The organism is Shewanella sp. SG41-3 (genome assembly GCF_014164545.1).
Classification (GTDB): Bacteria; Pseudomonadota; Gammaproteobacteria; order Enterobacterales; family Shewanellaceae; genus Shewanella; species Shewanella vesiculosa.
This window is the reverse complement of the sequence record NZ_JACJFJ010000003.1, coordinates 60999-118669: the sequence shown is the minus strand read 5'-3', so window position 1 is coordinate 118669 and position 57671 is coordinate 60999. Positions and strand designations below refer to the sequence as shown.

General features: G+C 41.8%; 53 protein-coding genes (2 of these 53 cut by a window edge). 20 read left to right on the top strand and 33 right to left on the bottom strand.

Translation table 11 applies throughout. The features are described 5' to 3' along the window. Positions 1–1563: the 5' portion of an ABC transporter ATP-binding protein gene (locus H5164_RS06510; RefSeq protein ID WP_182755323.1), read on the bottom strand. The gene continues 348 nt to the left of window position 1, outside the view; only the first 1563 of its 1911 coding nucleotides appear in the window; its start codon is at positions 1561–1563; the stop codon falls past the left edge of the window. Between the two features lie 175 nt (positions 1564–1738). On the opposite strand from H5164_RS06510, the gene H5164_RS06505 reads away from it, so the two are divergent. Further along, complete coding sequence (locus H5164_RS06505) at positions 1739–1936, top strand: YheV family putative zinc ribbon protein (protein WP_165870192.1); 198 nt, start codon at positions 1739–1741, stop codon at positions 1934–1936. A gap of 54 nt (positions 1937–1990) precedes the next feature. On the opposite strand, the gene H5164_RS06500 is transcribed toward H5164_RS06505, so the two are convergent. From H5164_RS06500 to sfsA, 8 genes are all read right to left on the bottom strand, one after another. Next, positions 1991–2509, bottom strand: a complete 519-nt coding sequence (locus H5164_RS06500) for a DUF4124 domain-containing protein (protein WP_182696691.1) — start codon at positions 2507–2509, stop codon at positions 1991–1993. A 514-nt stretch (positions 2510–3023) separates the two neighbouring features. Beyond that, positions 3024–3878: a pantoate--beta-alanine ligase gene (gene panC, locus H5164_RS06495; protein WP_124018342.1), complete on the bottom strand. Its 855-nt coding sequence runs from the start codon at positions 3876–3878 to the stop codon at positions 3024–3026. A gap of 78 nt (positions 3879–3956) precedes the next feature. Beyond that, positions 3957–4751, bottom strand: coding sequence for a 3-methyl-2-oxobutanoate hydroxymethyltransferase (panB, locus tag H5164_RS06490; protein ID WP_124018343.1), 795 nt, complete (start codon positions 4749–4751; stop codon positions 3957–3959). 68 nt (positions 4752–4819) lie between these two features. Next, positions 4820–5305 (bottom strand): 2-amino-4-hydroxy-6-hydroxymethyldihydropteridine diphosphokinase, encoded by a 486-nt coding sequence (folK, locus tag H5164_RS06485; RefSeq protein ID WP_182755322.1) that lies wholly within the window; start codon positions 5303–5305, stop codon positions 4820–4822. Positions 5306–5310: 5 nt separating this feature from the next. Further along, the gene (gene pcnB, locus H5164_RS06480; RefSeq protein ID WP_165870193.1) at positions 5311–6612 is read right to left on the bottom strand and encodes a polynucleotide adenylyltransferase PcnB; all 1302 of its coding nucleotides are present in this window, start codon (positions 6610–6612) and stop codon (positions 5311–5313) included. Between the two features lie 240 nt (positions 6613–6852). Beyond that, positions 6853–7764: a tRNA glutamyl-Q(34) synthetase GluQRS gene (gene gluQRS / locus H5164_RS06475; RefSeq protein WP_404948419.1), complete on the bottom strand. Its 912-nt coding sequence runs from the start codon at positions 7762–7764 to the stop codon at positions 6853–6855. A gap of 131 nt (positions 7765–7895) precedes the next feature. Continuing rightward, entirely contained in the window at positions 7896–8339 is a 444-nt protein-coding gene (gene dksA / locus H5164_RS06470) for an RNA polymerase-binding protein DksA (protein WP_011638715.1), read from the bottom strand. 118 nt (positions 8340–8457) lie between these two features. Then, on the bottom strand, positions 8458–9162 hold the full coding sequence (sfsA, locus tag H5164_RS06465) for a DNA/RNA nuclease SfsA (RefSeq protein WP_182755321.1): 705 nt from the start codon (positions 9160–9162) through the stop codon (positions 8458–8460). Positions 9163–9306: 144 nt separating this feature from the next. On the opposite strand from sfsA, the gene pepB reads away from it, so the two are divergent. Further along, positions 9307–10581, top strand: coding sequence for an aminopeptidase PepB (pepB, locus tag H5164_RS06460; protein ID WP_182696902.1), 1275 nt, complete (start codon positions 9307–9309; stop codon positions 10579–10581). A 74-nt stretch (positions 10582–10655) separates the two neighbouring features. Here the strand turns inward: pepB and thpR are convergent, their stop codons facing one another. Beyond that, entirely contained in the window at positions 10656–11222 is a 567-nt protein-coding gene (gene thpR / locus H5164_RS06455; RefSeq protein ID WP_182755320.1) for an RNA 2',3'-cyclic phosphodiesterase, read from the bottom strand. A gap of 186 nt (positions 11223–11408) precedes the next feature. Here thpR and H5164_RS06450 point away from each other — a divergent pair, with 186 nt between their 5' ends. From H5164_RS06450 to mrcB, 3 genes are all read left to right on the top strand, one after another. Further along, positions 11409–13709: a bifunctional diguanylate cyclase/phosphodiesterase gene (locus tag H5164_RS06450; protein WP_182755319.1), complete on the top strand. Its 2301-nt coding sequence runs from the start codon at positions 11409–11411 to the stop codon at positions 13707–13709. Between the two features lie 128 nt (positions 13710–13837). Beyond that, positions 13838–16381 carry an ATP-dependent helicase HrpB gene (gene hrpB / locus H5164_RS06445; protein ID WP_182755620.1) on the top strand — a complete coding sequence of 848 codons (2544 nt, stop codon included), beginning with the start codon at positions 13838–13840 and terminating at the stop codon, positions 16379–16381. A 67-nt stretch (positions 16382–16448) separates the two neighbouring features. Then, entirely contained in the window at positions 16449–18749 is a 2301-nt protein-coding gene (gene mrcB, locus H5164_RS06440) for a penicillin-binding protein 1B (protein WP_182755318.1), read from the top strand. A gap of 120 nt (positions 18750–18869) precedes the next feature. Here mrcB and H5164_RS06435 read toward each other — a convergent pair whose 3' ends face one another. The 8 genes from H5164_RS06435 to H5164_RS06400 all read right to left on the bottom strand — a co-directional run bounded on the left by H5164_RS06435 (position 18870) and on the right by H5164_RS06400 (position 25678). After that, positions 18870–19697, bottom strand: a complete 828-nt coding sequence (locus H5164_RS06435) for an ion transporter (RefSeq protein WP_124018088.1) — start codon at positions 19695–19697, stop codon at positions 18870–18872. Between the two features lie 129 nt (positions 19698–19826). Further along, positions 19827–20162, bottom strand: a complete 336-nt coding sequence (locus H5164_RS06430) for a hypothetical protein (RefSeq protein ID WP_124018087.1) — start codon at positions 20160–20162, stop codon at positions 19827–19829. A 23-nt stretch (positions 20163–20185) separates the two neighbouring features. After that, positions 20186–20839 carry a hypothetical protein gene (locus tag H5164_RS06425; RefSeq protein ID WP_182696683.1) on the bottom strand — a complete coding sequence of 218 codons (654 nt, stop codon included), beginning with the start codon at positions 20837–20839 and terminating at the stop codon, positions 20186–20188. Between the two features lie 6 nt (positions 20840–20845). Next, entirely contained in the window at positions 20846–21535 is a 690-nt protein-coding gene (locus H5164_RS06420; RefSeq protein WP_124018085.1) for a PspA/IM30 family protein, read from the bottom strand. A gap of 10 nt (positions 21536–21545) precedes the next feature. After that, the gene (locus H5164_RS06415) at positions 21546–21959 is read right to left on the bottom strand and encodes a YjfI family protein (protein WP_124018084.1); all 414 of its coding nucleotides are present in this window, start codon (positions 21957–21959) and stop codon (positions 21546–21548) included. Between the two features lie 79 nt (positions 21960–22038). Next, positions 22039–23799, bottom strand: coding sequence for a polyamine aminopropyltransferase (locus H5164_RS06410; protein ID WP_259395232.1), 1761 nt, complete (start codon positions 23797–23799; stop codon positions 22039–22041). Between the two features lie 3 nt (positions 23800–23802). Next, entirely contained in the window at positions 23803–24702 is a 900-nt protein-coding gene (locus H5164_RS06405) for a DUF350 domain-containing protein (RefSeq protein ID WP_124018082.1), read from the bottom strand. Positions 24703–24715: 13 nt separating this feature from the next. Continuing rightward, positions 24716–25678, bottom strand: coding sequence for a hypothetical protein (locus tag H5164_RS06400; RefSeq protein ID WP_182755317.1), 963 nt, complete (start codon positions 25676–25678; stop codon positions 24716–24718). Between the two features lie 163 nt (positions 25679–25841). On the opposite strand from H5164_RS06400, the gene glnE reads away from it, so the two are divergent. Then, positions 25842–28691, top strand: a complete 2850-nt coding sequence (glnE, locus tag H5164_RS06395; protein WP_182755315.1) for a bifunctional [glutamate--ammonia ligase]-adenylyl-L-tyrosine phosphorylase/[glutamate--ammonia-ligase] adenylyltransferase — start codon at positions 25842–25844, stop codon at positions 28689–28691. A gap of 83 nt (positions 28692–28774) precedes the next feature. Continuing rightward, a complete protein-coding gene (locus tag H5164_RS06390) occupies positions 28775–29758 on the top strand; it encodes a sensor domain-containing diguanylate cyclase (RefSeq protein WP_182755313.1) in 984 nt (327 codons plus the stop codon). Positions 29759–29964: 206 nt separating this feature from the next. Here H5164_RS06390 and H5164_RS06385 read toward each other — a convergent pair whose 3' ends face one another. Continuing rightward, positions 29965–30258, bottom strand: a complete 294-nt coding sequence (locus tag H5164_RS06385) for a sodium-dependent bicarbonate transport family permease (protein WP_182755312.1) — start codon at positions 30256–30258, stop codon at positions 29965–29967. 259 nt (positions 30259–30517) lie between these two features. On the opposite strand from H5164_RS06385, the gene H5164_RS06380 reads away from it, so the two are divergent. Beyond that, a complete protein-coding gene (locus H5164_RS06380) occupies positions 30518–30802 on the top strand; it encodes a DUF3081 domain-containing protein (RefSeq protein WP_165870174.1) in 285 nt (94 codons plus the stop codon). Positions 30803–30849: 47 nt separating this feature from the next. Here the strand turns inward: H5164_RS06380 and zapE are convergent, their stop codons facing one another. Beyond that, complete coding sequence (zapE, locus tag H5164_RS06375) at positions 30850–32043, bottom strand: cell division protein ZapE (RefSeq protein ID WP_182755310.1); 1194 nt, start codon at positions 32041–32043, stop codon at positions 30850–30852. Positions 32044–32155: 112 nt separating this feature from the next. On the opposite strand from zapE, the gene H5164_RS06370 reads away from it, so the two are divergent. After that, a complete protein-coding gene (locus H5164_RS06370; RefSeq protein WP_182755308.1) occupies positions 32156–32938 on the top strand; it encodes a polymer-forming cytoskeletal protein in 783 nt (260 codons plus the stop codon). 109 nt (positions 32939–33047) lie between these two features. On the opposite strand, the gene H5164_RS06365 is transcribed toward H5164_RS06370, so the two are convergent. Continuing rightward, complete coding sequence (locus tag H5164_RS06365) at positions 33048–33962, bottom strand: L,D-transpeptidase family protein (RefSeq protein ID WP_124018098.1); 915 nt, start codon at positions 33960–33962, stop codon at positions 33048–33050. A 685-nt stretch (positions 33963–34647) separates the two neighbouring features. Here H5164_RS06365 and slyA point away from each other — a divergent pair. From slyA to H5164_RS06345, 4 genes are all read left to right on the top strand, one after another. Beyond that, entirely contained in the window at positions 34648–35127 is a 480-nt protein-coding gene (gene slyA, locus H5164_RS06360; protein ID WP_182755618.1) for a transcriptional regulator SlyA, read from the top strand. Position 35128: 1 nt separating this feature from the next. Further along, the gene (locus tag H5164_RS06355) at positions 35129–36187 is read left to right on the top strand and encodes an HlyD family secretion protein (RefSeq protein WP_124018076.1); all 1059 of its coding nucleotides are present in this window, start codon (positions 35129–35131) and stop codon (positions 36185–36187) included. A gap of 139 nt (positions 36188–36326) precedes the next feature. Beyond that, positions 36327–37352, top strand: coding sequence for a DUF2955 domain-containing protein (locus H5164_RS06350; protein WP_124018075.1), 1026 nt, complete (start codon positions 36327–36329; stop codon positions 37350–37352). 179 nt (positions 37353–37531) lie between these two features. Next, complete coding sequence (locus H5164_RS06345) at positions 37532–38416, top strand: tetratricopeptide repeat protein (RefSeq protein WP_220487507.1); 885 nt, start codon at positions 37532–37534, stop codon at positions 38414–38416. Positions 38417–38641: 225 nt separating this feature from the next. Here H5164_RS06345 and H5164_RS06340 read toward each other — a convergent pair whose 3' ends face one another. The 3 genes from H5164_RS06340 to H5164_RS06330 all read right to left on the bottom strand — a co-directional run bounded on the left by H5164_RS06340 (position 38642) and on the right by H5164_RS06330 (position 40178). Then, a complete protein-coding gene (locus tag H5164_RS06340) occupies positions 38642–38857 on the bottom strand; it encodes a TIGR02450 family Trp-rich protein (RefSeq protein ID WP_124018073.1) in 216 nt (71 codons plus the stop codon). An 82-nt stretch (positions 38858–38939) separates the two neighbouring features. Continuing rightward, positions 38940–39545, bottom strand: a complete 606-nt coding sequence (locus H5164_RS06335; RefSeq protein ID WP_124018072.1) for an HAD family hydrolase — start codon at positions 39543–39545, stop codon at positions 38940–38942. A 24-nt stretch (positions 39546–39569) separates the two neighbouring features. After that, a complete protein-coding gene (locus H5164_RS06330; RefSeq protein ID WP_124018071.1) occupies positions 39570–40178 on the bottom strand; it encodes a CIA30 family protein in 609 nt (202 codons plus the stop codon). A gap of 388 nt (positions 40179–40566) precedes the next feature. On the opposite strand from H5164_RS06330, the gene H5164_RS06325 reads away from it, so the two are divergent. Continuing rightward, complete coding sequence (locus tag H5164_RS06325) at positions 40567–41700, top strand: endonuclease/exonuclease/phosphatase family protein (RefSeq protein WP_182755306.1); 1134 nt, start codon at positions 40567–40569, stop codon at positions 41698–41700. A gap of 174 nt (positions 41701–41874) precedes the next feature. On the opposite strand, the gene pepN is transcribed toward H5164_RS06325, so the two are convergent. The 6 genes from pepN to H5164_RS06295 all read right to left on the bottom strand — a co-directional run bounded on the left by pepN (position 41875) and on the right by H5164_RS06295 (position 48564). After that, entirely contained in the window at positions 41875–44535 is a 2661-nt protein-coding gene (gene pepN, locus H5164_RS06320) for an aminopeptidase N (RefSeq protein WP_182755304.1), read from the bottom strand. 76 nt (positions 44536–44611) lie between these two features. Further along, positions 44612–45205: a penicillin-binding protein activator LpoB gene (lpoB, locus tag H5164_RS06315; RefSeq protein WP_182696671.1), complete on the bottom strand. Its 594-nt coding sequence runs from the start codon at positions 45203–45205 to the stop codon at positions 44612–44614. Positions 45206–45254: 49 nt separating this feature from the next. Beyond that, positions 45255–46625: a COG3014 family protein gene (locus H5164_RS06310; RefSeq protein ID WP_182755302.1), complete on the bottom strand. Its 1371-nt coding sequence runs from the start codon at positions 46623–46625 to the stop codon at positions 45255–45257. Beyond that, positions 46619–47131, bottom strand: coding sequence for a peptide deformylase (def, locus tag H5164_RS06305; protein WP_182696669.1), 513 nt, complete (start codon positions 47129–47131; stop codon positions 46619–46621). Before def ends, H5164_RS06310 begins: the two co-directional genes overlap by 7 nt. A gap of 228 nt (positions 47132–47359) precedes the next feature. After that, complete coding sequence (locus H5164_RS06300; protein WP_124018065.1) at positions 47360–47572, bottom strand: SlyX family protein; 213 nt, start codon at positions 47570–47572, stop codon at positions 47360–47362. Between the two features lie 20 nt (positions 47573–47592). Continuing rightward, on the bottom strand, positions 47593–48564 hold the full coding sequence (locus H5164_RS06295; protein ID WP_182755301.1) for a WD40 repeat domain-containing protein: 972 nt from the start codon (positions 48562–48564) through the stop codon (positions 47593–47595). Between the two features lie 168 nt (positions 48565–48732). On the opposite strand from H5164_RS06295, the gene fkpA reads away from it, so the two are divergent. After that, a complete protein-coding gene (fkpA, locus tag H5164_RS06290) occupies positions 48733–49488 on the top strand; it encodes an FKBP-type peptidyl-prolyl cis-trans isomerase (RefSeq protein WP_124018063.1) in 756 nt (251 codons plus the stop codon). Positions 49489–49768: 280 nt separating this feature from the next. Here fkpA and H5164_RS06285 read toward each other — a convergent pair whose 3' ends face one another. Further along, positions 49769–50734, bottom strand: coding sequence for a zinc transporter ZntB (locus H5164_RS06285; RefSeq protein ID WP_124018096.1), 966 nt, complete (start codon positions 50732–50734; stop codon positions 49769–49771). Positions 50735–50936: 202 nt separating this feature from the next. On the opposite strand from H5164_RS06285, the gene H5164_RS06280 reads away from it, so the two are divergent. Then, entirely contained in the window at positions 50937–51308 is a 372-nt protein-coding gene (locus H5164_RS06280; protein ID WP_182696667.1) for a YacL family protein, read from the top strand. Positions 51309–51405: 97 nt separating this feature from the next. On the opposite strand, the gene H5164_RS06275 is transcribed toward H5164_RS06280, so the two are convergent. Both H5164_RS06275 and narQ read right to left on the bottom strand, forming a co-directional pair. Further along, a complete protein-coding gene (locus tag H5164_RS06275; RefSeq protein ID WP_182696666.1) occupies positions 51406–52035 on the bottom strand; it encodes a response regulator in 630 nt (209 codons plus the stop codon). Further along, on the bottom strand, positions 52028–53743 hold the full coding sequence (gene narQ / locus H5164_RS06270; RefSeq protein ID WP_182755298.1) for a nitrate/nitrite two-component system sensor histidine kinase NarQ: 1716 nt from the start codon (positions 53741–53743) through the stop codon (positions 52028–52030). Before narQ ends, H5164_RS06275 begins: the two co-directional genes overlap by 8 nt. 282 nt (positions 53744–54025) lie before the next feature. On the opposite strand from narQ, the gene nrfA reads away from it, so the two are divergent. The 4 genes from nrfA to H5164_RS20150 all read left to right on the top strand — a co-directional run. Continuing rightward, positions 54026–55417 (top strand): ammonia-forming nitrite reductase cytochrome c552 subunit, encoded by a 1392-nt coding sequence (gene nrfA / locus H5164_RS06265; RefSeq protein ID WP_182743029.1) that lies wholly within the window; start codon positions 54026–54028, stop codon positions 55415–55417. A gap of 329 nt (positions 55418–55746) precedes the next feature. After that, on the top strand, positions 55747–56085 hold the full coding sequence (glnK, locus tag H5164_RS06260) for a P-II family nitrogen regulator (protein WP_011636110.1): 339 nt from the start codon (positions 55747–55749) through the stop codon (positions 56083–56085). 9 nt (positions 56086–56094) lie between these two features. Further along, on the top strand, positions 56095–57345 hold the full coding sequence (locus H5164_RS06255) for an ammonium transporter (RefSeq protein ID WP_124018058.1): 1251 nt from the start codon (positions 56095–56097) through the stop codon (positions 57343–57345). Positions 57346–57402: 57 nt separating this feature from the next. Further along, on the top strand, positions 57403–57671 hold the 5' portion of the coding sequence (locus tag H5164_RS20150; RefSeq protein ID WP_310736170.1) for a hypothetical protein. The gene runs 175 nt beyond the window's last position; 269 of the gene's 444 nt are visible here — the first part of the coding sequence; it begins with the start codon at positions 57403–57405; its stop codon lies beyond the right edge, outside the window.

The following is a 57671-nucleotide window of genomic DNA, read 5'->3' as shown; positions in this document are numbered from 1 at the left end:
AAGTAACCATTGATGATAATCATCTAAGTCGCCATCAAAAGGTGTTACTACACCTTGATCAACTAGATAATAGTCACTACAACTCAATCGTAATAGGTGACGGTCATGTGACACAATTACCATGGCGCCTTCAAATGATTGCAATGCCATGGTGAGCGCGTGGCGCATCTCTAAATCTAAATGGTTGGTGGGCTCATCGAGTAATAATAGGTTTGGACGTTGCCAAACAACTAATGCTAAAACCAGACGCGCTTTTTCGCCGCCCGAAAATGGTCGCACTGGCGATAAGGCCATATCACCATTAAAGCCAAATCCACCTAAGAAGTTACGTAATTCTTGTTCGCGCGCGCCTGCTGGCGCCAGTCTGATCAAGTGTTGCATTGGCGAATCATCAAGGGTTAAAAACTCAACTTGATGCTGAGCAAAATAACCAATATTCAATCCTGGGTTAGGTTGGTACTTGCCCGTTTTAGCTTGTAACTGCCCAGACAACAGTTTGATCAGTGTCGATTTACCAGCACCATTTCTCCCCAATAGACCAATACGCGCGCCAGGAACAAGGTTTAACTCAACCTGTTTAAGAATCGTATTATCTTCATAACCAATAGAGACATTTTCCATCACTACTAATGGGTTAGGCAGCGCTTCGGGCTCTCTAAAGGCCATTTGAAATGGATTATCTACTTGCGATGGTAATAACTCCGCCATCCGTTCTAGCGCCTTTAAGCGGCTTTGTGCTTGTTTAGCTTTACTGGCTTTATAGCGGAAACGGTCAACAAACGACTGGATATGCGAGCGTTCTTTTTGTTGACGTTCAAAGGCAACTTGCTGCTGGGCCATACGTTCGGCGCGTACGCGTTCAAAAGAAGAGTAGTTACCCTTGTAGTAATTTAATTTGTGATTCTCGACATGAACAATTTCACCGACAATCCCATCGATAAAGTCTCGATCGTGACTGATCAAAATCAGTGTTCCCTGATAGGATTTAATCCAACCTTCTAACCAATACATGGTATCTAAGTCTAAGTGGTTGGTTGGCTCATCGAGTAACAATAAGTCTGAGCGGCATAGTAGTGCTTGGGCTAGGTTAAGACGCATACGCCAACCACCAGAGAAGCTTTTAACCGGATTACTTTGGTCTGCATCTTTGAAGCCTAGGCCGGCTAATAACGACCCTGCTCGAGCTTTAATGGCATAGCCGCCAATAGCATCAATTTTGCCGTGGATAAGCGCAATGGCGTTGCCGTTATTGTCTGCTTGAGCTTTCTCTAGTTGGGCCTCTAAATCACGGTATTCAGTGTCGCCATCAAGCACGTATTCTAATGCCGACACATCTAATGCTGGTGTTTCCTGTGCAACAGAGGCGACTTGCCAACCTGATGGGAAACTAAATTCACCTTTATCAAGATGTAAATGACCCAGAATTAAGGCAAGCAATGATGATTTACCTGTACCATTGGCGCCGACAAGGCCTACCTTGTGTCCGGGATAAATTGTCAGTGAGGTTTCATCGAGTAAGGTTTTACTGCCGCGAATTAACTGAGCTTGGCTTATGTTGATCATTAATTACAACTTGATACTTAAGAATAGAATAATGGTGCAGATAATATCGCATATCCGATTTATTTCCCACAATCACGGGACTCATGTGGGCTAATCATGGCAAAATAGGCGTATAAATTGATAAATGCCGTATTGAGTCAACAGCTCATTGTATAAACACTAAGTCGAGTAAATCATGACCAAAATTAAGAAACGTTTTGTTGCAGGCGCTAAATGTCCTAAATGCAGTGCCAAAGACAGTATTTTATTGTTTAAAGAAAATGGGATTGAAACGGTTGAATGTACTGAATGTGATTATCGTGAGCAGCAAACGGACATTAAAGTGCCGCAAAAAACGAATGGCAGCATGATAGGGGTATTTAAACCAGATTAAGCCTGACTAAACATTTTACTCACAACAAACCTCAATACTTTTCAGCCGTTGAGGTTAATTACTCATGTATTCATCTGGTTGTGTTTCAGCGGTTATCTTCATTTTATGCTGATTTAGTACCTTAATCACATCGACGTTATTCTGAGTAAGATCATCAAAGCGATCGTTAATCTCTTGTAATTCTAAGCCATAACTTGGATCGTCTTTAGGCTTAGTTTGCCAAAAGCGTTTGCGATCAAGTTTTTGTATTTCGCTAGCACGTAATATTTCAAAGTAGCTGTTTTCTTGCTTTAGACGATACATTTCACCATCAAGCAGTTGCAGTAACTTCTCTTTAGAAATAGTTTGTTTATTCAGCAGGGCTTTTAATGGGTCTTCTTTAAGTTCGTGCTTGTCGGAGTCAACTTCGGTGGTAATACCTAATTGGTATTCAATTTTGTGCTGACGATACTCTTGTGGGCAGACGGTTTGGCTGAAAACGACTTTGTCATCCATCATACATTTGTAAATAGTATTGGATTGAGCGGTAAATGCGCTCATGGCGAGTATGATAAATAGCAGTCTTTTTGCCATGCGGCCACACATCCTTTTGTCATCACAATTATGACTTGATATCAGTTGGTTACATTTTCTATGCGAGAGTTTTCGACATTAATTCAATTTAACAACCGACTACCTTGTCTAGCTGCCAATGGTAGTGGCATTTATTGTAAATGTACTACCAGTGTCATTGTATTTTTGCCTGTTACCAAGCCACTTGCTTTTGTTACCCTCGTGTTGGTTTTATTTGTGTTATTTATCTATAACGTTAAGAATATTAGCATATTTTTAGATTAAGCTACACGCAAAATTAGTAACAAATAAACCACAATAAGCAGCAGAAATTTCATACATAGTTGTTATGCTGGCGGATAATATAGCCACATTCATACCGATAACATCATGTTATCGGTTAAATATGGCCCAAGTTTATCGATAAAACCAGTTTTTTGACAATCGAAATTTGAATAAAAAACCATCTTTACTGTTATTTGATGTATTTAAACCGAAAACGGAATGTTTTCTTTGGTGATGATTAGCTGTTTAGTTAGCTTAAGTTACGTGAGAATGACACGTTATCAATTAAGCGAGCTTTACCTAAATAAGCGGCTGCAATAACCACTAAGTCAGTGTCTGTTGCTGTTGCTTGACGTAACGTCTTGGCATTTCTCACTTCGAGGTAATCTGGGGTAAAGCCGGCATTAGTTAGCTGCTTTTTGGCTGTTACAATCGCTACTTCTGTTGATTCTCCGTGTTTAATGGCTTCAACAATAGTATCTAATGCTTGTTTTAACGCTGCAGCTGAGTGTTTTTCTTCTGCGGTTAAATAGCCGTTTCGAGAACTCATTGCCAGTCCTGATGCTTCACGAATAGTGTCAACACCAATCACTTCAATCGGCATGGATAAGTCACTCACCATGGTTTTAATAATCATCAATTGTTGAAAATCTTTACGACCGAATAAGGCGATATCTGGTTGGACAATATTAAACAATTTGGTCACTATGGTTGCCACGCCACGAAAATGTCCAGGACGGCTTGCGCCACACAGTTGATCGCCAATGTCGGGTACTTCAACAAATGTTTGTTGTGCTAAACCATTGGGATAGATTATCTCGGGCGTTGGGGTAAATAATATTTCTGTTCCGGCAGCCATCAGCTTATCGCTGTCTTGTTCTAATGTACGTGGGTACCCGTCCAAGTCTTCGTTAGCGCTAAACTGCATTGGATTAACAAAAATAGATACCACCACATGATCTGCACGCTTTTTAGCTTCGTTCACTAAGGTGATGTGGCCTTGGTGTAAGTTACCCATTGTTGGCACGAAGGCAACGGTTTCGCCTTTACGACGCCAAGCATTTACATGTTCGCGAATAGTTGAAATAGCAGCAGTGGTAATCATTTTCTGTTGAAACCTTAATAAAAACAATGTCGTTAATTGATGTACATTCAATGGCTCGTTAAAGGAGCAACTAAATCATTAGTTAAATGTATGCTCTTCGGCAGGGAAGCTACCGTTAGCGACTTCATCAATATAAGCTTTGATTGCTGAGCGGATCTCGCCAGTCTGTTTGAGGTAGTTTTTAGAAAAACGTGGGATATAACCACTGGAAATGCCTAATACATCATGCATTACCAAGATTTGGCCGTCAGTGTCTGCTCCAGCACCAATCCCAATAACCGGAATGGTCAGTGCTTCAGTAATGGCTTTAGCAAGCGATGCCGGAATACATTCAACCACTAATAATTGCGCACCAGCTGCTTGTATTGCTTTGGCTTCATCTAAAATACGCTGGGCATTATCAGCATCACGACCTTGCACTTTAAAGCCGCCAAATACGTTGACCGATTGTGGGGTTAATCCTAAGTGGGCACAGACTGGAATACCACGCTCTGTTAACATTTTTACGCTTTCAAGTAACCAATGACCGCCTTCTAATTTAACCATGCTGGCACCAGCTTGCATAAGAATTGCCGCGTTAGTCATGGTTTGTTCTGGGGTGGCGTAACTCATAAATGGCATATCTGCGATCAGTAATGCGCGCGAAACCCCTCGTTTAACACAAGCTGTATGATAAGCAATATCGGCAGTTGTAACGGGCAAGGTGTCGTCATGGCCTTGAAGTACCATACCGAGTGAGTCGCCCACTAAAAGTACATCCACACCTTCGCTGTCAAATGCGCTGGCAAAACTAGCGTCATAGGCTGTTAATGCGGTGAACTTTTTACCTTCTTGTTTGAACTTGATCAGGGTAGAGCTGGTGACTTTTGACATAGTAGACTCTTAAAACAATATTGAAATACTAAAAGCTGAGCTTAATGTGCTGTGCATTAATATCAACTTTAATCGATAAGCTTTTGCAATTCATCACGCATTGTCACACTAATAAGACTTTCAAGGCTTGTGTTACAAGGCAGTGTCAAAGTTGGTGCAATGTCTGCTAATGGTACTAACACAAAACTACGTTGTTTCATGCCGTAGTGAGGCACGCAAAGACGAGGTTGGTTTATGTGTTGTGTACCATACAATAACAAATCTAAATCTAAGGTACGAGGTCCCCAGCGTTCGAGACGCAAACGTCCTTGTTGTTGCTCGATATCTTGTAAAGCATCGAGCAATTCAATCGGCAATAGCTCGGTTTGAAACCCTGCTACAGCATTGACATAATCGGGTTGTATCACATCGCCCATAGGTTTAGAGCGGTAATAAGCTGACACCGATAAGGTGTTATTAAGTGCTAATGTGTTGAGCGCCGTTACAGCAACATCGAGTTGTTGTACCGGCTCTGCTAAATTTGCGCCCAAGGCGACATACACTTGCACCGCCATGGTGGTTACTCTTCTGTAGGCTTGGCAGCGGGTTTTCGACGACGCTTGCGCTGTGGTGCATTTCGATTGCGAGTATTACTGCCTTTGATGCTTTTGGCGATATCACTGCGGTCAGTTTCATCGGCTTCAACAAACGCTTGCCACCAATCCGCTATCTTGGCGGTATTACCCGCTTCAACTTCACCGCGCAGTAGCAGCAAATCATAAGCTGCTCTAAATTTCGGGTGCTCTAGCAGTTTAAAGGCGCGGGTGCCTTGACCACGTTCTAAGCGCAGTTGTAATTGCCAAATGTCACGTGCTGGAGTACTAAAACGACGTGGTAAGCTAATGGTTAAACACTGTTTCTCAAGCACATCACCCATAGCTGCAACATAGGCATCGTAATGCGTTAGGCCACTTTCAATCGCGATATCATCTGCGCGTTGTTTAACTGGGTACCATAATATTGCGGCAAAGAAAAATGCTGGCGTAACGGTTTTATCTTCACTGACTCGTAGGTCAGTATTACGCATAACGGTTTGCAGCATTTTAGCTGTATGACCTTTAGGCGACTCTTCAATCAGGGCACTCACTTGTGGGAACAGCGGAGCAAATAAACCAAAATCTTGCATCATGTGGTAATTTGCTTCGGCTTTACCGGCAAAGAATAATTTCAATACTTCTTCATACATGCGCGCCGCGGGAATATCACCTAATAGTGGTGCGAGTGCTTTGATAGGATCGGCGGTAACGGCGTCGATTTGCATATCAAGTTTAGTCGCAAAACGAACGGCTCGAAGCATGCGCACCGGATCTTCACGATAACGGGTATCTGGATCGCCGATAAGTTTTATCTTGCGTGCATTAAGATCGTTTATTCCACCGCCATAACTGCGAATAGAGTAGTCACTAATGTCGTAGTAGAGTGCATTGATAGTGAAGTCACGACGTTCAGCATCTTCATCTATCTCACCATAAACGTTATCACGTAATAAACGACCTTCAGCGTTTGATTTCGATACTTTGTCATTGCTTTCACTGTGGTGACCGCGGAACGTGGCAACCTCAATAACATCACGACCAAAAACGATATGTGCCAGTCTAAAGCGACGGCCAACTAAACGACAGTTGCGAAATAACTTTTTAATATCATCTGGGGTAGCATTCGTCGCTACATCAAAGTCTTTTGGTTCTATGCCAAGCAGAATATCGCGAACACCACCGCCGACTAAATAGGCTTTGTAGCCCGATTTATTCAGACGATAAAGTACTTTAAGTGCATTTTCACTAATTTGGCGACGTGAAATTGAGTGACCATCTCTGGAGATAATATCCAGACGTAAGCCATCTTCTTGAATTGGCTCTTCAAGGACTGGAGCTACTTTGTTGTTTTCAAATAGCTGTTTACAGAATTGGCTAATACGGCGAAAAATAATACACCTCGGGATGCTAGAATAATTTGATTAAAAATCTGGCGGGTATAATACATTAAATGTGACTGAATGAGTATACGTACAGTGGCGCTAAAAAGGGCTTAATGCAATAACTCGTCATGGTAATGATGATACCTAGTCGTTTCTAGTCGATATGATAATTTCTTTTTGTGCAGGAATCGCGCTGAGATCAAATTGTGCTACTGCCTGCTTAAGCATCACATCAACTGCATCAATATCCACTGTTTGTTGACCTAAAAATGTCAGCGCTGCGTTGATACTGGCTTGAGGGTGGACGATATCGATGGCAGAGGCATGATTCTGCTTTGATAATTTAAAGCCTTTTTGTGTGCAGACTAAAGGTAAATGTAACCAATCAGGTGACGGAAAATTCAATTGAGCAAACAAGCTTATTTGGCGGCAACTTGCTTCAAGTAAATCACAGCCCCTAACCACTTCAGTAATACCTTGATAAGCATCATCAAGCACCACGGCGAGCTGGTATGCGAACAAACCATCGCTACGTTTAATGATAAAGTCTTCATCAGCGAAGGCTTTATCAACCATCACATGACCTTGCAGTTGATCAACAAAGTGGTCCATTTTAACTTGGTTACGAATCCGAATTGCACCCTGGGTCAGCCGTGGTGTCAATCGCCCACATCGGCCATCGTACACTCCGCCACTGGTTTGAATAATTTTACGTGTGCATTGGCAATAATAACCCGCATCACTTTCGATAAGCGCATCAATCTGATCTTGATATACTTGATGTCGTTGATGCTGATATAGCACGCTACCATGCCAATGTAAGCCATAGGCATCAAGTGTGCGGAGGATATTGTCGCTGGCACCGGGTACTTCTCTAGGAGGATCGATATCTTCTATGCGGACCAGCCATTGGCCTTTAAGACTATGCGCACGCAGATAACTGCCTAATGCCGCAATGAGTGAACCAAAATGCAGTGAGCCTGACGGGGATGGCGCAAAACGGCCAATATACGATGGGGTGATCATGTTATTTTGTAGCGTAGTCTTAATTAACATCGCTGTGCCATTATCTTCTGTCAAAGTGACAACACTCTAGCGCGGGTAACCAATTAAATGAGTGGCGTGTTTTATTGATGAATAAAATAAAACAAAAGGGCGAGATAATCTCGCCCTTCTTCGATAGCGGATTAACCCGCCATTTGTTTTTCTTTTATTTCAGCTAGCGTTTTACAGTCGATACACTGATCGGCTGTTGGACGGGCTTCAAGTCGACGGATACCAATTTCTACACCACATGAGAAGCAGAAACCAAAATCATCTTCTTTGATCAGCTGTAAGGTCTTTTCAATCTTTTTGATCAATTTACGTTCTCTGTCACGAGCGCGTAATTCTAAGCTGAATTCTTCTTCTTGTGCTGCACGGTCGACAGGATCAGGAAAGTTTGCAGCTTCATCTTGCATGTGAGTTAACGTACGGTCGACTTCTTCACGCAATTGGTTACGCCATGCTTCGAGGATCAATGTAAAGTGACCACGTTGCTTGGTATTCATATACTCTTCACCAGCCGATTCCTGGTAAGGATCTACTCCAGCGATAGCGAGTACGCCAAGTTTTTTCGTGCCTTGAGGCATAACGCATCTCCTGTAATCATTTGCGTTTAAGGACGTCTTAAATTTATGGCCGCTATCTATACCAGAAACTCTATAGCGTGGCAAATTTTTTACATGTATTTGAGCTTTATATTTTTATCTATACGACCACATTACAAGAATCGGTGATGGAACTTGCTTGCGGTGAAAGTGCTGTTTTATAGGCTAGCACTTCAACGCCATGTTCCATGGCTTGTTGAAGTAAGTCTGCGTATTGCGGATCAATATGGCGCGCGGGTTGAACAGTGGTTATGCCACTGTGTTGTACCACAAATAATAATACCGCTCGATGACCTAGAGTGACCATATGCATCAATTCTCTAAGATGCTTTTGCCCCCGAGTGGTAACGGCATCAGGAAAATAACCTATGTGTTGTTCTAAAAGGGTGCAACTCTTCACTTCGATATAGCAATCTGCTCGATTAGGGCTGGTGAGCAATATATCGATTCGGCTATTTTCACTGCCATACTTCACTTCACGTTTTAGATGCTCATAACCTAACAGTTCCGAAATCACTTGCCTCTTTATGGCATCTTCGGCAAGAGCATTGGCACGTCCTGTGTTAATCCCGATAAGGTGCTGCTGATCGGTTTGCATCAATTCCCAGGTGTGGGCGTATTTACGTTTTGGATTGTCTGAGGTAGAAAACCACACCGTCTCACCAGGAAATAAGCAATTTTTCATTGAACCAGTATTAGGACAATGAATGGTGATCTGTTCGCCATTGGCAAGCATGATGTCGGCAAGAAAACGCTTATAACGTTTAATTAATATGCCAGATTCTAATTCGGGGATAAATTTCATCCATGACCCAAGTGTTGAGTTGATTTACAACAATGCTAACAAACTTTAGCTTGGTTTATCGATTATGTTTTGTCTACACTACTGCCATTAGCTCGTGATTACGTGCGAGTATTGGTGTTCTTAGGCTTACAACAAGGGATTATTATGAATATTATGACCGTTACTCTGACCACAGAAGCCCCAGCCGCTCATTGGGGTAAAGCTGATGTGACCTATCAAGGCTCTTTGGCGACAATTCATTTATCAGGTAGCGATGAACTTCGCCAAGTGCAAATGGCGGCACGCAAAATCCGCACCCAAGGGATTAATTATGTGCAATTAGATGGCGGCTTATGGAACCTGCATTCTCAGTGGGCATTTGCGCAAGGTTTTGCGACAGCGAAAGCTGGTTACCAAGTTGACTGGTGTGGCAGTGACGCCGATAAAGAGACCTTGAATCAACGCGCTGTCGCGACTCAGTTTGCCCGTAAATTAATTAATGACACTCCTGAAGATTTATCGCCATTAGCGTTAGCTAACCAGGCGGCATCTTGGTTAAAAAATATTGGTGGCGACCATGTTAGTTTCAACATTATTGAAGGCCAAGAATTATTAGAGAAAAAGTGGGTTGGTATTCATGCTGTTGGTCGTGGCAGCGAGCGTCCTCCTGCGCTATTAGAGCTTGATTTTAATCCATTAGGCGCTGATGCTCCTGTATCTGTTGCCTTAGTCGGTAAAGGCATTACGTTTGACTCAGGCGGTTACAGCCTAAAGTCGACCGAAGGTATGCTGACAATGAAATGTGATATGGGTGGCGCTGCGACTGTCACTGCCGCTTTGGGATTAGCGATTAACTCCGGTTTGAATAAACGCGTTAAGTTATTCTTATGTTGCGCAGAAAACCTCGTCAGCGGACGTGCTTTTAAACTAGGTGATATTTTAACCTATAAAAATGGTACTACGGTTGAAGTCGTCAATACCGATGCTGAAGGACGCTTAGTATTGGCTGATGGTCTACAAGCCGCATCAGAAACTGGCGCAGGCTTGATTATCGATGCCGCAACCTTAACCGGCGCAGCAGTGATGGCGGTTGGTTCAAATTATAATGCGATTTTCTCACCACAAACCGCGACATTACAATTAGCACAAAAAAGTGCTGCCGCTGTGTCTGAAAACGTATGGCCATTACCGTTAGAACCATGGCATAAAGACATGTGCCCATCAGCGTATGCCGATACCGCTAACAGTCGTCCAGTAAAAGGTGGCGGCGCAGGTGGCGCATCCAACGCCGCAGGTTTTCTATGGCGTTTTGTATCACCACAAGCCAATTGGTTACATGTCGATTTAGCTGCAGCATTTGAATCATCAGCGTCGGCGCTATGGGCAGCAGGTGCGACAACTCATGGTGTATTGACCATTGCTGAATTATTGAAAGACTAGCCGATAAAAGTGCGAATATAAGGCAGATTTGAAGCCGTTGTTATTTAATGTTAACTCAGTTTAAGAGCTGGACATTAGATAATAGCGGCTTTTTTGTTGTCTTCAGTTAGCGGCCAACTTTTAAGAACAGAGTAGTCAGTTTGGCGTTTATTCTTGATAGATTGATACAGATGTAACTCTGTTGGCATCAACGATAACCTAGTGGTGCATCTCAACGTAGGTAAAGTAGTGATGTTAACTTGGCGAAATAAACTAATGTGAGGGACGTATTGGTGTTCGCTAATCAATACCTTGTGATTTTTCGCAATCAAGAGTAGCGATTGAGCCATAAGCAATAGCGGTTCGCTAGCGTGTCCTTTTAGGCAAATTAATCGTGCTGATTGCCATAACGATAGTGTATCTAACTCTTGCATAAAAGTCGGTTTTGGCATCAACTCGATCGCATCGACAACACTGGCATAACTGGTCTGATCTATCTGGCCTAAAAAACCGAGTGTCATGTGTAAATTACTATTATCCACTACCTTTGCGGTATCATTAACAAATGGGCTAAGACGCTGTTTTATTATAGATATTTTTTCTATTTCTGACTTTTTTAAGCCAAAGCCGACAAACAATCTTCGCGAAGATGTGGCTTGCATACGCTTATCCTTAATGAGTAATGAGTTGAAACCCTAAGCCGAATAGATTATTAATATTGAATGATGTAAACAAATATCGTTATTTGTGAGTGACTAAACTACACTTAGGTGAATGTTAACGATAATATAGCGCATGTTTTTTTATTCCTAAGCAAATTGAATTGCTAACCTTGACTGAGTTGATGAATGGCAGATAGCACCCAGCAACTATTGAAAAGTGTTTTTACAAATGGACCTATTGAGAGTAGTAATACTTCGGTGTTATCGCTGCTTAATCAAGCACTAGAGTTAGTCTGTAAAAGACTAGAATGCAGCGCGGCATTTGTACTGACAAATCAGTACGATAAAGTATTTTCGGTCGATGTTGAAATTATCGACACGTCAGAGCAGCAATGTGCTAGTTATTTTGGTACTTCCCCCGCTTCTGAAGCACTGTTCAATCAACAGTTTAAAGATCATCTGTCGCTTTGCGAATCCTTATTATCTAATCATCAGCTTATCACTTATGCTCATAATGCTACGCAAGGGTTAACCGACCAACAAGATCCAATATTAACTCCACTCATTAGCCTTTTTAACGGTCTCAATATTAATTGCCAGCATATTGCACTCAGCCCCGTTTTACAGGTAGGCAATGTCAGAGTCGTGTTAGGCACTCTGTGTGCTTCAGATGCTAATCCTGTTGTGAGTCAGCATAAAGATCCCATTTCGTTTATACACAAGCTACTCGAAGATACCGCTTATCAATTGGCATCGTCACTTGAGTTACGTCGTTTAGCCGTTTTGCTAGATAGTAAAGATAAACAATATCAAGAGCTGTTTCAGTTATTGCCCATAGCCTGTGCGCTCATTGATTTACAGAATAATATTGTATTGCAAAATGATGCGAGTAAAGACAGTCTGCTTATTAGTGAAGGCCAAAGTTTATTTAACTTATTGCGTGAAGAAGATCACCCACTGCTACTCGATACGTTGCACATTGTCCGCGAAGGTATTTTACGTCAAGCCTGGTGTGAAGTACCGCTGCGAAATGGTGGGCAAATTCATTGGTACAAGTTTAGCTTTTGCCATGCTCTTAATAAGCAGCAGCAGTTATTGTTAATGATTGAAGATGTCACCGAGCGTTATCGACTTGCTGATGAATTATCATTTCACTCCAATCATGACGTATTAACCGGCTTACCGAATCGGCTGCAGTTTGAAAATATGCTCGAAGAGTTATTAGACGATGAAGATCATACACCTGCTTGTATTGCCTTTCTCGATCTCGATCAATTTCAGGTGGTTAACGATCTAAGTGGTCATCAAGCGGGTGATTTGTTACTGCAGCAAGTGGCCACACGGTTAAAACAATTATTACGCAAAGGCGATGTTGTTGCGCGGCTAGGGGGCGATGAATTTGGCTTATTGATGAACAATTCCGATGTGTCATCAGCACAACAAGTGGCGCAACGAATTTGTCAGCAATTATTTGAGCATGAATTTATTTGGAAGGGGGTTAAGCATAATATTAGTGCCAGTCTTGGCATAGCCAAAGTTGATTATGTTGCTCCGGATATCTATGGTGTCATGAGTAAAGCGGATGCGGCTTGTCGATTAGCCAAAGAGGAAGGCCGTAACCGCTGGCATTTTTACAATCCAGATGACCCACAAATGAACCTCATGTATAACCAAATGCTTGCATCTGTAGATATTACTGGAGCACTTGCGTTAAATCAGTTTGAGTTATTTTATCAACTCATTGAGCCGCTAAATAAACCCGAAACTGGGATACACATCGAAATATTACTGCGCATGGTACAAAGCGATGGCCGATATGTATCACCTGGCGTGTTTTTACCTGCTGCTGAGCGTTATAACTTAGCGCCTCGTGTTGATAGATGGGTTATCGATAATTTATTGAAATGGGGTGGCAATAATTTAACCATATGGCGTCAATTGTCTATGGTTTCGGTTAATTTGTCGGCAATGTCACTGGCCGATCAAAAGTTCATGAATTGGCTTGAAATGCGCTTAATGGTTGAACCAGAGTTGGTGAGTAAGTTATGTTTTGAAATCACCGAAACCGCAGCCGTAAGCCAGTTAGACCAAGCCACAGGGTTAATTGATTTGTTACGTCCGTTTGGCTGTAAAATCGCTTTAGATGATTTTGGTTCTGGTTTTTCAAGTTTTGCTTATTTAAAATGCCTCGATGTGGACTACGTTAAAATTGATGGCCAATTTGTGGTCAATTTATGTGAAAACCGCAGCGATAAAGCGATTGTGACAGCAATTTGTCAGCTGGGTAGAGACATGGGGTTTGAGGTTATCGCCGAGTTCGTTGAGAATATTGAGATTGGCTTATATCTGAAAAATATCGGCGTTGATTATGCTCAAGGTTATGCCATTAATAAACCCATGCGCTTGGCCGAATTATCACACGGTTTGCGAACACCTTGGTTAACATCCGCTACGTTAGGAGATAATCTTACGGCCTTAAATGATTAATTGATGTATGCCATCTGCAATTAATGACACCTTGATATGATTGTGGGTAAAATGAGCCCATAAAATTGCCGTAAAAGTTAATAGCGTTGACCTCAAAACAAGCATTACCGCGCCCAGAATCATCGATTATCACTTCATTACCCATACAGGCGGTACTTAACTCGTTGCGGGTGCAGTTTGCCGATCATTCGCAGATTATTCTTGAAGCACCTACCGGTGCGGGTAAATCAACAGCCTTGCCATTAGCCATGCTAGCCTGGCCTGAAATTACTGGCAAAATTCTCATGTTAGAGCCGCGCCGAGTTGCCGCCCGCAATGTAGCTCAATTTATCGCTAAACAATTGGGCCAGGCGGCTGGCCAACAAGTGGGTTATCGTGTACGCGGCGAATCAAAAGTCAGTGCTGATACTCGACTCGAAATTGTGACTGAAGGTATTTTGACCCGCATGATCCAACAAGACCCTGAACTGAGTGGTATTGATGTGATTATTTTCGATGAAATACATGAACGTCACCTCACTACCGATTTAGGCTTAGCTTTAGCATTAGAAGTGCAGCAATCATTGCGTGACGATTTACGCATTATTGCCATGTCTGCAACCCTGTCTGGTTTACCGCTCGACACCTTAATGCCCGATGCAGCTCAGATCCACAGTGATGGCCGCAGTTTTGCGGTTGAGATTGCTTATCAACCTTGTCCAAGTCAGCAAATGTGGCTTACGCACATGTCTCGGGTCATTCTCGACACCATCACGTCGATTGAATTAGCCGCTTATCAACAAGGCAGTGTGCTAGCATTTTTACCCGGCAAAGGTGAAATCCGTAAGCTCGCTGGATTGTTACGTGAGCGTTTGGATGCATCATGGCTAATTTGTCCTATGTATGGCGATTTATCGTCTGCAGAACAAGATCAAGCTATTCGAGCAGCAGAGCCTGGTAAACGTAAGATAGTCCTTGCGACCAATGTGGCGGAATCGAGTTTAACTATCGAAGGCATTACGCTAGTGATAGACAGTGGTTATCGACGTGAAGCGAGTTTTAACCCTAAAACCGGCGTGACACGCTTGGGGCTTAAGCGCATTAGCCAAGCTTCTGCCATTCAGCGAAGTGGTCGTGCAGGGCGCTTAGCTGCGGGTTATTGCGTACGTTTATGGAGTCAAGAAGAACAAGGACGTATGCGCAAGGTCGACGAACCTGAAATTACGCAAGCTGAACTGACTTCGATGGCACTTGATTGTGCCAATTGGGGCGCTAAATCATTTGCCGAATTGTCTTTGCTTACGCCGCCACCGGCCATTCATGAACAGGTTGCTTGGGGATTACTTCAGCAACTTGAATTGATTGACTCACAACGTAAGTTAACGCCATTAGGTCGAGATGCTTATGCATTAGGTTGCCATCCGCGTTTAGCGCATATGCTGCTTAAAGCTAAGCAACTTGCCCAGGATGACAATCAGCCGCAACTGTGTTTATTGGCATGTGTGTTAGCGGGCATTATTGAAGCTCGCGGCTTACCCAAAAAAGGCGCCGATATTCATCATTATTTGACTGAGGCTTTGCAGGGACAGATTAAGCAGCAAGTAAGGCAATGGCAGCAATCCTTGGCGATATCGGGTCAGATCAATGAAGCCATACGAAATGCATCCACTCGCGATATTAGTTATTTGTTAGCACTTGCTTACCCTGATCGTATTGCCAAAGCCCGTGGTCATGAAGGATTTTTATTAAGTAATGGTACTGGCGTAGTGATCAGTGCCGATGATAGTTTGGCACATGAACCATGGTTAGTGGTTGCTGACTTTCAAGAGACTCAAGGTCGTAATGCTGGTCAGGTTTACCTTGCTACAAGGTTGGATGAGCGTTTATTTACGGCTGAGCTTACCTCGTTAGTGACCACTCATGTACACGCTGGTTGGGATGAAGCAAAAGGGCGTTTCTTTGCAGAGAAGCACACTAAAATCGGTGAGATTATTATTAAAGTCGACACCGGTATTACACCTGAACGAGCACACATTACCGCCGCGTTGTTAGCACAAATCCGCATTAAAGGGTTAACAATCCTTAATCGTGACGAGCTATTAATCCAGTTACAATATCGGGTTGAATTAGCACGACACTTTGATCCAGAGCATGATTGGCCTTGCTTAAGTGATGAGTTCTTGCTGGCTTCATTAGAAGATTGGCTTGGGCCACATTTAGACAATATTCGTTCATTGGCCGCATTAGCTAAAGTTGACGCTTATGGATTAGTGAAAAACTTACTCAATTGGCAGCAGCAGCAAAGGTTAGAACAATTGGTGCCTACACACTGGCCGATGGCAACAGGTACTCGTGCGCCAATTCGTTACCAGATGCCCCTTGACGCCGATGGACATTTTTATCATAACCATGATCAACAAGGGCGTGCGTTGCTCAGTGTACGATTACAAGAAGCATTAGGGATGGCACAAAGCCCGACAATATTGCACGGTAAAATGACCGTGACTATGGAGTTGTTATCGCCAGCACAAAGACCATTAGCCGCAACGGCTGATTTAGCCAGTTTTTGGCAAGGCCCTTATATTGATGTGAAAAAAGAAATGCGTGGCCGTTATCCTAGGCATTTATGGCCTGATGACCCAGTGAATACTGTGGCTACAAAATTTACTAAAAAGAAAACTCCTGGCGTGTAAATAAGTTATCTAGCTTATTAATAACATGTAATTATTCAGCGTTATATGGAAAATGAAATCATTATTTATGACTAAAAAAACCAAAAAGTCTTCGGTAACCACAAAAAAGACAGGACCCTCTTGGTGGCGAAAGCTGTGGTCACTCACATGGAAATTATCCATAGTTGGTATTGCCGTTGTAAGCTTTTATGCTATTTATTTAGACCAAATTATTGCGCAAAAATTTGAAGGCCAAAAGTGGCATTTACCTGCGCAAGTTTTTAGCCGTTCAATGGCGCTATACCCGGGAGCTGCGATAAGCCATCCTCAGCTAATGGCTGAATTAAAACTATTGGGTTATCGTAAAGTGGCTAACCCACGTCAAGTTGGCGAGTTTTCAGCATCCAGCACCCGCATTGAATTATGGCGTCGGCCGTTTTTGCACCCAGAAGGTAATCAAGTCGCACAAAAAGTGATGATTAGCTTTGATTCTCAGGGCGTGAGCTCGGTTAAGCGCATGTCTGATAAACGTGAATTAGCCGTATTTCATTTAGAACCAGTTTTACTTGACCGTATTATTGCCGGCGATGGCGAAGATCGCTTATTTGTGCGCGCGCCTGAAATGCCTTCGATGATCATCGATGCGCTTATTTTGGTTGAAGACCGCAGCTTTTATGATCACTTCGGGGTAAACCCATTGGCCATTGCAAGAGCTGCAGTTGTCAATATCACCGCGGGTCGTACCGTTCAAGGTGGTTCAACCTTAACTCAACAGTTAGCCAAAAATTTCTTTTTAAGCAGTGAACGTTCAATTGTGCGTAAAGTACGTGAAGCCCTTATGGCGCTGATCATTGATTTTCGATATAGCAAAGATGAAATTTTAGAGGCTTATCTCAATGAAGTGTACATGGGCCAAGATAAAGCCCGTGGTGTGCATGGTATGGGGCTAGCATCACAGTTTTACTTTGGTCGCCCCATTGCTGAGCTGACCGTGTCGCAACAAGCCTTTTTAGTTGCGGTTATTAAGGGGCCTTCTTATTACAATCCTTGGCGTTATGCTGAGCGAGCCCAAGAGCGACGTGATCTAGTATTACGTTTATTGATGGAAAACGATAAATTAACCGTTGCTCAATATAAAGCTGCTGTAGAGTCGCCTATTGGTCTTCGCAGTGCGACAAAATCGGTACATCAAAAATTACCGGCATTTTTTGCCGTGGTAAAACAAGAGTTGCGCGACCGTTATGGCGACTCATTACTCAAGCAATCGGGTGTTAAAGTCTATACCACGCTTGATCCTATGGCCCAAGAAGCAGCTGAAAAAGCCGTGTTATCTACCATGGCATCACTGGATAAACGGGCTAAAAATATTCAAGTCGGTATGGTGGTTACCGATAAATACACCGGTGGTATTGCTGCCATGGTGGGTGATAAGCAACCCAGTTATGAAGGCTTCAATCGTGCGGTAGAAATTAGACGTCCAATCGGATCGTTAATTAAGCCATTCGTGTATGCCAGCGCATTACGCCAAGCGGATAAGTTTACCTTAGCGACCCCAATTGAAGATAAACCTATTACGCTTCAAAATGAGCAAGGTAAAACCTGGTCACCTAAAAATGTCGATAAAAAGTTCAGCGGTCAAGTGCCTTTATTAAGTGCATTTAAAGATTCAATGAACGTTCCAACGGTAAATGTTGGTTTGGCTGTTGGAGTAGACAAGGTTGCTGCTACGTTAAAAAGTTCAGGTTGGGATGATGATATTTCTCCTTATCCATCCATGTTACTTGGTGCTGTAAATGGTTCACCATTAATGGTGGCTCAAGTTTATCAAACCCTTGCAGATGAAGGACGTTATCGTAAGTTATCATCGATTACTGCTGTGCTCGACAGTCAAAACCAAGCATTAGATGTTAGCCGTGTGCCATCGTCGATGGCGATTGATCCTGCTACCGATTATTTAGTCCAATATGCAATGAATCAAGTGGTGCGTTCTGGTACCGCTAAGCGCTTAGGTGCTGCATTCCCTGGCGTACGTCTAGCGGGTAAAACGGGGACCAGTAACGACAGTCGCGACTCATGGTTTGCAGGTTTTGATGAACGTAACGTGGCAGCTATTTGGGTTGGTCAAGACGATAACAGTAAAACTGGTTTATACGGCAGTAGTGGTGCAATGGCTGTGTATCAAGCTTTTCTAAATGAACGTCCGCCGCTTAGTTTGCGTATGATGCCTGTTAATGGCGTAATAAACGGTTATTTTGATCGAACAACTGGCGCGGCTAAACAAGGTAATTGTGCCAATATTGTTGGCTTACCGGCTTTAGAATCAAGCTTTCACCCAGTGGCTAATTGTGGCGAGTCACTCTCGTGGTGGCAGAAGCTGGTGGGGCAATAATTGATCTGCTAACTCGTCTTAAAGTATAAGCCTATTTCAGGGCAAGACATCTGAATATAAAAAGCCCAAGGTTAAATAACCTTGGGCTTTTTATTGGATTCAACCTTGGTTTAATAATGGCTAATGTTTATCTAGCTGTTGCCTTAACTTTTTGATTTCATCGAGCATGTGTTGTTGGTTTTGTTCCATTTTCTGCTGGTTTAGCTGCATTTGCTCCAGCGCCATATTTAGCTGATTGTTAATGTGTTCTTTATGTGCCGTTTGGGCTTCTTGTGCCTCGGTACGTTCTTGCTCATCAGGAGCGACGAAAACAGAAGCCATGTAACCCGATATCACCCCAAAAAAGCTAACCCCGCTGATAATCACTAGCCCACCAATAACATGACCAATTGTAGTGACAGGGTAAAAATCCCCATAACCGACTGTTGATATGGTCACTAAAGCCCACCAAATGGCTTGTTCTGCAGTTTGGATGTTGGCGTTAGGCTCAGCGCTTTCTACTAATAAAATAAGTACTGATGCAGCCGCTAAAATTAACACCATAGCGACCAATAAGCTGGCCAGAGTCGTTTGTTTACGTTGACGCAATAATGGGATGAGTAATGAGCGACTCATGCGGATTAACCGAATGACTCTTAATATTTGGAATATACGTGCAAAACGCAGTGCTTCAATAGCCGGAATACTGGCAATAAAGTCAATCCAATGATGGCGGATGTAAAAGGCTTTGTTGCGTGCTTTGACTAAACCATAGAAAAATTTGGTCATGAAAATGACACATATGGTCGTGTCGATATAGAGTAAGACTTTGTTCGTTTCAGCGCCTAACTTGCCGAACGTCATGGTCAATACAATAACCACTGAAATTAATGATAACACCATCATCGCGAGTTCGAATGGACTCGGACCATCGACGTTTTTAATTGACCAACTTTTAGATTCGAGCATGTCGTTAAATCCGTTTACATTCGTTAGCCGTTAGGCCTAGTGAATTGATTAGCTTTATCATAACAAAAAACGCACAAGGCAGGGGCCTAGTGCGTTTTTTTAGTTGGCATAATTAGCATAAAACCGTGTTTATTTTGCTGATTTATTATCAACGAAGTGGACTAAGTCATCTAACACACGCTTTTTAATTTCCAGTTGTGACTCACTGTCTAAACCGTATTTCTGCGCTAAAATAACATAGTCAGCAGCATCTAATGACACGGTTAAACGCGGACGTTTAGGTCGTTTAGATACCGATAATCCTAGTATCGTCCTAATTTGGTCTGATGGACTCACGCCTTTGTCTAAGGCCGCTTTGCGGATCGAGTATTGAAACTTCTCATCCAGATCAAAAGCCACTTGAGTCGCTTTCGCCGCTTGTTGGTTTTTAAGCCATTTCTCTGGTAACGGTTTGCCTGAACTCATTAGAAAATCGTCTCCTACCTGTATCAGCTTGCTGGCCAGTATTCTCTAATATCTGTCAGTGGTCGATATAATGTCAACATCACTTCAGTGTCGCCACTTTCGTAAACTTCAATATCTACCGCATGAGAGTCAGCAGAGTTGACTAAGCTGTAGCCTTCAAAACCTTCACCGCGGGCATCATCGTCATTTTGAGGCGGCTTTAAATCTCGATAATCTTGACGATGGAAGTAGCCAAAACTAGCAAATTCGGCTTGATGATATTCATCACTGAGCCATTTATCTAGCTCGGTCGCTAATTCGTCATTCAGAGTTTGCAGAGTGAGTGTTGCTTTACCTGGTTCTTCAAATATTTCTGCAAATGCATCAAGGTCAAACAATTGTTCAACCAGATCACGATTTATTTTGATTGAAATACTTAAGTAAGATTCGTCTTCTTGAATATAGGATAGGTAAATTGCCGTGCCGCTATGGCCACGCAATAAGAATTCACAAAGCTGCGAGCGCTGGTATTCATAAGTATGAATAGCCTCAACCTTAAGCTGTTGCCCACGTAATTGCGTGGGCAAAGCAAAACTGTCATCAAAGGTGATCATATCACCCTTGAGCAGTTTATTAGGGTGGTCAAGCTGACGCTTCGGGGCTTCTTTTTTGCCGAATAGGCCGCTAAGAAATCCCATAATCGCTTAGCCTTTACGTGCTTTGATGCGATCTAACACTGCATTAGCATTCGACTTTTGCTCACCAATACCCGCTTCTGCTAGTTTTGCGTGTAATGACTTATCGCTATTTTCTTCAGCTAAGGTTTCAGACGCTTTTAAGCGGTCATCAAACTGCTGCTGACGTGCTTTGATGCGCTCAAGTGAATCTTTAGCATTAAGCAGTTTTGAGTTGCTTGAAGCAAATGAGTCAGTGATAGTCGCAGTCGCTTTTTGTACACTTTCAGTTGTTTTGACCATGGTTAATTGACGTTGATAATCATTTAACTGACGCTCGGTCTTTTTAACTAAGTCTTTTAAACGCACTGCATGCGAACTAAAGCTGTCATTGGCAGTTTGTTGCTCGGCTAACTCTTCGTCTAATTGAGCAATCTTTTCTGCAATTTCAATCGCTAATGCTTCATTGCCTTTTTCTAGCGCTTGGGTGACATAACCTTCGTGCTCAGCAACGCTGCGCTTTAAGCGATCAATTTCGCGGCTAGCTTGCATTTCTTTGGCCATCACGTCGGTTAATTCACGTTTAGCGCGAGTTAAATGTTTTTCTGCATCTCGAATTTCTTGTTCAAAAATACGAGTTGAGTTTGCGTCAACGATATTTTGGCCAACTTCTGTTGCACCACCACGAAACGCTGTAAGAATCTTGTTTAGAATGCCCATAATTGGCTCCTTAGTTTAAAAATTCGACGAGTTCGTCGATGACTTCCAGACAGTTGTCTGACAGTACTGCTAATTCTTGTTCAATCTCTTCCATGCTTGAAAGCACAGATAAAGCTCCGTAAACCACATATTTATCATCAATTTTAGCAAACGATGATAATGGCATTGGAATGTTCAGTTCTAACATGGTCTCAAACATTTCAGACCGACGAGCTTGATTTACTTCGTTTTCGCCCCACAAGTAACTGATGCACAATATTTGGTTATCAGTTACTGATACAAACACCGGAATTTCTTCGCGGCCGACAATATTGACTTGTAACACTTCAACATCACCGTCAATCGGATAACAATCAAATTGAAAACCGGTTTTGCTGTGATCGCACAGTCCGTTTAGATGACTTGCAATAGTATGGATGTTCATATTCGTCCTTAATTGACATATTATGTCTGTGAGTAAAGATAGCATCTAGACATAATATGTCAAGCGCTATCTGGTCCAATTAAAAAAGATTAATTACTTCATTTTCTGACCAAGCTGCTAAATGGTAGTAATACAGCTGCAGTGAACCAATTTCGTTCACTTTGATCTTGTCTATATCGGCATAAAAATGCTTAGGGAATTCAAATGAACCATGGATAAGCCCAGGAGTAAGCCATTCTTCTGGCACCGGAATATTATCGATGGCGGCTAATCGCTGTTGTGGATTTTTGCCCATCTTACTGCCGATACTCCAACCCCATTCCCCAAAGCTCGGCACATTATGATGATACTGTTTTACATTAAATCCTGCTGCAGTAAGGGTTTTTCCCACCGATATAAACGCTTTTGGCGCATGATAAGGTGACGTTGACTGCACAGTGATCACGCCATCTGCACTGAGTAATTCATTGAGCTTGCGATAAAATAAATCTGAATACAATTTATTTAAGTCTGGGTGGCTTGGGTCAGGCAAATCGACAATGATGGCATCAAATATTTGACCTTTTTGGATCAGCTTATCAACCCCGTTAAACGCATCATCGACCATTAAGGTTAAGCGTGGATCGTTTAACGCATCGCCATTTAATGCTAATAATGCATCGCTTAAGCGTTTGGGCATATCTGCTGGTGGCGATTTAAATAAGGCTAATAGGTCTTTATCCAAATCCATTAAAGTAACGGCTTTAGGTTGCCATTTGAGTACTTGTTTTAACCCTAGGCCATCACCACCGCCAATAATTAACACATTATCGTGCCGTGCGCTGGCTGCTAATGTTGGGTGAACTAAAAAGCTGTGATAGATGTGTTCGTCGCTGCTCGAAAATTGCAAACGGCCATTGATGTATAAATTATAAACTGGCGGTAAACCACCTCCGCGCAGACGCTCAGTAAAATTGAGTTGCTGGAAGCGCGTTGCTTTGGCATACACCACATGATCTTTATATAACAGGTTATTAAAATGCTGTTCCCAGCTAGGGCCTTTAACGGCCAATAAGCCAATCACCACACTGGCAATAATATGGCCTATGAGCAGCAATTTAACATGATTGATTTTTGACCAGAAACGCCAAATAAAGATTAGCCCTGCGATGAGGTTAACACTGGCGGTGAGTGCTGCAGCCAGTTGAATATCGATGGCCAACATAAAGCCGACCCAAATAGCGGCACCTATGCCCGCACCAATGTAATCAGCACCATATATGGTGCCGGCATTATGCAGTAAGTGTGCTTCAGACAAAGATTGCCGAACGCGGGCAATCAGCGGTATTTCCATGCCAATCATTAACCCCAGCAGTACGCCCCAAACATAGGGTAGGTATGCGCTAAGGGTTTGCAAACTTGCAATAAAGCCACCATTAGGTAGGTGATCCGGCGGCAGCCCTAAAGTATTGGCGATGGTTAATGGCAGTTGTTGACCAAAGCCAATTACGGCCGCGGTAACGATAATCGCAAATGAGCCACACAGTGCTACGGTTAATTCGAGCATAGCAAAGCCAGTGAAAGCGCATTTAATTTTCCGTGCAGCAAAGGCTCCCACACCCATAGACACAATCATCAAGCCTATCATGGTGTAAATAGCTGCTTCTAGTGCGCCAAGAATTCGGCCCGCATAGTGAGATAATAGATATTCATAAATGAGACCACATCCCGCCAACGAGGCCATGATGCCGAGTAATAAGGCATCATCAAACCACGATACTTGACGGGATGGCGGGGAACTTTGCTGTGAGCCCCCTGGTGTAGTGTTAGCGGGAAGTTCATCGAGCAAAGGTGTTGTCATAAATTAAGCCATTAACGCCGTAAGAATAAGAGCCACGGCAATACTAATCGCCATTTCAACGGCTGCGATACCGATGTTTTGTTGTTTTTCGACTTCCTCGGCAAGATTAATACCGGCCAATACCAGTTTTTTTACCACGGTTATCAATAGCGATAATACCACCAACATAATCAGTGAAAATACGCACCAACCAATAATGTTACTGACGTGAGCCGTTGGATTGTATGCAATGAAATGGCTTGCGGCGTTAAAGCTTAACGCCATGGCAATCATGTAACCGCTATGACGCAATGCTAATGCCGTTTGGCCTTGGGTTAAGGCTTGTTGCATTGACGCACCTTGATTACGTTGAGCGTAACGTTTTTCGCGCAGTCTGGTGAGAATAACTAACATTAATTGCGAGATTAAGAAGGCGCTGAAAATAGCGATGAAGGTATCGATGGTAATATCTTCTGCCCACATTAATACTGCGCGGATAATAATGGCAGTGGCAATAGCCGCCGCCGCATCAACCACAGCCACAGAGACATTACCTTTGAGAATTTCAGCGTTTTTCGCAAATTCATTTAAGGCGATTTTGTCGTGTAAAAAACGGCCCAATTTAATCAGTACTAAACCAAATAAACCGTAAGCCGACATGCCAATCGCTTCGGTTAAATAAGACGGTGCTGCCTCGCCAGTTATGGCGCCGGTAAGCACAATGCCCAATGCTGCGATTGCACCTGCTGTACTAATACCAAAGGCGAAATTGTCACGTTCTGCTAGCTCGGCACTGCTGTTAACTTTAACACTCCAGCCTTGCAAGTAACGCATTAGCGTCAGTAAAACGATAGCGATGGTTAAATCAATGGCTAAGATAATCGCCAAATGTTGAGTTAAGCCATATTCTTGAAAAAATGTCATGGTGAGTCCTTACCTATTTTCCACGGCTAACACCGCGACTAGTGCGGCTGCTTGAGTTACGGAAACTGCTGTCTTTTGAATAGCTCGAACGAAATTTTCTACTCGCGCTCTGAGTGGTACTACTGGCTTTGGGTGCGCTAGCACTTTGACGCGACAAGCTTGTAGAACCTGTTCGAGTTTTTGCATAAGGGCTGTCAAATCGCTTCCCCTGGCTGTCAAAACGTTTCTTGGTTTGTTCAAAGGTTTTTGCTTGCGAAGTGGCTTGTTTTGGAGAGGTATAACGGTAACGTCCTACATCATTATAATAGCTGTAACCACGGTTACCCGCCCAACGGTCGTAACTTGTTGGACGAGTGAAGTTAGAAAACATCGCATACATGCCATACCAAGCCCAAATCGATGTGCCACTTGAATTGTTTTGCCAGCTACCATAAGCAGGATTACCCACTAGCTGGCTGCCTGCACCACCGACGTCGGTTCCATTCGCGAGCGCTTCGGCTTCACGGCTGATTGCATTGACTCTGGCCAGTTGGCCATTAGACATATCAGCGACAACATTGACCGGATCAGACAGCATATCATTATACAAACTGCTGTCTGCAGCTTGATAAACATTTTGGGCTTCAGCCAGTTGCTGGTCTAAATCAATAAAGTTAGCGCTATCGTTTAAGTCTTTATAACGACGCGTTAATGACTGAAACATTGGACCTTCAGTGCCGGCATCTTTTGCCAACTCTTCGAGTAAAGGTGTTAAGTCTGATTGGCGCTGAGCGAGAATACTGGTGTATTGTTTAAGTAACGTCGCATTACGCAGCTGATTGTTGTCGAGTGAACTGGCCAACAGATCAAGACGTTGTTGGGTCAGTTGCTGGTACTTAGCAATTTGTTCCGGTCGGTCGTCACCGCAACCGCTAAGGGCTAACGTGGCAAACAATACCGTTATCAATATGAGTACACGGGGGAGGTGACCTACCATGTTTTCTCCAAAATGTAGATTTTTCATGTGCTAATTCAATATGACACAGGTTATAGTAATCTGGGTATCAATGATATTAATCTGATCATTTTACTGACTAATAGATATACCATTCACGACATAATATGTCCAACGTTCATTTTCTTTAGGGATCATTATTGCCATGCAAAACCAAGGTAACAAGGTATTATCTGCCGCTATGTTAGACAGCGCAGATCGTTACTGGTTAAGACTCTGCGACAGTTGGCCTGAGGCTAAAACCGCACTGCCCCCCTCGCAGCAGCAAGAGCTAAAAGTCGTATTTGGCTTGAGTGATTATATTGCTGAGCAACTTTGTCGTCATCCAGAATGGATTGTGCAGTTATTTGATGGCCTATTAGATGATGTGGTGCGCAGTGATTTTGATGCTCAGTTACATTCGCTGTTAGTTGAGTTAACTCAAGAAGAGCAGGTTAAGTCAGCCTTACGTTGTTATCGTAATCTACAAATGGTGCGTTTAGCATGGCGTGATTTTTTAAATTACACCCCAGTAGAAGAATCTCTACTCGATTTATCAGCACTGGCCGAAGCATTGGTTATTGCTGGACGAGATTGGTTATATCAAGAAATGTGTCAGCAATATGGTACCCCCATGAGTGCCGAAGGTAAGCCGCAACCTTTATTAATTTTAGGTATGGGTAAACTGGGTGGCCGTGAACTTAATTTTTCATCTGACATTGATTTAATTTTTACCTTTCCAGAGCATGGTGACACGGTAGGTGGAAGACGTACTCAGGCCAATCAACAATTCTTTATTCGCATGGGCCAACGCTTGGTAAATTTACTCGACCAAGTGACGGTTGATGGATTTGTATTTCGTGTTGATATGCGTTTACGGCCTTACGGAGAAAGTGGTCCGTTAGTCGTCAGTTTCAGTGGTCTAGAAGATTATTACCAAGAACAAGGTCGCGATTGGGAACGCTACGCCATGGTTAAAGCTCGTGTATTGGGCCCTTGGTCTGGCTATTGTGACGAGCTACATGATTTATTACGCCCATTTGTATATCGCCGTTATATTGATTTTTCTGCGATTGAATCACTACGTAAAATGAAGCAACTTATTGCTCAAGAAGTCAGGCGTCGCCAGTTAACCGATAACATTAAGTTGGGCGCGGGAGGGATCCGCGAGGTCGAATTCGTAGTGCAAAGTTTTCAGTTGATCCGTGGCGGCCGCGAACCCGCATTGCGGCAACAAAGTTTATTTGGTGCCATTGATACCTTGTACAGCCTTGGGCAGTTGGAATATTTAGCGGTTGATGAGCTTAAACATAGCTATATTCTTTTGCGTCGGGTGGAGAATTTATTACAAGCTATAGATGATAAACAAACACAAACTCTGCCCAACAATGAGCTTGATTGGCAGCGGCTCTGTTATCCATTAGATATTGAAAACGAAACAGAACTTCGTCAAAAGATTAATACTGCGATGGCTACCATTCACGGCCATTTTAATGCCACGGTCGGTGGCACTGACAGTCACGAACAGAATGATCATTGGACATCATTATTTTGGAATGTGCAGCAAGATGAAGACGCTAATGCCTTGCTGCAAGAACAACAAATCGATGATAGCGAATTATGGCCGTTATTAAGTGAATGGCATCAAATGGTGTCAAAACGTTCTATCGGACCTCGAGGGCGTGAAACCTTAGACAAATTAATGCCTAAATTACTCGAGGAATTGGTTAATCAGGCGAAACCGAGTCAAGCTTTTAAGCCCGTTGCCAACGTGCTAGATAAAATATTAACTCGAACCACTTACCTTGAGCTTTTATGTGAAAACCCGGGTGCCAGACAACAATTAGTCAGTTTATGTTGTGCAAGCCCCTGGATTGCGCGTGAGCTAGCTAATTTTCCTATGTTGCTCGATGAGCTTATTGACCCGTCGCAACTGTATGACATCACTTCGATTGATGATTATCCGAGCGAATTACGCCAATATTTATTACGAGTACCAGAAGATGACATGGAGCAGCAAATGGAAGCGCTGCGCCAGTTTAAATTGTCTCAACAACTCAAGATTGCTGCGGCTGATGTCACAGGCGTTTTACCTGTCATGCAGGTCAGCGATCATTTAACCTTTTTAGCCGAAGCTATTATTGAGCAAGTCGTGCTGCAAGCTTGGCATCAGGTGGCGTCTCGCCATGGCACGCCTAAGGGAACAAGCCCAAGTAATATGGGGTTTGCAGTGATTGGGTACGGTAAGCTTGGCGGTATTGAACTGGGTTATGGTTCTGATTTAGATTTGGTTTTCTTACACGGTCACAGCGGTTCTGGGAGTACAGATGGCGAACGATCTATTGATAATGGCCATTTTTACCTAAAGCTTGCTCAGCGTGTGGTGCATTTATTTGCTACCCGCACCACGTCTGGTGAATTATATGAAGTTGATATGCGTTTACGCCCATCGGGTGCATCAGGCTTATTAGTTAGTGAAATTGAGCATTTTGGTGCTTATTTGCAGCAAGAGGCTTGGACCTGGGAGCATCAAGCTTTAGTGCGCGCTCGTTTTGTGTTTGGTGATTATTCACTTGCGGGTCGTTTTAGTGAACTACGTGCGCAAGTGTTGCAAATTGAGCGCGATAAAGTGGAGTTGGCTAAAGCTGTTAGGGATATGCGCACAAAAATGCGCGAGCATTTACTTCAAGCAGAAGCAACAATATTTGATTTAAAACAGAGCGCAGGTGGTATTGCGGACATTGAATTTATAGCCCAGTATTTAGTCTTAGCCTATGCGAATCAATATCACGAGTTAACTATTTGGTCTGATAATGTGCGCATTTTTGAAGTGTTAGCCGAGTTGGAATTATTGCCGGTAATGCAAGCTCAGCATTTAACTCAAACTTACTGTTGGCTGCGTGATGAGAATCATGAACTGACCTTACAGCAATTGCCCGGTAAATTACCGCAGCAAAGCGTGCAACCCAAAACTGATAGCGTCATTGAAATTTATAATAATATTTTACACATTTGATACTAAATGAAGTGGTTAAGATCGATATTTAGTTCTATAACTGTCTTATTAAACTGGTGTTATTTGATTAAGTTGGACTTTTAATGCTTCTGGCTCCGATACCTGAAAATGAGCATACTCGACTCGAAACGCTTCGAGGATTAAATATGCTCGATACCGCAGCTGAAGATCGCTTTGATCGTGTCACTCGGCTAGCAAAACGCTTATTTTCAGTATCGATTAGCGTGATAAGTTTAATTGATGCCGATCGTCAATGGTTTAAATCCTCACAAGGATTAGATGTATGCGAAACCCAACGTGATATTTCTTTTTGTGGTCACGCCATTAATCAGCATGGCATTTTCATTGTACCTGATACGCTAAAAGATCAGCGTTTTGCCGACAACCCACTGGTACTCGGGCCACCTAATGTTCGATTTTATGCCGGTTATCCATTAACTATGCCTAATGGCGTGATAGTCGGAACCTTGTGTATTATTGATGACAAGCCGAGGTCCTTTTCTAAAGATGATGAAGCAACTTTAGAAGATCTTGGCAATATTGTTATAGATGAGCTGTTATCGATTAAACAAAATACTTTGGATGCGTTAACGGGTATTTTTAATCGTCGCGGCTTTGAGTTACTTTCTCATAGAACAATGGCCCGCAGTGATAAGCTCGGCTTTAACACCTGTTTGATTTTTTTAGATTTAAATGATTTTAAATCTATTAATGACGCATTTGGTCATGAAGAAGGAGATAACGCATTAAAAATCTTTGCCCGTTTATTAGTCAGCAGTTTTCGTGGCTCAGATATTATTGCGCGATTTGCTGGTGATGAATTTGTGGTATTGCTGAGTCAAACTGATGAAACTATTGTCAATGATGTATTACACAGGTTCCAGCAGTCTGTTGAGCAGCATAACCAGCACAATGCTAAACCTTACCAATTAACTTACAGCAAAGGTGTGGTGCATCGACAAGCAAATCAGGCACTATCCTTGTATGAATATTTGGTGACTGTCGATAAAGCCATGTTTGTTGACAAAGCAAAACATCACCAGAAAAACGAAACGGTAATTAAATAGCCTGTTACTCATGAATGATGCTGAATTACTCGCCGATAATGGATATATCCTTGTGCTTAATCTTAGTAAAAGCTGATGTCCTGTCACTACTATTATTTTTCATTTCAACTTACTCAATTATTAATTTATCTACACTCAGCAGATTACCTCTATCGATGGCTTAGCCTAATATCTAGTGAACGATAACGAACAAATTTCATTTAAAATCAAAGTTTTAATTGCGAGTACTGTCTCAAGCGATACCAGCATAGCCAAGCCAATATTGGCATAGGGTATTGCCGCCTTAATGGCTTCTTTTTGCGGCAATTTGATAAGTTGGCGTAGCATTGAATACACACGCAGAAGAATAATAAATCCAAGCGCAATAACAGACGGCATTTAGTGATCGCTAAATGACTTTTTTGCCTTGTCATGCCCTCTGTTATTCCTAGTATGAGCATTAACAAAGTGGATAAGGTTTCGCAGGTCGCCTTAGGGACTTTTAAATCTGACTTGATCAATCCTGCATTTAAACTGAGGACAAAAAAGCCATCATAGTACTAAGCATGTTATCGCTTCTATCTGTTATAAACTATGGTGATGCTGCCTTGTAGTCATAACAAAGTGAAATATTTTAAATCAAAATGGCGCAGTAATATTGAATAAATCTAGGCTGTTATAGTTATTAATAGCAGATCTGTGAAGTACTGATCTATTAAGTATTGCTAGCGTATAGTATCGTTGAATAAGAACATAGCAATATTAATGGTAGAGCCTGTAATGAAAAATGAAATTGATATTCATCGTGCGTTAAAAGTGTTTAACAAAGTCACTCAATATGGCGAAAAACGTGCGCTTGAAGATGGTCTTAGTGGCCATGATTATTGGTTGTGTGGTATTAGTGCCCAAACGGATCACGATGGCTACACCATTACCTTGTCTGATGCTCAAGTTAGTTTAACGGTGTTTTTTCACAATAAGTATCAATTCGAATATCCTACCAATGATGCGCTCGATAATTTTTTACGTCGATTTAATGACGTTGAAAATTTCCAAGCATCTTGAGTAAAGCATTAAGGTTATTAAGCACTCATAACCTTGCATCACATACTTTACGCCCATTGTTGCATTTCGATTAGGCGACTGTAAGTGCGTCTAAATTCAAATTGTAATGCCCCATCAATGTATAAATCTTCCAAGCTAAACCTGCTATTGAGGATTAACATCACTTTTTGATCGTATAGTTCATCAACTAAACTAATAAAGCGTCTGGTTGGATCATCCTCACTGGCATAGGACAGTTGTCGCTCGCCTGTGATGGTTGCTAGTGAACCATCTTCGGTGCCACGTGCTCTAATCCAGCTTCGTAGTTCTCCGCCTAATATCGGTACATCGCTGAGTAAGATATGGCTAAATTGTCCCGCGAGTTCAATATAATCTAATGCTGATCGTGGGCCCTGGCACAAGGCTGAAAAGGTAAACCAAGCAAGCTGGCCGTGTATAGCCATAATGGCAATGTCTCTATGGCATACCTCAATTGAATGTGGCAGGTTTTTGAGACTCGCATGGGGTTGTGGGTATTGTTGACATAACTGTTGAAAAACAACCTCGGGCGCCATTGATGATGGCTGTTTTAGCCAAGGTGGTGTAGTCGTTAATATGTTGGCGTTAGCGTGTAAACGATGATCAATTTGACCATTTAAATGGATTGATTCGGTATATTGTAGAAGCAGATCAATAGTGGGTAAAAAACGATCGCGCTGTAATCCGTTTTCATACAAGTCAACAATCGGCACATTTGACGTTGCAACTAAGGTCACTTCTGACTGAAATAATGTCTCAAATAATCGCCCAAGTAAAATGGCATCACCGATATCAGATACAAAAAATTCATCGAAGCAAATGACAGAATATTTGGCTGCAATTTGCTTAGCAATATGAGCTAATGGATCGCGGATCCCCGATGTTTGATTTAATTGCTGGTGGATCATAGCCATAAAACGATGAAAATGAAGACGTAATACGGTTTTATTTGCTTCAGACTGCGGGCTATATAGGTACTGCTCAGACAAACTTTGATAAAACAGATCCATCAGAAAGGTTTTCCCACGACCAACATCTCCCCACAAATATAAACCGCGGTTTTTTTTGTTAATTGATAGACATTGCTGATAGAGCGAATCTAAGGCGAGTACTGCTTGCTGTTGCGCAGGATCATCAAGCATGTTTTGTTTAATGCGCTGCTGATAGGCTTGTAATGGCGACATAACACTTAAGCTAAATTGTTGAGCTGAGTAGTATACCATTAACTGTTGCCTTTATTATGGTGCGTATTTCCTTTAAGCTCTTGTGACAAAAATAACAATCTATTAACTCTGAGCGTGAACCCTGAGTATTAATCCTAACAAGGACCCAGACATGAATCATAAAAATAAGGGGATGACCTATATTGGTGCGGATATGGCATTAGAAGGTAATGTACGTATTCAAGGTCCTGCAATGGTTGCTGGCCACACTAAAGGTACTATTAACTCTACTGATCAAATCAAAATTGAGCTGGGAGGCGTGATTGAGGGTGACGTTTTTTGCCAAGAGATGCGCGTGTCAGGATTATTTAAAGGCAAGTTACATTGCAATAAGTTAATTATTGTCAGCTCGGGTATTGTAGAAGGTGAAGTGTCGAGTCATCAGATGGAAATTTATGATGGCGGTCAATTCATCGGTATGCGCACTAAAGGTCCTGATGCATCGCAGTTACCACAAGCTGAAGCAGAGCAATCATCACATCAACAGGTGCAGCAGGCTAGTGTTACTCATTCGGTTTTTTCAGGGCGTAAATTCACTTATGCCGCAGTTGCGACTATTTTGATTATTGCCGGCACAATATTACAACCAACCATTAGCTCGGCATTAAATCGTGGTCAAATATTGTCATCTGACAACAATCAAGCCAGCGTAGAGCAATACTCACAATCAACTGCAACAGCAGAAGATGCAGAGGTATTATTTCAAGATATAGATCAACAGACTTCATTTGTCGATCAAGCTGAAGCATTGATGGGGGCTGGTCAAAGTGATATTAATGTGGCGATGGAAGATTTACATGAACTCGCTAAAACCAGTGAAGCTATGGGGGATAGCCAAACAGCGAGTGACGATGTCGAACAAATCGAGCCAGCGTTTGGCACGCCAGATAAGTAAGCATCTTTTTATTAAACCCATAAAAAAATGGTTTTATTAACCACAGTGTTTAGTGGAGTAATAAAACCATTTTATGCTGTTTTGATACAGCCAAATATTTTTATATTACTTATGGATTAATGCGAGTTGGCATACCTGTACGTTGCTCTAGCAATCGCTTTAATATAAATGAGTCAGTTTGTGGGTGAGCAACAAAGCGAGTGGTTTCTTTATCAAATGATAATGCTACCGGCTCAGTCGAATCAAACTCAGCTTGAGTGCGTGATAGCGGCTGATGAACTTCTAAATAACGATTACCATCAGGTTCTTCAGTCGCTTTAATGGGTTGGTTAATAAATTCAACACGAGTACCTACTGGCACGGTATTAAATAAATGTTCAATATCTTCATCGCGTAAACGAACACAACCAGAACTGACGCGTAAACCAATACCAAAGGTGGCGTTAGTGCCATGGATTGCATATAAGTTACCCACATACAGTGCGAACAAACCCATTGGATTATCAGCGCCTGCAGGCCATACCGCTGGTAATGTCACTCCTTTTGCTTCGTAAGATTTACGAATGTTAGCAGTTGGTGTCCACGTTGGGTTTGCGCGTTTACGTTGAATGGTTGTTACCCACTTTTCTGGAGTGTCTTTACCTATTTGGCCAATACCAATAGGCAATACTTCAACAATATCTTTTCCTTTTGGGAAATAATATAAACGCATTTCAGCGCTGTTTATCACTACGCCTTCACGTTTAGTGTTCGGCAAAATTAGCTGATGTGGGATTAATAAAGTGCTACCGGCTTTGGGTAAAAAAGGATCCACGCCAGGGTTTGCTTCTAATAAGTTAGTTAATCCGAGCTGAAATTTTGAGGCGATTTGTTCTAGGGTTAACTTGCCCTCAGGAACAACATAGTATTGATTTTCACCGACTAAATTGCTGCCTTTAGCAGGTAGACGATATTCAACAGCAGCACTCGAAAAACTGAGTACCATAGCCGTTGCTGCAATTAAAGTAGTGCGTAACGAATTCATCATAAGCGTTATATCATTCCAAAAACAGACGTTATACCAGTCAGACTACAATATCTTACCAAGTTTGACTATTTTGTACTGGTCATTAGTACATATTATTAGCGCGCATCCTCACTTATTACGCTTAATATTTCAACTGATTTTTTCCTGTTTCGTTATTTAAATCTTAAACGTTTAGTAAGCTGATGTAAGTTGTCTGGAGCGGTTGGCAACTGATGTTCTTTTAGCGCTAACTTATAACCTATTTGAGTGACTATTTTGTGGAAGAATGACTCTTAAATGGATTTTTTATAAGACTTAAGCTTATGGGTATTTTATGCAATCGGCCTTAACACCGTAAGCGATGATGCACACTTTCAGCCTCTTTAATTAACGATGCTGGGTTACGCTCCTATCGCATCTAAAAATATGTATTTGGATTTTTGCCTATATAGCTATCTCAGTATTTACCGAGGAAAATTGCAGTAAAAGATGTCCTCGATGAATCCCCAAAGTACGTACAAGACGACAGTAAAACCAGATACTAGTAAACATTTATTTAAATTAATGTTTATTTTTAATGTATATATCAATTGGTTATTTTTTTACTCTGCTTATTCCTCATCAAAATAAATTGTTGCACTTTTAGTTAGCATGCTAACCAGTTATAATGCTTAGCATGCTAACTAAGTGGTGACTTAATATGATTTCTACAGAATTAGAGCGATTAAAAGAGCTACATCTTGCTGAGCAACTCGGCCGGTTACATCGATTATGGCGCACTGTCGCAGATGTTGAATTAATTCCTTTAGGCTTAACTCATCCTCGCTGGACCGCGCTGTGGAAGCTATTACGCTTAGGCGATAACGTCAGTCAAAAAGTACTCGCCGACGCGTTAGAAATAGAATTGCCATCATTAATGCGCACTTTGGGTCAATTAGAAGAACATGGATATGTTAAAAGGCGTTGTTGCGATACTGATAAGCGAGCACGAATTGTCAGTTTGACCCCTCAGGGAACCGACATTCTGAAGCAAATAGAAACACGGATTATGCAAATCCGTGCTGAATTACTCAATGGCATTAGTCATCAAGAATTAAATGAATTTGAACGTGTGATCAGTCTGATTAGTGCTAATGCTATGGCTAAGCTTAATCAGACTGATGACCCTTTTAGTGAGAAGTAACATGACTCCAGATCAACAATTTGCCCGTCTCGTTAAAATATCGATTGCGATGTTTGTATTCGTATTCGGTTACTTTATGTTTGCCGATGCTGTCATGCCAATGACGCCACAAGCTATGGCAACACGGATGGTCACCAAGGTAACACCACAAGTCAGTGGAAAAATAGCCTCTATTAAGGTCGCAAATAACCAATTTGTGGCCGAAGGTGATGTGTTGTTTAGTATCGATTCAGCCTCTTATGAGTTAGCGGTTGAGCGAGCAACATTAGCCTTAGAGCAAGCAAAACAAGATAATGCAGAACTCGATGCATCGATATTAGCCGCCAAAGCCGACGTGCAAGCAAATCAAAGTAATGCACAGCAAAAAAGCAGCGAGGCAAAGCGTATTGATGCTCTTTATTCCACACGCGGTGTATCGCAGCAGTTAGCCGATCAAGCTCAAAATGATGCCGCAACCGCAGAAGCTAACTTACTTGCCGCTAAAGCTCGCTTAACTAAGTTAATCGTTAGTCGTGGGTTTAACGGCGCGGATAATTTAAAAGTTCGCCAAGCTCAAAATCATTTAGCTCAAGCCGAGTTAGACTTGTCATATACTCAAATTCGCGCAGATCAAAATGGGGTTGTCACTAACTTACAGTTAGAAGTCGGTAGCTTTGCTACAGTCGGTCAGCCTTTATTAGCACTCGTATCAGAAAACGTTGATATTATTGCTGATTTCAGAGAGAAAAGTTTACAAGGTATTGAGCCACAATCAATTGCGCTGGTTTCATTTGATGGCCAACCTGGCCATTTATACTCGGCTAAAGTGAGTTCTGTTGATGCAGGTGTGAGTGCCGGACAATTTGATGCCAATGGCCGCTTGGCTGATCCCCAAGAGTCGGTGCGATGGGTACGTGATGCCCAGCGCTTACGTTTACATTTAGAGCTCGATCAACAAGCCGTTAGCCTATTGCCTGCAGGGGCTCGCGCCACGGTGCAATTGGTGCCCAATAGCAGTTTTCTCGGTTTTTTGGCCAAGGTACAAATTAAAGTCATTAGTGTGCTGCACTATATTTATTAAATGAAGCATTAACTTCAATCATTATTTCCCTAATCCATACTTATAGCTGGTTACCACTTTTTAGTGTTGACTGAACAAACCATTTATTAGGGTGGGTGATTTAGGGTGCCGTATTCTCTCCAATGCGAAGGTATTTTACATGTTGCTACGCCACAGTCCTTTGACTACAAACGATTTACGTCAATGCCTTCGCATTGCAACAGGCGCAACGCTTGGGTTTGCTATTTGTAAATTTTTCGACCTAAGTTATGGAGTATTTTTTACCGTAACCCCAATGTTACTGTTGGGTTTAGTACCAGTGATGAATGCCCATGCAATGCGGCAACTATTAGCATCATCGGTGATGGCTGGAATTGAGGTGGGTATTCTAGGTGGTTTATTTGGTACTCATCCAGGCATGATCTTGCCAATTGTGTTTATACTTTTTCTGTATCGATTTGCGGCAATGTCACGAGGCAGTTTGTTTTTGTTCGGCGCTAACGGGGTGATCAGCTTAAGCATTATGCTGCACTTTGCCAGTTATCCGAGTGTCGATATTAATAATCTTATTTTTAATAATTTTTGGGCGACGGCAGCATCTGTCATCATTGCTTACGCTATGACCGCTCTTTGGCCAGATGTTGAACCACGTCCGCCAATGGCATCGGTTGCTAAAGCGTCTAATCGTATGCGTCATGAAGCATTACTCGGTGCATCAATTGCGACAGCATCATTTGTGGTTTTTCAGGTATTTAACTTGCGAGACTCTATGTCAGCTCAAGCCACCACCTTATTATTGTTATTCCCCATGCATTGGAATGGTGCACTCGGCTATGCCCGCAAGCGTGCTATCGGTACCCTACTTGGAGTGACCTTTGGTTTACTAGGGCAAGGGTTACTTTATGATTGGTCTGGGCAACTGATTTTTGTCATACCGCTATTGTGGATAGGCTTAATGTTATTTAGCCAAGTGCATGTGAGAGAGGCGAGTGGCTCAGGAGTGGGGTTTGGCGCCATGACCACATTAGGCATACTATTTGGCCAATATTTAACCCCCAATAACGATCTAGTATTTAGTGCTTTGTATCGAGTCAGTAGTATTCTAGTGGCAATAGTGGCAACTTTATTATTGTGTTATTTAGTGCATCGCTTATTGAATCAATTTGCAGCGACTCGATTTGGTTGAACGATAGATGTGTGCGGTAAATCGATCTAATTTGAGTATATTCGTTTATCGATATTATTCAGTAGTTAATTGATGATTTTAGCTGCAGCGTGCGGTTAGTTTTATAGACATAATTACTATAGACATTTGTTATATAAATGCTAATAGTAATGGATGGTATATAAAAAGGACTTAACATAATGAAACAAAATACTATTATTTTTAGCTTAATATTGAGCTTTCTCGCTTTCGCCCCATTTAAAAGCCAAGCAAATCAATTGCCTGAGTGTAACACTTCTGAATGTATTGAATACTTTAAAGCCTATCGAATTTTAACTAAACGAGGCCATTCCTCAGCGATGGCCATGTTAGCTGAATTCTATTATACCGGTTATGGTACCGATAAAGATTTAGACATGGCGTTAAAATGGTACCGACGTGCAGGTAAATATGGCGTACTGGATGCAAAATATAAAGCGGGCGTTTTGTATTTACAAGATACTCCTTTGAAAGATGTCGATGAAGGTGTTGAGTTTTTAAAGTACGCATCAAAGATGGGCCACTCTCAATCATCGTATTTATTGGGTAAAATGTATTTAGGTGGTGGCATGGTAGAACAAGATTTGGCACTTGCAGATCAATACCTTGCTAGAGCTTATGAAGAAAAGAATCTTGCCGCCAGAAATTATGGGCAAGTACTTTATCTGCATGAATCTACTAAAGATTTACCTCTGAGCAATCTTTATGCTTTAATTTCAAAAGATGTTGTCACGTTAACCCCTGAGAAAACGGGTTCAAATGAACAAACTGCAGCGATCATTTTTCCTCAAGGTGAAATGGAAACCATTGACGTACAAATGGATACATTTGAAGACATGTTTGGCTCGCATATCACACAGTTGAACCACATGATCCCTGACACATCAAAAGGCACTGGATCTAATATAGCCGGACAAACATGTGCAAAAATGTGGGGATGTAGTAGTGAAGGTGACGGTCAACGAATCCAGGATGTCATGTTATCTGATTGGGGCTTAGAAACACTTCAATTCAGACTTGAAGGTTCAATATTTATCATAAAATAATAGCTGAGCTAAATAGAATAATTAGTTTCAATGACAAACGCGTTATGTTGCAAGTATGACTAATGACAGAGCAATTGCAGGTTGTCGTTAATGTCATAATTAACACATTAACAAGCAGTTTGATCAGCGTTTATTTAACGCTGATATAAAAAAGTGACTCGTTTTGCATAAGCAAGAGTCACTTTTTATTTTACAAACGTCATAATGAATATGTTTTGCAATAGATTATTGCCAGCCAATTTTCCACTGTTGCGGATCTTTAAGGTTGCGCCAGTCAATAGCAAACTCTTGTGCATTCATTTCTGCCCTTATGATGCATTCAATGACGTTTTGCTGCTCGTCATATTCCACTTTACTGATGCTAAAATGCTTCAGTTTCTGAACCACGTTCACCTTGGTCCATTTGCTATTGAGTAATTTCTTAGGATGAATTGGGTTCATATTCGTTCTCCTATTCTCAGTATTTCGATGCCTATATTAATATTCATGTTATGGCTCATGACGTACCTAATCAGTACTGGTATTAATCATTGTGAGAGTGACTAACTAATAACTGCTGCAATTGGCTTAGATCATTGATAATAATATCGGCGAGATGTTGATATTCGCTATCAACCCCATGATTAATAAAACAAGCTATCATGCCGGCATTGTTAGCTGCCTGAATATCATATAAATAGTCGCCGACATAGATAATATGTTGCGGTGAAATTTGCCATTGAGTTGCTATCGCTAGCAGTGCATCCGGGGCCGGTTTTGCTGGATAATCTTCTCTGGTCAATACGTGATTGATGGCGATATTATTCTGTTTTACTTTCATTGCACTGGCGGCAAGGCTATTACGAGTCACTATAGCAGTGGGGAGTTTTGCCGCTTCAATAGCATTAATCAGCTCTGCCATGCCTTTAATCGGTTTGGCATTGATTGCATCTTGGTATTCATGATCAAGGATAATCTGATTGGCGCTGGCTTGAGTGTCTTTGCAGCTTAACTCGTCGACATATTTAAGGAGATCGATACTATCAGGACAACCAATTTGCTGACGAATTAAGTTAAAGTCTAAACTGGATTCAACTAAGGTACCGTCTAAGTCAAAAATAATACCTTTAATTTGCATTGGTAAATTCAATTAATACCCTTATCTAATTTATATTTATCGGTTAAATTGCATTGAGTGTAACTCAATTAAAAACGGACCTTGTTGTTTTTGTGCCACTAAAAAGCCAACCCGATCAATGTCATTAAAATCTAATGCTGGTGCATTTGCAACCTTACGTCCCCTGAAGTTAACGGTAAAATCAGCAGGGATAAAAGTATGTTGCGTTAGCGTATTTGGCCGAGTGGTAAAATTCGCTACATACGCTTCACCATACGATAAGTTGGGTGATTTTAGGCGTATTTGATATGTTTTACCATCGCCTTTAACTGTGAGACTAAGCTCTGATTGATCGATAATTGGATGCTTATAATTCGACTCTATCGATGCGAACCCGCCATTGTTTTCCAATGACACAGACCCTGTAAATAACAACACTTGCTGGTTAATTTCAACTTTGCTTTGTGAAATACCGCCCATTACAGTGTCATTATTGATTAACCATTTTGTAAAGTGACTCGGATCAGTAAAATGAAATAACATATTATCCTCACTGGCACTCCATGCGGGTTGGCCAAACATTAGTAAAATTCCTGCGACAGTTCGAATACCTATTGGTACTTTTCGGCTAATATGCCCGTCCTGTGTATTGAGTAATACCATCATATACTCCTATTCATTATCGTTCGATATATCGCTCCAAAGACCATAAAAAAATGGCTTATCAGGGTGAGGGATAAGCCATAAAGGGTCTTACGGAGGATAATGTTACTTACTGCATCGGGTCTTGCTACATGGGGTCTAACGTATCGGGCTTTGGTCTACCAGGTGTCATCTAACGGTTTAACTATTATTTATTACGCGTGCTATTCAATTTAGGTTCACTTATTTTACCGTTCTTTTTCAATGCCAGATCCTTCCCATCTGGGGGAGAGTTATATTCGACAAGTTGGGATCTTGTCAGTACCCTTGGTATAGGTTTTATTAAGTGGCTATTTATCTTCGATGATGAGCAATCATATCAACAGATGATAGACCTGAGGGACAAGATATTTTGGACGTAAACGGTGGGTTATCGACTCAGTCAGCCGCGCTTACCTTTAGTGTGGTAAGCATTAATTTATTTAATTTTATTGAACCGCCTTATGCTTTTTATGATTTTGAAAATATCTATAGTGATAAACAGTGGCAAAAAAAGTGTGCCTGGTTAAGTGATTTTATTAACCAATCTCAAGCTGACATTATTGCTTTTCAAGAAGTGTTTAGTCCCGATGCCTTAGCTGTGCTGACTAAGTCTCTGGGGTATGAATATTTTGTGGCACTAGATTTACCTGAAGTGGTTAGTGACTATGTGTATCGAAGTCCAGTCGTGGCGATTGCATCTAAGTATCCTATTATCGATTCGGTTAATGTCGTGCCAGATCCGCAATGGGTCAATCAATTAGGTTTAGCTGAGTCATTTAGTTTTAGCCGTAAACCACTTCGAGCAACCATACAGTTACCTATTTTTGGGCCATGTGATTGTTATGTGATTCATCTTAAGTCTAAGCGTAGCGGTGTCAGTCGCGACGATATCAGTGAAAGTGGTTTACATGGCGGTGCAGATTTTGTAGCAAGGCAAGTGCTTGGGCGCTGGGCATCGAGTTTACAGCGAGGCAGTGAATCGGCATTGTTGTGCCATCAAATGTTAATGAGACGACAACAAAGTCAGCAACCTTTCATGTTAATGGGTGACTTTAATGACACTATGGGGAGTGAACTCTTAGCCGCGTTTAATAATCAATTACGAGTGTTTCGCAGTGATATTGAAGACCCTGGGCTGGCTAAGTTAGGCGAAACGTCATTGATGGCTGAATTACACCAAAGCAGTTTGTTTGACAGCTATGAGTTGTTTATTGCCGCCACCAAGTGTAATGCGACCTTGGCCCAAGATGAGTTTGAATCAAGCGCATTAGTTGATGAGCAACCCCATTCGGTTAGACAGCCGACACATTACTATGGCAACAGTGGTTCTGTGCTTGATTACATATTAGTATCGAGTGAGTTTAATCCAACTCAGCAACAAAATCTTGCTCATATAATTGATTATAAAACGTTTGATCGCCATCTCGTTCGACCTGACTATGAACGCGATAGTGACAGTACAGACCATGCACCTGTGATGATGAGTTTTAGCGTACGCAGTTAATGATATTTATTATGTAATTTATCAAATGTTATAAAATCCACAGGCTCAGTATAGAGTTGTTTTATTGAGCTAATAAAAAAGCGCTGATATTTATCAGCGCTTTTTTTGTATTCACCCTATGGCTTCATCATTAAATGACTAATCCATTGATTGTTATTACGACTAGAGTAGCGGTTACTGCAATAGCAGTTTTATGTTTACGCAGCGCTGCTCTTCTTGACGGGTTTCAAGTAGGGCGCGGCGCGCGAGTTGTGATAAACCTGTTTGCGTATCTAGGACATCACTAATTGCATTAATGTTGCTTGCACTGCACTGCGTCGGGATCAGTGCCGCGGCAAAACTACGCATAAATACTGGTCCTTTATCGTCCATTAACGGTAGGTTAGCAAAGCGTTGTTCTGCGGTCGCCGCACTTAATAGCTTTTGCTCCGCAGGATAGAGGTTAAACATCGCAATACGGATCTTAGAGAAAGGCATAGTGTCATTATTCTCAATGGTATTTAACCATTGGCGTTTAAGCGCTGACTGCGGACGGATGGCTTCAGCTGCAATAGCTGCTTTTTCGCCGGAGTCAGATTGATCAAGATGTTTTTCTTGAGCAAGTAACGCTTGAGCGTCACCATAATCATAGCGGTTTAACTGGCGGATCATGGCCCAGCGCAAGTCTTGATCTATGCTTAACCCTTTAATATGGCTTTTACTTTGCAGTAAAGATTGAATATGTTTTAACGCCTCGCCGTGACTAGACAGGCTAATATAGGCATCGAACCAACGGCGTTGGAAGTCTCGGTTACGGTAGCTTTCCATGCTCATACGCAAGCTCATTTGGCTTAATGCCTTTGAGATTTTGCTGTTGTAACTTGCATGCATGGGCGCCATAAGATCAAGATAGTTTTTGGCTTGCTGAAGATTACCAAGCACTTGACCTAATATGGTGTAATCTTTTTCCAGTGGTGCATTAATTAATGCGATATTTAAGAACTGCTCCATTGATGTATTACCATCAATGACGCTGTCCCACATACTTTGCCACAACATTGAGCGTAATAACGGATCGCTCACTTGGCCGAGAGACTGCTTAGCGGTATTAAATGAACTCGTGTCTAACTCAACTTTTACAAATCCCCAGTCGTCATAGTTTGGATAGACTAAATCTGGGCAAACCTCGCCGATTAACTGATCAACTTTGGTGTAAGCGCCTTTATAGGTAACCGCGATGACTTGTTGTTTTTCAAGTTCGTACCTGTTTTTGTTAAATAGCCCAATTTGAACACGTTGCTCGCGTAGCGTAGGAAATTGGCTATCTGCTGTTTGTACTAAAGCGAATGAGTTAATTTGTCCACCTTTGCAAGTGTACTGGGCTTTGATGGTATTGACCCCTGCGGCATACAACCATTCTTTGGTCCATTGGGATAAATCTCGACCACTGGCAGTAGCTAGACTATTGATAAAGTCATTGAGCTCAGCATTTTGATAGCTATATTGTGTAAGATATTGGCTTACACCACGGCGAAAAATGTCTTCACCGAGCAAGTGACGTAATTGCTTAATGGTTGATGCGCCTTTTTGATAAGTAATGGCATCGATGTTATCAAAGGCATTTTTGCTGGTGGCCACAGGTACTTCAATAGGATGGGTCGTGACTAAGCTGTCTTGATGGTAAGCTGCTTGCTTACCTTTAGCATAAAAGCTACGCCATGCATTGCTAAACTCGGTTGCTTCGCTGGTAGCAAGGGTGCCCATAAACGAGGCAAAGCTTTCATTTAACCATAAGCCATTCCACCATTTCATTGTCACTAAGTCGCCAAACCATTGGTGCGCCATTTCGTGCATGATAACGCCGGCTAACCGTTCTTTTTGTTCAGCAGTCATTGCGGCATTAAATAAGAAACGGTCTTCTGAAAAGGTAATTGCCCCAGCATTTTCCATTGCACCGTAAAGGAAGTCAGGCACCAATACTTGGTCGTATTTTTTAAACGGGTATGCAATACCAAAGTAGCGATCAAAAAAGTCTAACCCTTGTTTGGTGTAAGTAAACCAATCTTGTGGTGAAACTTGATCCGCTACTGATTGACGCGAAAACAAGCGCATTGGATAACGGCCTGAGTTGTCTTCCCAAACATGGTATGGACCAGCGTGCATAGAAAAGTTATAGGGGCTCAACTTAGGCGTGGCAGGGAAGGTCCATAAGTTGGTTTCACCTTGGTCGACGATATTGGTTTCACGCATAGCACTGATCACTTGCCAGTCTTTGGGGGCATGAACATTGATTTGATAGCTGGCTTTAAGGTCGGGTTGATCAAATACGGCAAACATTTGTTGAGCAGCCGCAGGTTCAAAATGCGAGTACAAGTAAACTTTACCGTCTACGGGATCGACAAAACGATGTAAGCCTTCACCATTGGTGCTGTGCTCGCGAGTAAACTCGACTTCTACGGTATTGTGGCCATCTACTAGTAGGCTTTGATTTAGTACAATATAAGCACCATTGTAATTAGGATATACCTTAGTACCGTTAATGATAAATTGTTTGATATTGGCTTTATTAAGGTCGAGCGTAAGCGCTTTTGGCACGCTGCTTAAGTCAAAGTTAACAACTGATTTTGCACTGAATTGACTATGTTCACTCAGAAAGAAAGTGAGCTCATATTGCGCATTTGATATCACACTGGATCTAGCTTGCGCTTGTTCTTGGCTAATGTAGGCAGAGCCATCCCGTTGAAAGGCGGTGGTGGATATTGAGCTACTGCAGCTAATAACGCTAGCACAACATAATGCGATGAGACTGGTTTTAATAACCCGAGGACTAAACAATTCAGTGGATAACAATTTCACGTTAGTGTTCCTAACTTATTATTAGATTAATGAAAAAGCCGACAACAATGTCGGCTTTAATGCTATAGGTTGTGACTTATAAACCTAAAAATGACTTTGATTTCATTTTACGGATTTCTTTTTCATCAGACCATTCAATTAAACCTGTTTCAAGATCCATTAAACGCATGGTCATCTTGTAATAAACGTCTTTGGTGCTGCCATCTTGTTTAACAATGCTCGACAAGTTGCCATAAAGCATATATTGCGCGCCAATTTGGCGACCAAATTTAATCGCAGTAGATGGATCGACCATGCCCGCATTGTTTTGATAATCGAGTTGTTTGCGAACAGTATCAACCTTAGTCATATCAATAAAACGGAACTTACCAGAGCGTAATAGCTTGTTGCTAATGCTATCGGTTACCGATTCAGTATCAATATGCTCAGAAGTTTTATTTTTAATTTTATCCACAAATACAATCGGACGGTTGCTCTGCGTCATTACCACCACTGGTGGGAATGCCATCATGCTGTCGACCATTTTAGCTGCAATAGCTTGAAGATCGGTGGAGCCGAAGTTCTCGTTAACGGTTTCAACTTCAGTAGCGTCGCCATACTCTACTTTAGATTGACAGGCGCTCAGCCCCATCACTGCTGCGAGTATCAATATCAGTTTCAAATTTTTCATAGTAAATTCCATTAGTGATGAGTGACAGTTGATATGTAATTATCGTTTATCAGATTATTATCGAATAAAAACGGGTACGATTTCCAGTCTCTATTGCCCAAATTAATGTTGTACGGTTTGCTGTTACGTCAATTTTTACATTTTTACTGTTATTTAGGTGAATATTATAGCTGCCAGCGTCGATAAATTGTCGGGCAATTTGAGCTTGTCGTGGTAGCGTGAGCCAGCTTCTGCGATCAGCTTGCTCAGTGATAACATTAAATATTTGCATCACCATCGCAGCAGCATCAACTTGATTATTGGCGCGTTGGTCACTGTTTTGTACGCTACGGTTCATTTGGTACTTAGCATAAACTCTTGCCGCTTGACGAAACAAGGCTGCGGGTAAATCTTCTTTTAATGCATTAATGGCTAACGCATCAATATTGGCAATGGCTTGCGCGGTCAGTGGCGCATCAAGCCCTTGAATTTGGTTATTATTTGCTAATGGATGTTGCGGCAAGTAAGTGGCTAATGAGGCCGATTGTATATTACCGTTGATGGGGAAAGGAACCGTAATACTTTGTTTTTCAGGTACAAAGCCTTTTTCAATAATAAAGATTACTTGCCCCTGACCCGCAGTGGGTAATGTCGCCTCTCCCCAGCGCCGTTTAAACTCATCATATTGAGGCATGCTTAATTGTTTGGCTAGACGGACCAAGTCTTGTTGCAGAAAAACATTATCTGGGCTAATTTGCGCCGCTTTTCGGTAATCAATAAAGGCATCGTTAGGTTCGTTAGCCAGTTCGTGCAATAACCCCGTGGTGTAATAACTGTAAGCATTGAGAAACGAACTCGTCACATTTCCAGCTTCTTTACCTAACCGCTCCACTTGATCATCGATGACGCCATTAGCCATATCTTGCACTGACTTTTGTGATTGTTGATAGCGAGCTTGCTCAAGGCTTTGCAGCTCATTGCTGCGGCGGACTTCTACTAATGCACCTTGAATATCGCCGCTGAATAAATAATTAAGCGCCTGATATTGATGTAGCATGATGCGCTCATAACCTGGACCTCGATATGGAATCGCATTATCGTTTAGTAACAGGCTGCTTGCACCTGCGCCTAACTTGCTGGCGCTAACGATGGCTTTGTCATCAAATCTTTGATAAGCATCAATGGCTTGTTGGTAGTAGGTTTTACTGCGAGTAAAATCGCCCGCAACTTGCATAATACGTCCCGATTCTTGGGCATAAAGTAAGCCATCATTACCGCTGATATTATTGGCTAAATCGGTGATGTTTGCTGCTGGAGTCTCGCTGTTGAGCTGTTGTTTAAATGGAGCAATTTGCGACGGGTAATTAACAAATACACTGTTAAAAGCGCAACCGGATAGGCTAAGGCTGAGAATTAACCCAATACAGAATGTTCTTAACATTGTGTCACCTGGATCTTGGTTGCCATCAGATTGACCCGTTCAAGTAAGGTTATGCCTTGTAAATGGTCATATTCATGTTGAAAAATACGGGCAACAAAACCCGTTAATGTTTGTTGATGTAACTGGCCATCTAGTGACTGGAATTGCACTTTAATTTCGCAATGTCGTGAAATCGATAGCCGCTGCCCTGGGATCGATAAACAGCCTTCAACCCCAACTTCAGTAGCAGCCGATGCGGTTAATATCTGTGGGTTTATGACCACAGTTGGAGCCATTAATGGGGCATCGGGATAACGTTCGTTGGGATTTGACGCCATAATAAACATGGCCGCTTTACTAAACACTTGCGTTGCCGCAATACCAACACCGTTTGCGTTTAGCATAGTGCTGAGCATATTATCAGCTAAAGTGCGTAACGCTTGGTCAAACACCGTCACGGGTTCAGCTTTTTGAGTCAGTATCTCTTCGCCTGTCGTGGCAATGCTGAGTAATGGCTTTAGCTGCATAAGTGACGGCTGTCCTTGTTGTTCGTGTTAATGACGATCGGCATTAATCTATTTTTCAAATCGTGATTGCTTAACATATAGCGACTTAAAAATGTTACAACTTACTCATAATATCTTCAATCTCACCCATAATTAACTGATTCTCGATGAGAGTCTAGCCCCATAGCTGGGCGTCGAATCTATAGTGCGACTTATTATTTTTCGAGAGATGTTCTTTACTGTAAAGAGTTAGTAATGCGGCGGAGGTGTCTCTTCAGCTGGAGACGCCATGTTACTTGGCTCAATAGAATGCAGTTTATTTACCATTAATAGCATTTGCTGTTGTTGTCTGGCAACTAATGCATTGAGTTTTATCACTTCTTGGTTTAACTCTTCAATAGAGATATCTTGAAATGATAGTTTCATTTCAAGATCATCAATTTTTTGCAAAATGCTGTCCATGTAGACCTCTTATTAATTAATTACTGCTGCCAATATTCAACTAAACCTTGGCTGCTAATACTGACGATTGAGCCAGGTGCTGGCATAGTGGCAGAGTATACTACAGCCCCTCTGTTTTGGGTGTTTTTACTCAATTGAACTTGCCAATGCGAAACTTGTTTACCCGAGTTAATTTGCCATAAAAAGATTTCTCTTGATGGCGTTCCTGTGAGTAATTGCTGATCATTATTGACAAAACGAGCCGTTGAAAAGTTCATTTGGCGTCGATTAATATCTAGATGACTAATGAGAATGCCTGTATCTGATTGCCACAGGGTGGCGTTACCTGTGATATCGCTGGCAAAACTGAGTGATGCTGAGTCATTAATTAGCACTTTCGTCACGCGTGAGCTCAACTGCCATTGTTGCTGTGGCTGGCCAGTTTGAGTTTGCCAAAGAATCACTTTGCCATCATTATCGCCACTTAATGCGCTGTTACCATCGGCACTAATTGAAACACTATTAACCTTTTCTTTGTGGGCTAAAAACTGGATGAGTCGCGATTTTTCTGGCGACAATGACATTACTGATCCATCGACTAAACCAACGAGTGTTTGCCCTGTATTGGCGATGGCGACACTTTGGGCATAAGAGGGTAATGACCACCATCCCACTGAAGACCCATCGGTTAAGCGCCATATGGCTAAAGAATGGCTACTAATTGTTGCGGCATAAAGGTTATTAGCAGATATTGCAGTGTCAATAACATTACTGGTATTTTGTTGCTGCCCTTGGTACCACTGATAAGACAGGCTTGAATGGCTGAGGTCCCATACTTGTACTCCGTTATGGGCTGTGCTTACTAAGGCGATGGTGGCATCGTTTGACAAGCTTGCACTGTAACTGGCATCGGTCGTGATAACGTGTACTTGAGTTGGGCTAGGTTGGCATGCAGATAGCAGACCTGTTAGGACGAGTGTTGAACAAAAAAGCAGCATTGAAACGCGTGTCATGAACTTGCTCCTTGAATTATTGTCCTAAACCTTGTCATATAAGGTTTACCCAATGGTATAACCGTTTTAACTAGTATAAAGTGGCAAACGAACATGACCACTTAAACATCTCATTGATTGAATGTATTAAGGTTATTGTAACCACTAAAGGATGCTGAGGAAGCTTTAATGAAATCTATTTACAAATTATCGTTAGTTGCATTAGCCGTTGTTGGCCTTACTGCGTGTAATGAAGCACAAGACGTTGCTCAAAAGAAAGTTGAATTAACAACTGACGTTCAAAAAGAAGCATATAGTGTTGGTGGTTCAATTGGTAAGTACATGTCTGGCCACATTAAAGAACAAGAAGAATTAGGTTTTACTGTTGACCGTAATATGGTGATTAAAGGCTTTAGCGATGGCTTAGGCGAAGAAATGCTGTTAACAGAAGAAGAAATGCAGACTGTATTGCAAAATCTAGATAAAAAGTTAAATGACAAACGTTTAGAGCAAGCTGAAGCTTTAGCGGCTAAATCGATTGCTGAAGGCAAAAAATTCTTAGAAGAAAACAAAGCTAAAGAAGGCGTAACGACTACTGAGTCTGGTTTACAGTATGAAGTATTAGAGCCAGGTACCGGTGAGAAACCAGCAGCTGAAGATACTGTAGAAGTACATTATCGTGGCACGTTAATTGACGGTACTGAGTTTGATAGCTCTTATGCTCGTGGTGAAACGGCTAAGTTCCCATTAAACCGCGTTATTCCTGGTTGGACTGAAGGCGTGCAGTTAATGCCTGTAGGCGCTAAGTACAAGTTTGTTATCCCATCAGAACTTGCTTACGGTGAACGCGACACGGGTACTATTCCTGCTAATTCAACACTTGTTTTTGAAGTTGAATTGGTTTCAGTAGAAAAAGCACCGGCACCTGCTGCAGATGCTAAGTAATATCATCTATAGTTCAGTCGCTCAGTGATTGACATTTTGATAGTAAAAAGGACGCTTCGGCGTCCTTTTTGTTTACATTGAGGTTGGCTTGAAGGTGTTAATCTTAGATCTAAATAATTGCGTCATTCAGTCTGCCAATGTTGCGCTATGTTAGGCGTATCAAATGTCGTAATACTGATGCAACGACGCCAATAATAGCGCTGATATAACAGAGACGCTTAATTTAATGATTGCCTAAACTCACGAACAAATGCCAGATTACCGTTAAATTATCGTCAGGTTATAGCCATTTTAAGCGGTAAAATAGGTACATTTGTAAGGCAATGAGTGCAAATAATCCGCCACAGAATGCTGCAAAAGCCCAGTTTGATTCCGCACCAGGAATGCCACCAATATTGACGCCTAATAAACCGGTTAAAAATCCTAATGGCAGAAATACGGCCGAAATTAAAGATAAAAAATACAGTCTTTGATTCACTTGCTCGGATTGTTGCGATTGTAGTTCTTCTTGGGTGACGCTGGCGCGGTCGCGTATAGCATCCAGATCCTCAATCACTCGAATCAGCGTTTCATGTATTTCACGAAGACGGACTTTGTCATTATGGTCAAATAATTCGCTGGTTTCTTGCAGCATTCGAGAAAATGCTTCTCGTTGTGGTGCAAGGTAGCGACGCAACACTACGGTCTGTCTGCGCAATTCAGCAATGTCGGTGCGCAAGCTCTTGTTCACTTGAGTCACAACACGTTCTTCTAGTTCATCGAGCTGTTCTTCAAGCTTGCCAATAAACTCTACTTTGCGTTGCGTTAGGCGTTCGCAAATGGCCATGATAAACGCCGCGCTATCAATTGGGCCCTTACCTTGGACGATTGCATCGGCAACATCAATCACGGATTGCAGCTGGCGCTCGCAAGTTGAAATGATTTTGGATTCTTCAGCGTATATCCGCACAGCAACCATGTCTTCAGGATCTGAGTTAGGATTTAAATTAACCCCACGCAGCGCCAGTAAGATACCTTTGTCTGAGCTTAATACTCGCGGGCGAGTATCAGTAGCCAAGAGAGTATCCCTCTCAACTCTATCTAAGCCAGAGTTGAGGATCCATTTACGCGCTTTAGGTTCGCGGTAACGCAGATGTAGCCATAACAGACCATCAGCAGGTTGCCATTGTGCTATTTGTTCCTCAGTCAATGATTGGCCTGCATTGGGCCCCGTTAGCAACAAACTGTATATAAAACCATTATTCATTATAAGAGAGTCCATGTGATCACTATTGTCATAATTTACGCTACTTTTTAATCTTGCCCAAGTTTAAAGCAATCTTATAAAATGAAATCCTTTAGTTATCGTATATTTAACCATCAAACACATTATTCGGTCTGCTAACTAGCAGCGGAGTCGCCGATCATCGGTTAAAATAGAAAAAATACTAACAAAAAAGAGTTCTAGTATGGAATATCAATTTCGTCGTAACCGCCTAGAAGGCACGGTATTTGCTGAATTTAGTATGGATCATGAAGTGTTAGGCAGATGGTTTGCAGAAGAGCTTGGTGACGACAAGAGCAAAGCGATTCATATTCTAACGCAGATAGCATTAATCAAATCTGGGACCCTAAACCACATGCGAGATGTCGGTGGAGAATTAACCATCGATATTGACTCTGAGCAAGTGAGAGTGTTTGCCAGTGTGATTGATTTTGAGGAAGAGCACTTATTAGAAGACTCTATGAGCCTGTACAATGCGGAATCTGAATCTTATTGTGGTCTTGAAGATTTTGAGTCAGTACTGGAGAGTTGGTTAGCATTTATTAACGATAAATAATCATGTCTTAATTCTCGTTGATGTTAACTAACAACAAAACCAGGTTTAAATGGCTTTGTTGTTAATTGTTAATGGTGATTTAAACTTTGATAGTGGGCTAATTATTAAGGTAGCGAACGGCCATTTCTGTCCGTGATTTTGCATTGGCTTTACGCAGTAAATTTTTAACGTGTACTTTGACCGTGCCCTCGCTGATGTGTAAATCCTCAGCGATCATTCGGTTACTTTTACCTTCTGCCAGTTGTTGCAATATTTGTAATTCGCGAGGGGTCAAGGTTTCTACCCAGCTGTTGTCGTCAATAGCGCTCTCTAATTCATAAAGATAAGCTTCTACTTCATTACTGATTACCCGATGGCCTAGCATGGCGTTTTTGAGTTGCTCTAACAATAAATCAGGCTCAGTGTCTTTGAGTAAATAACCATCGGCACCAGCGCGTAGCAGTCGAGTGACATCTTGTTTAGCATCAGAAACCGTTAAAATAACAATTCTTGCTGTCACTCCCTCTTGACGCATCGCATTAAGAGTATCAAGGCCAGACATGCCTTTCATGTTCAAATCGAGCAAAATAATATCGGGTTCATTTTCGGCCACAGCGGTCAGTGCTTCTAGTCCCGTGCCGGTTTCACCAAAAAGGCTGAAGTCACTGTCTGAGGTGATTAATTGGCAAATACCACGACGTAATAACGGATGGTCGTCGACAACAAGTACAGAATACGGCTTACCCATTTAAAGGCTCCTGTTGAGGTGGAAAGCTCAGCGTAACAGTAGTGCCACCAAGCTGGTTACTATTGAACGATACGATCCCATTCAGTTTGTTGGCGCGTTCATGCATGATACCAATACCAAAGTGTTGATCTCGTTCTACTAAATGTGTCACACCGATGCCATCATCACAAATTGAGATAGTAATCATGCCCTTGTCGGTTAACTGACAATCTATCACTATATGCTCAGGGGTAGCGTGTTTTATTGCATTTAATGTCGCTTCACGAATTAATTGCAAGATATGAATGTGCTGTTTTGCTTCAAGTAAGTGCGCTGATAGTTTGTAATTCAATTGGATATCAATTTGGCTTTGATGGCGTAACTGATCCAACATTACGTCGATAGCTTGCGGTAAATTAGGTTCTTTAATGGTTAACCTAAAGGTCGATAACAGTTCACGTAATTGAACATAAGCCGTACTGACACCTTCGTTTATCTCCATCAATTGGGCTTCTACTTCTGGGCTTCTACATGAGTCATTGAGGCTTTTGCGTAATAAACTGACTTGGATTTTTAAAAAAGATAATAATTGTCCAATTGAATCGTGTAGCTCTCGGGCAATCACAGCACGCTCTTCGAGTAGCGCTAATTGTTGGCGTTGTTCAGATGCATTATGGATAGTAATAGATCGCGTTAACATCATGGCGAAGTTTTCAAACAGTAATCGGTTAACTGGTCGATGAGATATCACATCCAAATAGCCCAATTGAGTCTTTTCTATTAATAATGGAAAGTGTAACGATTCAATCGGTAATTCATCTGGCCAGCCCCCTTCAGCTTTAATGATGTCTTTGGAGCCGTCATCATGTTCAATAACTAAGCGTAAATAGGATAAACTTTCATAATATTTCAATTGATTGATTGCTGATTGTAAGGCTTTATAGTCGAGTTTATTGGCATGTAACATGACAAGGTTGTCGTATAGAAACTTTAACTCGTTATTTGTGCGGGTCAATGCCAAGGTTTTTTCGTTGACTTGGTTTTCTAAATCTTCATATAAGCTGGCTAATTCAGCGGCAGTTTTTTGCAATGCATTACCTAAGGCGGTGAGTTCAATATAGTCCGTTTTAGGCATTTTAACTTTGAAGTTTCCTTTAGAGATTGTTGTGGAACTTTCTATCAATAATTGCAATGGCTTAACGACGCGCTTACGGGTAAATGCCACCGCAAAAAAAGCAATAATCAGTAAAATAGATAAACCAATAATTTGCCCAATAACCAGTAACTTTAATTTAAAGGCGGCGAACTGTTCCATATTCAGCACTAAGGTATCAATGGTGTTAACAAAGTCGGTTAACGAAGCGGAGTATAGGCGGATGTTTCCTTCCTCAATATAGACTTTCATTACTTGCCACTTATGAATAACCAATACGTATTGGTCACGCATTTCTTTTGGGCTATACCATGCAAGGGAGCGTTTAAGCGCTTCAGAATTGAGTGTTGTTTCGAAATCAGCAATTTTTTCATCGATATTATGGCTGCCAATATTGGCGTCAAGCAATAGTCGGTAGCTTTGCATTCGTAGCGAGCCTGAGGCGTTTATTCCTCTGGCGTCTCCCAAGCTAAAAGTTAAACTGACGATGGAAAACACCGCTAAGCTTGATGACAATAAAATCACCACGAGCATTAAACTTAAAATGGTGGAGGTAAGGCTGCCACGAGTAAACATAAAGTCCTGCTGTCGATAACGGTAAGGGATTAAAAATAAGCAAAAGCCCAGTTTTATACCAGGTTCAATAGTGTGTTCTACATTAGGTGTCGCTTGAAAACATTAACAAGTTTGCAAAAGTGTGAAACACATCCTGTCTACATATTGATCTGGCGCAAACTTTAGTCTCTATACCCCATAAGAGGTATATTTAAAGCCGTTTTAAATAGCTAACTTTGTCTCTAGAGATGTCGTGATTATTAAATTAAATATAATGTAACACGGAGATGAAGGGTGATGAAGATGAACGCAAAATCAATTGCACTGAGTGCAGTGATTGCAGCCAGTTTTTTAGCCGCTGGCGCAATGGCTAGTGAGAAAACCGAACCTCGTAATGAAGTTTATAAGGATAAATTCTCAAAACAGTACGACAGTTGGCATGCTACTGATGAAAGCAAAGAAGTTGTCGATATGTTAGAAAAAGTACCTAGCCTAGTCGTGTTGTGGGCGGGTTACGGTTTTGCTAAAGATTACAATGCACCTCGTGGTCATATGTATGCAGTAACTGACGTAACGAATACATTGCGTACTGGTGCGCCCAAAAATGCTGAAGACGGTCCAATGCCAATGGCCTGCTGGAGCTGTAAAAGCCCTGACGTACCACGGGTGATTGAAGAGCAAGGTGAAGATGGCTATTTCAGTGGTAAATGGGCTAAAGGTGGCCCAGAAATTGTCAATGTGCTCGGTTGTGCTGACTGTCATGAAAAAGGATCTTCAAAGTTACGCATGTCACGTCCGTTTGCAGCACGTGCTATGGCAACATTAAATACGCCATTTGATAAAGCTTCTCGTAAAGACAAGCAATCAATGGTGTGTGCTCAATGTCACGTTGAGTACTATTTCGAGAAAACAGCAGAACGTCCTGGTTTTGTTAAATTCCCTTGGGATATGGGTACCACAGTTGAGCAAATGGAAGTGTATTACGACAACATGGAGTTCTCTGATTGGACTCATGCCGTGTCTAAAACGCCAATGTTAAAAGCGCAACATCCTGGTTATGAAACTTGGAAAATGGGCGTTCACGGTCAAAATAACGTGAGTTGTGTTGATTGTCATATGCCTAAAGTGACTAATGACAAAGGCCGCAAATTTACAGATCATAAAGTGGGTAACCCATTTGATCGCTTTGAAGAAACATGTGCCACTTGTCACAGTCAAAGCAAAGAGTTTATGGTCAATTTAGTGAATGAGAGCAAACAGAAAGCACAAGACTTAAAGGCACGTGTTGAAACTCAATTAGTTAAAGCTCACTTTGAAGCTAAAGCGGCGTGGGATGCTGGTGCAACTGAAGTTGAAATGAAGCCAATCCTAATGGATATTCGTCATTCACAGTGGCGTTGGGATTATGCGACAGCATCTCATGGTGCATCATCTCATGCTCCTGCTGAAGTATTACGTATTTTAGGTACTTCATTGGATAAAGCTGCTGATGCTCGAGTTAAATTGGCTCAGTTATTAGGTGCTAAAGGAGTTAAACAACCAATTGCATATCCTGATACGTCAACTAAAGCTAAAGCGCAAGCAGCATTAGGCATGGACATGAAAACCATGAATGCTGAAAAAGCTGAATTCAAGAAAACACTTGTTCCTAAGTGGAAAGAAGAAGCTAAAAAGCGTGAGGCGACTTATAAATAACTGGTGTTGAACCTTAACGCTTTATGGTGTTATTAATCCTTAAATCATAAAAATAGCCCTCATTAGAGGGCTATTTTTTTATGTTCGCTCTAAAAACCTCTGGCTTAAGCCGTTGTTACTCGACGTGATAAAAGCCAGCTCAATAATTGCACTAAAATGATGCGTTGATGTTTGAGATGCACTTGAATGGTGCTTTTATGTTAACAAATAAAATGAAAAATAAAATAAAATTCATACAGAACAGTGGTTTGAAAATGTGGCCTAATGATTGAATTAACTATTCAACAAATAAATAACAATTACATTTTTTCACACTTTTGGAGGTCGAGATGAAACTCGTCAGCGCTATCATCAAGCCATTTAAGTTGGATGATGTCCGTGAAGCCATTGCAGGCATGGGCATTGAAGGTATGACTGTTACTGAGGTAAAAGGCTTCGGACGTCAAAAAGGCCACACTGAGCTTTATCGTGGGGCAGAGTATCAAGTGGATTTTTTACCTAAAGTAAAATTAGAAATTGCGACCAAAGATGAAAACTTGGACATGCTTATTGAAGCGATTACCAGTGCTGCCCATACCGGCAAGATTGGTGATGGTAAAATATTTGTTACTGATTTAGAACAAGCGATCCGTATCCGTACGGGTGAACTTGATAACGAAGCATTATAGGAGACTGTTATGGAAGAGTTAACTCAATTAGGCCTAACGGTTACTGAATTACGTTTCGCACTAGATACATTTTATTTCCTTATCTCTGGCGCATTTGTGATGTGGATGGCCGCGGGTTTTGCCATGTTAGAAGCTGGCCTAGTCCGTTCAAAAAATACCACTGAAATTTTAACTAAAAACGTATGTTTATATGCAATCGCCTGTGTCATGTTTTTATTGGTTGGCTATAACATTATGTATGTAGACAATGTCGAAGGTGGCTTTATTCCTTCTTTTGGCACATTAATTGGTTCGCAAGCTGAAGGTGCAGACCATGCATTAGAGTCAGACTTTTTCTTCCAAGTGGTGTTTGTTGCTACTGCAATGTCGATTGTGTCTGGTGCCGTTGCTGAACGGATGAAATTGTGGTCTTTCTTAGTCTTCTCTATCGTAATGACAGCTGTAATTTATCCTGTCGAAGGCTACTGGACGTGGGGCGGTGGATTCCTCTCTGAAGCGGGTTTTGTCGACTTTGCTGGTAGTGGTATTGTTCACATGGCCGGTGCGGCAGCAGCGATATCTGGTGTACTGCTTCTTGGTGCTCGTAAAGGTAAATACGGTGAAAATGGTCAAGTTCATCCAATTCCAGGATCTAACTTACCAATGGCAACCTTAGGTATGTTCATTTTATGGATGGGTTGGTTTGGCTTTAACGGTGGTTCACAACTGTTAGTTTCAGATGCTGAAAATGCCAGTGCAGTCGCTAAAATATTCGTAAATACTAACTCTGCCGCTGCTTTTGGTGCTATCTCAGCATTGATTGTGTGTAAAGTTGTCTGGGGCAAAGCTGACTTAACCATGATATTAAACGGTGCGTTAGCAGGATTAGTGGCGATTACTGCTGACCCGCTATCACCTTCACTGTTAATGGCTGGTGTGATTGGCTTAGTGGCGGGCGCTGTTGTTATCTTCTCGGTTATCGCATTTGACCGAATTAAAATTGATGACCCAGTTGGCGCGATTTCGGTTCACGGTGTTGCTGGTTTCCTTGGGGTGATGTTAGTTCCATTATCAAATGCTGATGCTAGTTTTGGTAGCCAGTTATATGGTGCCGCCGTTATCTTTATTTGGGTCTTTAGCGCATCGTTACTTGTATGGTTTATATTAAAAATGACCATGGGTATTCGAGTAACAGAAGAAGAAGAGTACAACGGTATGGATGCTTCTGACTGTGGTGTTGATGCTTATCCTGAGTTTGTGAGTGTCAAAAGCGCTGGTTAAGTTAATTCTTTAATCTAAGTAAGATAAAAAAACAGAACCTTTAGGTTCTGTTTTTTTATGCATCCAATAAAATTCTTAACGCCGCTGTTGGGGAAAGCGAGTCAATGTGCTAGCGTGATATATCGGTATTTGGATGATAAAAACAGTGATGAGGTAACTATGATGCGAGCAGGGGTAAACTTATTGATCGCGGCGATACTTTTTAGCTTGTTGTTTGGTGTCATGAGCCATGCTGGCACTGTTGTGGTGCGTCAATCATCTACGCCTTTTGATGCTTTTGCTGTTCGCGACCAATTGTTACAACAGCACCAATGGCAAGAGCTGTT

Excerpts from the sequence above, each read along its gene's own strand:
- H5164_RS06505 (WP_165870192.1), top strand. The coding sequence starts at position 1,739 with ATGACCAAAATTAAGAAACGTTTTGTTGCAGGCGCTAAATGTCCTAAA.
- H5164_RS06500 (WP_182696691.1), bottom strand. The coding sequence starts at position 2,509 with ATGGCAAAAAGACTGCTATTTATCATACTCGCCATGAGCGCATTTACC.
- panC (WP_124018342.1), bottom strand. The coding sequence starts at position 3,878 with ATGATTACCACTGCTGCTATTTCAACTATTCGCGAACATGTAAATGCT.
- panB (WP_124018343.1), bottom strand. The coding sequence starts at position 4,751 with ATGTCAAAAGTCACCAGCTCTACCCTGATCAAGTTCAAACAAGAAGGT.
- folK (WP_182755322.1), bottom strand. The coding sequence starts at position 5,305 with ATGGCGGTGCAAGTGTATGTCGCCTTGGGCGCAAATTTAGCAGAGCCG.
- gluQRS (WP_404948419.1), bottom strand. The coding sequence starts at position 7,764 with ATGTTAATTAAGACTACGCTACAAAATAACATGATCACCCCATCGTAT.
- dksA (WP_011638715.1), bottom strand. The coding sequence starts at position 8,339 with ATGCCTCAAGGCACGAAAAAACTTGGCGTACTCGCTATCGCTGGAGTA.
- sfsA (WP_182755321.1), bottom strand. The coding sequence starts at position 9,162 with ATGAAATTTATCCCCGAATTAGAATCTGGCATATTAATTAAACGTTAT.
- pepB (WP_182696902.1), top strand. The coding sequence starts at position 9,307 with ATGAATATTATGACCGTTACTCTGACCACAGAAGCCCCAGCCGCTCAT.
- thpR (WP_182755320.1), bottom strand. The coding sequence starts at position 11,222 with ATGCAAGCCACATCTTCGCGAAGATTGTTTGTCGGCTTTGGCTTAAAA.
- H5164_RS06450 (WP_182755319.1), top strand. The coding sequence starts at position 11,409 with ATGGCAGATAGCACCCAGCAACTATTGAAAAGTGTTTTTACAAATGGA.
- mrcB (WP_182755318.1), top strand. The coding sequence starts at position 16,449 with ATGACTAAAAAAACCAAAAAGTCTTCGGTAACCACAAAAAAGACAGGA.
- H5164_RS06435 (WP_124018088.1), bottom strand. The coding sequence starts at position 19,697 with ATGCTCGAATCTAAAAGTTGGTCAATTAAAAACGTCGATGGTCCGAGT.
- H5164_RS06430 (WP_124018087.1), bottom strand. The coding sequence starts at position 20,162 with ATGAGTTCAGGCAAACCGTTACCAGAGAAATGGCTTAAAAACCAACAA.
- H5164_RS06425 (WP_182696683.1), bottom strand. The coding sequence starts at position 20,839 with ATGGGATTTCTTAGCGGCCTATTCGGCAAAAAAGAAGCCCCGAAGCGT.
- H5164_RS06420 (WP_124018085.1), bottom strand. The coding sequence starts at position 21,535 with ATGGGCATTCTAAACAAGATTCTTACAGCGTTTCGTGGTGGTGCAACA.
- H5164_RS06415 (WP_124018084.1), bottom strand. The coding sequence starts at position 21,959 with ATGAACATCCATACTATTGCAAGTCATCTAAACGGACTGTGCGATCAC.
- H5164_RS06410 (WP_259395232.1), bottom strand. The coding sequence starts at position 23,799 with ATGACAACACCTTTGCTCGATGAACTTCCCGCTAACACTACACCAGGG.
- H5164_RS06405 (WP_124018082.1), bottom strand. The coding sequence starts at position 24,702 with ATGACATTTTTTCAAGAATATGGCTTAACTCAACATTTGGCGATTATC.
- H5164_RS06400 (WP_182755317.1), bottom strand. The coding sequence starts at position 25,678 with ATGGTAGGTCACCTCCCCCGTGTACTCATATTGATAACGGTATTGTTT.
- glnE (WP_182755315.1), top strand. The coding sequence starts at position 25,842 with ATGCAAAACCAAGGTAACAAGGTATTATCTGCCGCTATGTTAGACAGC.
- H5164_RS06390 (WP_182755313.1), top strand. The coding sequence starts at position 28,775 with ATGCTTCTGGCTCCGATACCTGAAAATGAGCATACTCGACTCGAAACG.
- H5164_RS06380 (WP_165870174.1), top strand. The coding sequence starts at position 30,518 with ATGAAAAATGAAATTGATATTCATCGTGCGTTAAAAGTGTTTAACAAA.
- zapE (WP_182755310.1), bottom strand. The coding sequence starts at position 32,043 with ATGGTATACTACTCAGCTCAACAATTTAGCTTAAGTGTTATGTCGCCA.
- H5164_RS06370 (WP_182755308.1), top strand. The coding sequence starts at position 32,156 with ATGAATCATAAAAATAAGGGGATGACCTATATTGGTGCGGATATGGCA.
- H5164_RS06365 (WP_124018098.1), bottom strand. The coding sequence starts at position 33,962 with ATGAATTCGTTACGCACTACTTTAATTGCAGCAACGGCTATGGTACTC.
- H5164_RS06355 (WP_124018076.1), top strand. The coding sequence starts at position 35,129 with ATGACTCCAGATCAACAATTTGCCCGTCTCGTTAAAATATCGATTGCG.
- H5164_RS06350 (WP_124018075.1), top strand. The coding sequence starts at position 36,327 with ATGTTGCTACGCCACAGTCCTTTGACTACAAACGATTTACGTCAATGC.
- H5164_RS06345 (WP_220487507.1), top strand. The coding sequence starts at position 37,532 with ATGAAACAAAATACTATTATTTTTAGCTTAATATTGAGCTTTCTCGCT.
- H5164_RS06340 (WP_124018073.1), bottom strand. The coding sequence starts at position 38,857 with ATGAACCCAATTCATCCTAAGAAATTACTCAATAGCAAATGGACCAAG.
- H5164_RS06330 (WP_124018071.1), bottom strand. The coding sequence starts at position 40,178 with ATGATGGTATTACTCAATACACAGGACGGGCATATTAGCCGAAAAGTA.
- lpoB (WP_182696671.1), bottom strand. The coding sequence starts at position 45,205 with ATGAAAAATTTGAAACTGATATTGATACTCGCAGCAGTGATGGGGCTG.
- H5164_RS06310 (WP_182755302.1), bottom strand. The coding sequence starts at position 46,625 with ATGTTAAGAACATTCTGTATTGGGTTAATTCTCAGCCTTAGCCTATCC.
- def (WP_182696669.1), bottom strand. The coding sequence starts at position 47,131 with ATGCAGCTAAAGCCATTACTCAGCATTGCCACGACAGGCGAAGAGATA.
- H5164_RS06300 (WP_124018065.1), bottom strand. The coding sequence starts at position 47,572 with ATGGACAGCATTTTGCAAAAAATTGATGATCTTGAAATGAAACTATCA.
- H5164_RS06295 (WP_182755301.1), bottom strand. The coding sequence starts at position 48,564 with ATGACACGCGTTTCAATGCTGCTTTTTTGTTCAACACTCGTCCTAACA.
- fkpA (WP_124018063.1), top strand. The coding sequence starts at position 48,733 with ATGAAATCTATTTACAAATTATCGTTAGTTGCATTAGCCGTTGTTGGC.
- H5164_RS06285 (WP_124018096.1), bottom strand. The coding sequence starts at position 50,734 with ATGAATAATGGTTTTATATACAGTTTGTTGCTAACGGGGCCCAATGCA.
- H5164_RS06280 (WP_182696667.1), top strand. The coding sequence starts at position 50,937 with ATGGAATATCAATTTCGTCGTAACCGCCTAGAAGGCACGGTATTTGCT.
- H5164_RS06275 (WP_182696666.1), bottom strand. The coding sequence starts at position 52,035 with ATGGGTAAGCCGTATTCTGTACTTGTTGTCGACGACCATCCGTTATTA.
- narQ (WP_182755298.1), bottom strand. The coding sequence starts at position 53,743 with ATGTTTACTCGTGGCAGCCTTACCTCCACCATTTTAAGTTTAATGCTC.
- nrfA (WP_182743029.1), top strand. The coding sequence starts at position 54,026 with ATGAACGCAAAATCAATTGCACTGAGTGCAGTGATTGCAGCCAGTTTT.
- glnK (WP_011636110.1), top strand. The coding sequence starts at position 55,747 with ATGAAACTCGTCAGCGCTATCATCAAGCCATTTAAGTTGGATGATGTC.
- H5164_RS06255 (WP_124018058.1), top strand. The coding sequence starts at position 56,095 with ATGGAAGAGTTAACTCAATTAGGCCTAACGGTTACTGAATTACGTTTC.